This window comes from Klebsiella sp. GG_Kp146 (genome assembly GCF_040061975.1).
Lineage (GTDB): Bacteria > Pseudomonadota > Gammaproteobacteria > Enterobacterales > Enterobacteriaceae > Klebsiella > Klebsiella quasipneumoniae.
In genome coordinates this window covers 57,672-113,097 of record NZ_JBEAHA010000011.1, presented here as the reverse complement: position 1 = coordinate 113,097, position 55,426 = coordinate 57,672, and the positions used below count along the sequence as shown (strand labels likewise).

Below are 55,426 nucleotides of genomic sequence, written 5' to 3'. Positions count from 1 at the left end.
CTGGCAACCCGGACGCGTTGCGCAAGATTGTTCTGCAGCAGTGCGTTCCCCATCAGCAACAGCAGCAAAACCCGTCGCCGTGCGCCGAAGTGAACCTCAAGGGCGGCTATGTGCTGTTTAAAGACCGTAACGGCCCGCTGCAGTATTTGCTGATGCCGACCTACCGCATTAACGGCACCGAAAGCCCGCTGCTGTTGGATCCGCTGACGCCCAACTTCTTCTGGCAGGCCTGGCAGGGGCGTGAAATCATGAGCCAGCGCCACGGCGCGCCGGTTCCGGATAACGCGGTATCGCTGGCAATCAACTCGCGCAGCGGACGCACGCAAAACCATTTCCATATTCATATCTCTTGCCTGCGCCCCGATGTGCGCGCGCAGTTAGATAAGGATGCGGCGGCGATCAGCAGCCGCTGGCTGCCGCTACCGGGTGGGCTTGAGGGCCATGAATACCTGGCGCGCCGGGTGACGGAGGCGGAGCTGGCCCAGCGCAGCCCATTCCTGATGCTGGCGGAAGAGGTGCCGGAGGCGCGTCAGCATATGGGACGCTTCGCGCTGGCGATGGCCCAGCAGAGCGACGGCTCGCTGGTGCTGCTGGCGACGGAGCGTAACCTGCTCTCCCTGAACCGGGCCTCGGCGGAAGAGATTCAGGATCATCGCTGTGCCATCCTTAACGCAAACCACTAGTTCTGGCGTTTACCTGTCTTACCTGTCGTCGTATTCTTGCTGAAAAAAACGACAGGAGACAGGCATGTCGCTCTGGCTTACCCACCCGCTGTTCCTCCCTTCACTGATTGTCGGCGTCACCATTGTGCTCTGGGCGACATCGCTGCTGACGGAGTTTATCACCGCGCTGCTGTTTTTCGCTGCGGCAATGATGGCGAAAATCGCCCCGCCGGAGGTGATCTTTGGCGGCTTTGCCTCCTCGGCCTTCTGGCTGGTGTTCAGCGGCTTTGTGCTCGGCATCGCGATACGTAAAACCGGGCTGGCGGACCGGGCGGCGCAGGCGTTGTCGGCGCGGCTAACCGACTCCTGGCCGCGGATGGTCGCCAGCGTGGTACTCCTGAGCTACGCCCTGGCGTTCGTGATGCCTTCCAACATGGGGCGCATCGCGCTGCTGATGCCGATCGTGGCGGCGATGGCCCGCCGGGCGGGCATTGCCGACGGTAGCCGCGGCTGGTTCGGCCTGGCGCTGGCGGTGGGATTCGGCACCTTTCAGCTGTCGGCGACCATTCTGCCCGCCAACGTGCCGAATCTGGTGATGAGCGGCGCGGCGGAAGGCTCGTACGGTATCCACCTGAATTATGTCCCCTATTTACTGCTGCATACGCCGGTGCTTGGCTGGCTGAAAGGGGCGGCGCTGGTGGCGCTAATCTGCTGGCTGTTTCCTGGTAAGCCGCATCCGCCGCGCGACCTGGCGCCGCTGCCGGCGATGAGCCGCGACGAGAAGCGTCTGGCGTGGCTGCTGGCGGTGGTCCTCACGCTGTGGGTGACCGAGAGCTGGCACGGCGTCGGCCCGGCGTGGACCGGCCTGGCGGCGGCGGTGGTAACGCTGCTGCCGCGGGTGGGCTTTATCAGCGGCGAGGAGTTTGCCAGCGGCGTGAATATGCGCACCTGCATCTACGTCGCCGGGATTCTGGGGCTGGCGATCACCGTCACCCAAACCGGGATTGGCGGCGTGGTGGGCAATGCGCTGCTGGAAGTGATGCCCCTGGATAAAGACAATCCTTTCACCAGCTTTCTCGCTCTGACCGGGATAACCAGCGCGCTGAACTTTATTATGACCGCCAACGGCGTGCCGGCGCTCTACACCACCTTTGCCCAGAGCTTTGCCGACGCCACCGGCTTCCCGTTGCTGAGCGTAATTATGATTCAGGTACTGGGCTATTCCACGCCGCTGCTGCCGTATCAGGCGTCGCCGATCGTGGTCGCGATGGGGTTAGGCAAGGTCCCGGCGAGGGCGGGGATGCTGCTGTGTCTGGCGCTGGCGGCGGTGAGCTATTTGATTTTGCTGCCGCTGGACTACGCCTGGTATCAGCTGTTGGGGAAACTGTAGCGGCAAAAAAAGCCCGGCTTGCGCTGTGCGAAGCCGGGCTTCAGAGAGTTATCAGTCATCCCGGTCGCGTGTCGCCACCGGGAAAAGCGGATTAGGCTTTTTTCGCCGCTTCTGCAGCTTTCACGATCACCGCGAAAGCGTCTGCTTTCAGGGAAGCGCCGCCAACCAGCGCGCCGTCGATGTCCGGCTGGGTGAACAGCTCTGCTGCGTTGCCAGCGTTAACGGAACCGCCGTACTGGATGATCACTTGCTCAGCGATTTTGGCGTCAGCTTTAGCAATGTGGTCACGGATGAATTTGTGCACCGCCTGAGCCTGAGCCGGGGTCGCGGATTTGCCGGTACCGATAGCCCATACGGGTTCGTAAGCGATAACCACGCCTTCGAAAGCGGCAGCGCCCTGCGTTTTCAGTACCGCGTCGATCTGACGTGCGCAAACTTCTTCCGTTTTGCCCGCTTCGTTTTCCGCTTCGGTTTCACCGATGCACAGTACCGGAGTCAGACCCTGCTCTTTCAGCACGGCGAATTTCTTCGCGATCAGCTCGTCGGATTCTTTGTGGTAGGTACGACGCTCGGAGTGGCCGATGATGATGTACTGCGCGCCGATATCTTTCAGCATTTCGGCGGAGGTTTCACCGGTGAAAGCGCCGGACAGGTTCACGTCAACGTTCTGCGCGCCCAGGTGGATGTGGCTGCCTTCTGCCGCACGCTTAGCCAGGTCCAGATACATTTCCGGCGGGGCGATGGCAACTGCACAGCCGCTTACGCCAGCCAGCTCGGTACGCAGGTTCGCAACCAGTTCGTTTACCATGTGGCGGCTGCCGTTCAGTTTCCAGTTACCCATCACTAAAGGATGTCGCATTTTAATTCTCCACGCTACTTAAGCGAATTAAGGAATATAGCCGCCCCAGAGGGCAGCATGGTCTGTGAAACAGTATAGAGACTCGTCACTGGAAAGGCTTTGCTTTTTGTCATTTATTGTTACCTTCCAGCGTTTCAGATAGCGCCAGCTTAATCGGTTCAATAGCGAAGGTCAGACCCTTTTCGCCATGATCTGCCACCACATAGCGCACGGCGCCCTCGGTGTCGGCGAAGTAGCGTTTGCCTTTGCCGGCGGTCAGGAGTTTCTGCAGTTTTTGCTGGCTCTGCGCCGGGCTAAGGGTGGGCACGAAGGCGCGGATCATGGCGCTCATATACTCCAGCGCTTTGGCCTTCGCCGCTTTTTGCTCCGGCCCCTGGATCGGTAGCCAGGTGATCTGCATGGATTTGATCTTCAGCGTGCCGCGCTCCAGCGCGGTGGAGGCATAGAGATTTTCGTTTATCTTGCTGGCGGCGCGGGTCAGGTTAGCCCGATCGCGGCTGGTTGATATGGAACGGAATTCATTCAGAGGCAGCTTCGGGTTATCGGCGTTAAATTTTTCCCGGAACTGGCTGATCGACAGGTCAAAGCTCGGCGCGCCGGCGAGCAGGTAGGGGGCAGCGGTCGTCGATTCGCTTTCTGCGGACAACGCGTGCGGGCCGACGGCAAGGCCCATCAGCCCACTGAAACACAAGATTGTCCACTTCTTCATGCCCGTCGTTCCTTTTTTTGCCTGCTGACGATTAAATCGGGAAGCGCGGCGCTTGTCAAAAAGTCACGACGCCAGGGTAAACTACGCAGACGATGATGATAAGGAAAAACGCATGACCCTACAGCAGTGGTTATTCTCAATCAAAGGGCGCATTGGCCGCCGCGATTTCTGGATCTGGATTGCCATCTGGCTGGTGACCATGAGCGCTCTGTTCACCCTGGCAGGGAGCAATCTGCTTAATCTGCAGACGGCGGCGTTTATTATCGTCTGCCTGCTGTGGCCGACGGCGGCGGTGGTGGTGAAGCGACTGCACGATCGCGGCAAATCCGGACTGTGGGCGCTGCTGATGATTTTGGCGTGGATGCTGCTGGCGGGGAACTGGGCGATGCTGCCGCAGGTCTGGCAGTGGGGCGTCGGGCGCTTTGTGCCGACGCTGATTATCGTCATGATGCTGATCGACCTGGGGGCGTTTGTCGGCACCCAGGGCGAGAATAAGTTCGGCAAGGAGACCCAGGACGTGCGCTGGAAAGCGGACGCCTGATTACCAGTAGTGCTCCGCCGTCATGTGGCCCGGCCGGCGACGCAGATGCTTGGTCATCTGCCGGGTCTCTTTTAACAGCTGTTGGGTATCGCGCACCATCTGCGGGTTGCCGCACAGCATCACATGGCTGGTGTCGTTGGTCATCGGCAGGCCGACCGCCTCCTCCAGCGCCCCGGTTTCAATCAGGAACGGCACCCGGCCGGTCAGCGAGCCTGCCACGGTTTCGCGGCTGACCACCGTCTGGATGCGTAATTTGCCGGCGTAGCGCTGCTCAAGCTCGCGCATCAGCGGCAGATAGCTCAGGTCCGCGGCGTAGCGCACGGCATGGACCAGCACCAGATGGTTAAAGCGCTCAAGATCTTTGCCTTCCTGGAGAATCGACAGGTAAGGCCCAAGCGCGGTGCCGGTCGCCAGCATCCACAGGGTATCGCAATTCGGTACTTCCTCGAGGACGAAGAAGCCAGCCGCTTCGCTCACCACCTGGACCTCATCGCCCGGCTTCAGCGCCGCCAGTCGCGGGCTCAGTTTGCCTTCCGGGACGGTGACCAGATAGAACTCGAGATCGGGATTGCCGGGAGCGTTGACGTAGGAGTAGGCGCGCTGCACGCGTTCGCCGTCGATTTCCAGCCCGAGCTTGGTAAATTGCCCGGCGGTAAACGGCTGAACCGGCGCCCGCACGTATAAACTGAACAAGGCGTCCGTCCAGTACTCCACTTTTGTCACTTTGCCGCTAACCCAGTCCGCCATCGTCTTCTCCTGTTGCCAAGCGATGCTTTATCTTCGGCCCAGACGGGCAAGATTTCCACCCCGCAGGCGCAAGAAAGCTCTATTGATCAAATATAAACGAAGAACAGGACAACCGCCCGCGGACGGTTGCCTGGAGGAGAGAAAGCGGTATTACAGGATGTGCTGCTGGACGTCCGGATCTTTACGGTCGAGGTAATGAATCGACTGGATCCGACGGATGGTGCGCGACTTGCCGCGGATCAGCAGCGTCTCGGTGGTGGCCATATTGCCCTTACGGGTGATGCCGTCCAGCAGATCGCCTTTGGTGATGCCGGTGGCGGAGAAGACGACGTTATCGCTGCGCGCCATTTCATCAAGGCGCAGCACTTTACCCGCTTCGATGCCCATGGTTTTGCAGCGCGCCAGCTCGTTTTCACCGATGCGACGATTCTCTTCGCTGTCGCCCTTCACGTGGTGACGAGCCAGCAGGCGGCCCTGCATATCGCCGTCGAGCGCGCGGATCACCGCGGCGGAAACCACCCCTTCCGGCGCGCCGCCGATGCCGTACAGCACGTCGACTTCGCTATCCGGCATGCAGGTGAGAATGGAGGCCGCGACGTCGCCATCGGGAATGGCGAACACGCGCACGCCCAGCTGCTGCAGCTGAGCAATCACCGCGTCGTGGCGCGGTTTCGCCAGCACGGTGACGGTCAGCTCGCCCAGCGGCTTGTTCAGCGCGCGGGCGATATTGCGCAGGTTCTCTTCCAGCGGCAGACTGAGGTCGATAGCGCCTTTAGCGCCCGGGCCGACAATCAGCTTTTCCATATACATATCCGGCGCGTTGAGGAAGCAGCCTTTATCGCCGACCGCCATCACCGCCAGGGCGTTAGCCTGGCCCATCGCCGTCATCCGGGTGCCTTCGATGGGATCGACGGCGATATCCACCGCATCGCCCTTGCCAGTGCCCACTTTTTCGCCGATATAGAGCATCGGCGCTTCATCGATTTCGCCCTCGCCGATGACGATGGTGCCGTCGATATTGACGAGGTTAAGCATAATGCGCATGGCGTTCACCGCTGCGCCGTCGGCGGAGTTTTTATCGCCGCGGCCCAGCCATTTATAGCCCGCCAGCGCGGCGGCTTCGGTGACACGCGAAAATTCGATGGCCAGTTCTCGTTTCATAATCCACTCATTGTGTAGAAAAATTGCCCGCAGCGCGGCAAAAGCGCGCTACGCGTTGGAATAGCGTTCGGTTTCCGGCATCCAGCGCTCGATCAGCGCCTGGGCCTGCAGCGGATAGCGTTCATGAATGTGGCGCGCAATGCGCTGAACGTCGGGGATCATCGCCTGATCGCGCAGTAAATCCGCCACTTTAAACTCGGCGTTGCCGGTCTGGCGTGTGCCGAGCAGCTCGCCGGGACCGCGAATTTCAAGGTCTTTCTGGGCGATGACGAAACCGTCATTGCTGTCGCGCAGCACCTGCAGACGCTTCTGCGCCGTTTTAGAGAGCGGCGATTTATAGAGTAGCACGCAGTGGGAAGCGACCGCGCCGCGCCCGACGCGCCCTCTGAGCTGGTGCAGCTGCGCCAGGCCCAGACGTTCCGGGTTTTCGATAATCATCAGGCTCGAGTTCGGCACGTCGACACCGACTTCAATGACCGTCGTGGCTACCAGCAGGTGCATTTCGCCCTGCTTGAAAGCCTGCATCACCGCCTGCTTTTCCGCCGGTTTCATCCGCCCGTGCACCAGACCGATATTCAGCTCCGGCAGCGCCAGCTTGAGCTCCTCCCAGGTGGCTTCCGCCGCCTGGGCCTCCAGCAGATCGGACTCTTCGATGAGGGTACAGACCCAATAGGCCTGGCGGCCTTCGTGGGTGCAGGCGTTGCGCACGCGGTCGATAATATCGCTGCGCCGGGTGTCCGGGATGGCGACGGTGGTCACCGGGGTTCGGCCCGGCGGCAGCTCGTCGATAACCGAGGTATCGAGGTCGGCGTAGGCGGTCATCGCCAGGGTGCGCGGGATCGGCGTGGCGGTCATGATCAGCTGATGCGGATGAAAACCCTGCTGCTGACCTTTCTCCCACAGCGCCAGCCGCTGGTGTACGCCGAAGCGGTGCTGTTCGTCGATAATCACCAGCGCCAGGCCATTAAACTGCACCTGTTCCTGGAAGATGGCGTGGGTGCCGACAATCATCTGCACCTCGCCGCTGGCGATCGCGTCCTGCTGCGCCTGGCGGGCTTTGCCTTTCTGTTTGCCCGCCAGCCAGCCGACTTCAATGCCCAGCGGTGCAAACCAGCTGCGGAAGTTATTGGCGTGCTGCTCGGCGAGCAGTTCGGTGGGCGCCATCAGCGCCACCTGTTTGCCGTGGGCGATAGCGCGCAACGCGGCCAGGGCGGCGACCAGCGTTTTACCGGAGCCGACGTCGCCCTGCACCAGGCGCATCATTGGCACGTCCAGCGCCATATCGCGCTCGATCTCGGCGGTGACCCGCGCCTGCGCGCCGGTGGGCTTAAAGGGCAGGGAGGCCAGCAGCTGATTTTTCAGGGTATCGTTGGCGCCGAGCGGCAGGGCGTGATAGCGCTGGGCGCCTGCCCGCAGCGCCAGCATGCTGAGGTTGTGCGCCAGCAGCTCTTCCAGAATCAGGCGCTGCTGCGCCGGGTGCTTGCCGCTTTCCAGCTCGCTAAGCAATAACGATGGCGGCGGACGATGCAGGGTGCGCAGCGCCTCCGGCAGGCTCATCATCCCCTGCGCCAGCTCCGGCGGCAGGAGTTCGCCGATAGCGCAGGTCTCCAGCAGCTCGAGCGCCTGATCGGTGAGCTTGCGCAGGGTCGCCTGCTTAATGCCCTCGGTAGTCGGATAGACCGGCGTTAGGGTCTCCTGCAGCTCCGGGGTGCTCATATCGCCCTGGACGCGATATTCCGGGTGGATCATTTCGGCGCCGTACTTCCCGCGTTTGGCTTCACCGTAGGCCAGCACGCGTCGACCGGTCGCGAGGCTGTTTTTCATCGCCGCGTTGAAGTTGAAAAAGCGCATGGTGAGGATGCCGGTGCCGTCGCTGATCTGGCAGGTCATCATTCGGCGGCCGCCGAAGGTGATATTGCTGTTGAGCACTTCGCCTTCCACGGTGGCATAAACGCCGGGAAGCAGATCGGCTATCGGGTAAAGATGGGTGCGATCTTCGTAGCGCAAAGGCAGGTGCAGCAGCAGATCCTGTACCGTATGCAGGCCGATCTTCGCCAGCTTGCTGCTCTGCGCAGCCCCGACACCGGTGAGTGAACTGAGCGGAACGGCATCTAACAGGCGGCCTGACATCGGGTTTACCTCGCAGCCTGCATGGTGGCCCACCACGCGGCATCGGCTTCCACTTCGCCCTGCTCGTTAACGTGGGGGTAAGGCAGCCCTTTTTGTCTCGCGACGCGGGCCAGCACCGGATAGCCGCCTTCAAACAGCAGGCGCTGTTGCTCTTCCGGCGGCAGCATGCTGTTGGCGCGTTGGTACATCCCGGCATTCTGTCGCTGCCGCTGGGCTTCATACAGGATCAGCGCCGAGGCGACGGAGACGTTCAGCGACTGCACCATGCCGATCATCGGGATAATAATGTCCTGATCCGCCAGGGCCAGCGCTTCCTGAGTGATGCCGGTTTTCTCCTGACCCATCAGGATGCAGGTTGGGCGCGTATAGTCAATTTCACGGAAATCGATGGCTTTGTCGGAAAGATGGGTGGCGAGGATTTGCATACCCTGGCCTTTGAGGTGGCCGACGGCATCTGCGATGGTACGGTGGGTTTTCACCTGCACCCAGCTGTTGCTGCCCGCGGCGGCGGAGGCCATGGTGCGCATCCGGCTGCTCGGCCAGACCGCGTGCACCTCGTGTACGCCAACGGCGTCTGCGGTCCGGATGACCGCAGAGACGTTATGGGGCTTATGGACCTGCTCCATGCAGACCGTCAGGTCAGGCTGACGCCTGGCGAGCATCTCGCAGATACGCGCATAACGCTTTGAATTCATTACTCTTAATCCTTCGAATTACCTCTTTAGCCGCTGCGGATCACGCGGCCCATCCCTGGGCCTCGCCCCTGACGGGGGCGCTGCAGGCAGCGTTCAAATCTGCTCCCGGCAGATTTGTCATTCGCTTGCCGCCTTGATGCAATTCGAATGTTTTGTCTAAAAGCTAATTTCGGTTACGGGTGACTTTAATCACGTCCGGCATGACGCGTATTTTGCGCATGATATTCGCCAGATGCACGCGGTCGCGGGCGGTCAGGCGGATAAAGGCGCTGTATACGCGGCCATCTTTCTCTTCCGTATTCAGGCTCTGGATATTGGAAGAGGCAGTGTTGATCGCCGCCGTCAGGTTAGCCAGTGCGCCCTGGTGGTTAAACATATCCACCTTGATCTCCGTAATGAACTCCTGAGCGGTCTCTTTATCCCACTCAACCGCCATAAATTTCTCCGGCTCTTTCTGGTAGCCGCGGATGTTACGACAGGATTCATGATGGATAACCAGCCCTTTGCCGGGACTGACGTGGGCGATAATCGGGTCACCGGGGATCGGGCGACAGCACTTGGCGAAAGTGATCAGCACGCCATCGGCGCCTTTGATCGGCAGATGGCCGTGGTTTGAGGCATTGGCCGGCACCGGCGCCGCAGCAGCTTCGCCCTGCTGCAGGTTTTTCGCCACCACCACGCTCATGGCGTTGCCCAGACCGATCTCCGCCAGCAGGTCGTCAAGCGAGGCCAGCTTCATCCGGTCGAGCTCGCGCTGGATATTCTCCGGCGGGATCTCGGCGAGTTTGCGGCTACCGCCCAGCGCGTGGTTGAGCAGACGGCGGCCAAGGCTGACCGAGTCATCGCGCTTGAGGTTTTTCAGCAGCTGACGGATCTTGGCGCGCGCCTTCGAGCTGACGACAAAGTTCAGCCAGGCGGCATTCGGACGTGCGCCCGGCGCGGTAATAATTTCGACAGTCTGACCGCTGGAGAGCGGCTGCGACAGCGGATAGGGCTGGCGGTCGACGCGCGCGCCGACGCAGGCATGGCCGATATCGGTATGCACCGCATAGGCGAAGTCCACCGGCGTGGCGCCAGCGGGCAGTTCGACAATGCGCCCTTCCGGGGTGAAAACGTAAATCTCATCGGGGAACAGATCGGATTTAACGCTCTCGATAAATTCAAACGAGCTGCCGGCGCTCTGCTGCAGCTCCAGCAGGCTTTGCATCCAGCGCTGGGCGCGGATTTGCGCGGTGGTGCTGCTTTCGCCGCCGTGCTCTTTATAAGCCCAGTGCGCCGCGACCCCCATCTCCGCCATCTGGTCCATGTCTTCGGTACGAATTTGTACCTCGACCGGGACGCCGTGGGGGCCGATCATCGAGGTGTGCAAAGACTGATAGCCGTTCGCTTTCGGAATAGCGATGTAATCTTTGAAACGACCTGGACGCGGTTTATAGAGGCTGTGCATCTGGCCAAGCACGCGGTAGCAGACATCGGCATCATGGACGATAACGCGGAAGGCGTAGATATCCATGATCGAGTGAAAACGCTGCTCTTTAAGCACCATTTTGCAGTAGATCGAGTACAGATGCTTTTCGCGACCGCTGACGCGGCAGGGGATCCCCGCTTCCTGCAAACGCCCTTCGATTTCCGAGAGAATCTTTTGGATCATCTCTTTACGGTTGCCGCGCGCCGCTTTGACCACCTCTTTAATGACGCGGTAGCGGTTCGGGTACAGCGCCTCAAAGCCCAGCTCTTCGAGCTCGGTTTTGATGTGATGGATACCTAAACGGTGCGCCAGCGGGCTGTAGATTTCCAGCGTTTCGCGGGCGATGCGGCGGCGTTTATCCGGGCGTAGCGAGCCCAGGGTACGCATGTTGTGGGTGCGGTCGGCAAGCTTGATGAGGATGACGCGGATGTCCTGCACCATCGCCATGATCATTTTGCGAAAGTTTTCGGCCTGTGCCTCTTTCTTATCGCGGAACTTGAGCTTATCAAGTTTCGATACCCCCTCTACCAGTTCGGCGACGCTTTTACCAAAAAGCTGTTCCATGTCCTGGTAGGTGGCGGGAGTATCTTCAATCACATCATGCAGCAGCGCGGCCATCAGCGTTTCGTAGTCGAGCTTCATCTCGGCCAGAATACAGGCTACCGCGACCGGGTGCGTGATATAAGGTTCACCGCTTGAACGTGTCTGACCCTCGTGAGCGTCACGTGCAACGAGATACGCCTGCCGCAGACGTTTGATCTGGTCTTCCGGCAGGTAGTTTTGAATCAGCTGATTCAGGCTTTCAAACAGATACAAGGGCGACCCGCTGTGTGATTAACGACGACCTTCAGCAATCGCGGTAACGGCTTGTAATTCAGCGGCTTCCTGCTCTTGCTGTTCCTGGCGCTCACGTACGTCGAGGATCTGGTTGTTGATCAGACCTTCTTCGATTTCGCGCAGTGCGATTACGGTGGTTTTATCGTTTTCTTCCGGTACCAGCGGATCCTTTCCGCCTACCTGCATCTGACGAGCGCGACGCGCGGCGACCAGTACCAGGTCAAAACGGTTACCAATTTTCTCTACAGCGTCCTGAACAGTTACGCGTGCCATACTTAAAATGCTCCACAGGTGAAGAAATGACTGGGCATGATACTGAATGTGGGTTCAGTCTGCCAATAGTTTGGTGATTAAAGCGCCATGTCGCTGCTTTTGGCGGCTCATGCGCAGACGTTCAGCGCGGATGATATTTTTCAGGTCGCTCAGGGCGGTGTCAAAATCATCGTTCACAATCAGGTAATCATATTCGGCGTAATGGCTCATTTCCGCAACGGCCTGGGCCATTCGCTTCGCGATCACCTCTTCGCTGTCCTGGCCGCGGCCGCGCAGGCGACGGTCCAGTTCATCTTTTGACGGCGGCAGAATAAAAATGCTGCGTGCGCCAGGCATGCTTTTACGGATCTGCTGCGCGCCCTGCCAGTCGATATCGAGGAAGACATCAACGCCGGTCGCCAGCACCTGCTCGATCGCTTTACGCGACGTGCCGTAATAGTTGCCAAAGACCTCTGCATGTTCCAGAAACGCGTTTTCGCCAATCATCGAGCGGAATTCGTCGTGATTCACGAAGAAATAATGTTCGCCGTGCACTTCACCCGGACGCGGCGCCCGCGTGGTATGGGAAACCGATACCTGGGTGTCATACAACGGTTGGGTTTTTAATAAAGCCTGAATCAGGCTGGATTTACCCGCGCCGCTAGGGGCGGAAACAATATAAAGCGTGCCTTGAGCCATGAGTGTCTTTTGTATGTGGTTATCGAAAGAGGTCCTACATACGAGCCTATTATACACGTCGCCGCGGCGTGACGCAGTCCTTGTCACACTTTTTGCCGCTGTTTCTTTCATTTTGCCTGCCGTTTTCCTGAATTCGCCAGCCGTTGCTGCAACGAGGTGTAAATCCTGGAAGGCGCTTCGCAGGGTGAAAAAGCGGCCGTCGCGGTTTCCGGCATTCTGCCGCAGACTCTCCGCCAGGTGATGAAGGAGGGGACAGCAATGCGTAAAGGAGGAGGGTGGCTGGCGATAGGGATGTTCTCCGCCAGCGCGCTGGCGACGTGTCCGGACTGGCCGCCGGCCAAAGGCAGACAGGAGATCGCACGTCTACATCAGCAGATTGACGCCTGGAACGAGGCTTACTGGCGACAGGGCGCCAGCGAGGTGAGCGATGACGTTTACGACCAGCTCACCCTGCGCCTGGCGCAGTGGCGGCAATGCTTTCCGGGCGCGACGCCGGAGGATGACGATCTGCCTCCGCCGACTGGCGATACGCGTCATCCGGTCGCCCATACCGGCGTGCGCAAGCTGGCGGATGAGGCCAGCGTGGCCCGCTGGATGAAAAATAAAGCCGACCTGTGGGTACAGCCTAAAGTGGACGGCGTGGCGGTCACCCTGGTCTATCGCCAGGGGCATCTGGTTCAGGCTATCAGCCGCGGGGATGGCCTGCGCGGTGAGTTGTGGACCGCCCGAGCGCGGCAGATCCCGGCGCTGGCGAAGCTGACGACCGGCGAACTGGCCAACAGCGTGCTGCAGGGGGAGCTATTTCTGCGTCGGGAGGGGCATATTCAGCAGCAGGCTGGCGGAATGAACGCGCGGGCGAAAGTCGCCGGGTTGATGATGCGGGCTGACGCGGCGGCGGCGGCGCTCAGCCAGCTGGACGTTTTTATCTGGGCCTGGCCAGACGGTCCCTCGGATATGCGCCGTCGACAGCAGCTGCTGGCGCAGGCGGGGTTTGGCTACAGCGGACAATACACCCATTCGGTAACGCGCGTTGAGCAGGTGGCGGAGTGGCGCCAGCGCTGGTATCGCTCGCCGCTCCCCTTCGTCAGCGATGGCGTGATTGTGCGTGAAGGACGCGAACCGTCGGGGCGCGTCTGGTCACCGGGAAGGGGCGAGTGGCTGGCAGCCTGGAAATATCCTCCGGCATCGCGGGTGATGGAGGTACGGGCGATCCATTTCAGTACTGGCCGCAGCGGCAGACTCAACGTAGTGGCTGAGCTTGAGCCCCAGCGGCTGGATGACAAACGCGTGCAGCGGGTTAACGTTGGCTCTGTGAGCCGCTGGCAGGCGCTGGATATTGGGGTTGGCGATCAGCTGCAGATCAGTCTGGCAGGCCAGGGTATTCCACGGATCGACGCTGTTGTCTGGCGGACGGTCGAGCGCCGTAAACCGACGCCGCCGGCGGCGAAATTCAATGCGCTAACCTGCTATTTCGCCACCCCCGAGTGCAGCGAACAGTTTCTTTCCCGGCTGGTCTGGTTGTCATCAAAGTCGGCGCTGGATATCGATGGCGTAGGGGAAAGCGTATGGCGCGTTATTCAGCAGCAGCACCCGATGGAGCATCTTTTTTCCTGGCTGGCGCTCACGCCGGAGCAGCTGCAGGCGATGCCGGGGATCTCGGCTGCCCGTGGGCAGCACCTCTGGCATCAGTTTGATCTTATTCGTAAACGGCCTTTTATACGCTGGGTGCTGGCGATGGGGATCCCGGTGCCCCAGGGGGCGCTGGCGCGGCCTGGCAGTGAAAACTGGCGCCTCCTCACGGCAAAGAGTGAAGCGCAATGGCGCACGCTGCCGGGCGTGGGGGCGATCAGAGCCCGACAGTTAGTGGCTTTCCTGCATGACCCTGACGTGGCGGCGCTGGCGCAATGGCTTAGCGGGCAGCGCATCCCCGGGTTTTGAGGCGGTTAGTGGGCGTCGTGGGTGTAGTGGAAGACCGGTAGCCCGAGCTTCCAGCGCAGCGCCAGCATGCGGGCGGTAAAGCCGAACAGCAGCGTGGCCAGGACCACCACATCGTGGCTGCTGACGTAGTGTTGCAGCGCTATATAGAGTACCGCTGCGGCAAACGAGATCCCGGCATACAGCTCTTTCTGGAAGACCAGCGGAATGCGCTTGCAGAACATATCGCGCAGTACGCCGCCGAAAACGCCGGTGATGACCGCAGCAATAGAGGCGATAACCGGGCCTTCGCCCATATCCAGGGCGATCTGCGCGCCGATGATGGAAAACACGATCAGCCCCAGCGCATCCAGCACCAGGAAAAGCCGGCGAAGGTGCGGCATTACCGGGGCGGCAATTGTGGTAAGGACGGCGGCGACGGCGACAATGATGACGTATTCCGGGTGCTTCACCCAGCCGAGAGGATAGTGTCCCAGCAGGATATCGCGAACAGAACCCCCGCCCAGCGCGGTCGCGGTGGCGATAATAATGACCCCAAACGTATCCATCCGCCGACGACCGGCAGCCAGCGCTCCGGTCATGGCTTCCGCGGTGATACCGATTAAATACAGAACATGAAGCAGCATAGATCCCCCCAGACAGTGGCCGGCAGGTTAACGATTTGTGCGCAGGATCACGATTGATATTTTCTAAAGTGAAGTCATTAGGCCAGGAAAAAGTAATGACAACATGGCTTACATTGGCTTTATTTGGCGGTTAAGTATTATTTTTTGAATTTTTACAGATTAGAAAAAGTAATGACTTATTCCCGATCGGTTATCTATATTGAAAACGCTAAGAATACCTAATGTTTAAGTCCCGACCTTTATCCTTTTATTTTCTTTCTCGAGGAGATGAGAAAATGCGTGTCGCCGCCGGGAACAAACATTATCTGACTCGCCTGATGGCCGTGGTATTAACCGGGATTCTGGCCGGTCTGTCCGGTATGGCGCTGGCGCTGATTTTACATGCCATTCAGCACCTGGCTTTTGGCTACAGTCCAGCGCATATCGTCGGTTCGGTATCATTTTTACAGGGCGTCACGGCGTCGCCCTGGCCACGTCGCATCGCGGCAATCGTGGCCGGCGGCATCGTCGCCGGATTTGGCTGGTGGCTGCTTGGTCGCTATGGGCAGAAGCGGGTTTCCATTGCCGCGGCGGTGGCTAACCCTTCCGTCCCCATGCCCGCGGGCACCACGACGATCCACGCTCTGCTGCAGATCGTCACCGTAGCGCTGGGGTCCCCGCTTGGCCGCGAAGTGGCTCCTCGGGAAATGGGCGCGCTGGGAGCGGGGATGGTGGCGCGTAAGCTGCGCCTGCTGGAGGATGAAACCCGTACGCTGATTGCCTGTGGGGCGGGCGCGGGCCTGGCGGCGGTGTATAACGTCCCGCTGGCAGGGGCGTTGTTCACCCTCGAGGTCATGCTGCTGTCGTTTAGCTGGGAAAAAACGCTGGCGGCGATAATGACCTCGGCGATTGCCGCCTGGACGGCCACCCTCGGGTTAGGGGATGAATCGCAATACCATTTTGTTTCCAGCGCGCTTCCGCACACCTTTCTCTGGTGGGCGATTCTGGCGGGCCCGATTCTTGGCGCCGGCGCCTGGCTCTTTCGCAAAGCGACCAGCGCAGCGCGTTCACGCGTGCGAAGTAACTGGCAGATGCCGGTGTTCTGTCTGCTGGCGTTTTCGCTTCTGGCCGTCCTTAGCCTCTGGTTCCCTGCGCTACCGGGCAATGGCAAGGGGCCGATGCAGCTGGCGCTCAGCGACGGGCTGTCTCACTCCATGGTCGCGATCCTGTTAGGGCTGAAGCTGGTGGTGATCCTGGCGGTGTTGCGCGGCGGCGCGGAAGGCGGGTTGTTAACCCCGGGGCTGGCGGTGGGCGGGTTGGTCAGCCTGCAGCTCTGCGCGCTCTGGCAATCAGGGTTCCCTGGCGGAGATGAAAGCAGTTTCGCCCTGGTGGGGGCAGCCGCTTTTCTCGCCGCCTCCATGCAGATGCCGCTGACGGCGGTGGTGCTGGTGATGGAGTTCACCCACATGGATCACAGCTATCTGGCCCCGACGCTGCTGTGCGCGGCAGGGGCGTTTTTGACCTGCCGGGTACTGGATAAAAGACATTGCTTTTGAAATGAATGAAAAAAGGCCGGTAATCCGGCCTTCAGAAAGGTATCTGAGATTACTCGATATTCTGGATCTGCTCGCGCATTTGCTCGATCAGCACTTTCAGCTCAATCGCAGAGTTGGTGACCTCGGCATTGATCGATTTTGACGCCAGGGTGTTCGACTCACGGTTGAACTCCTGCATCATAAAGTCGAGACGGCGACCCACAGCCTCTTTCTTTTTCAGAATGTTGTAGGTCTCTTTTACGTGGGCTTCGAGGCGGTCCAGCTCTTCGGCAACGTCGATACGCTGCGCCATCAGCACCAGCTCTTGCTCGAGACGGTTATTCTCCAGCTGCACTTCCGCATCTTCCAGCTTGGCGACCAGACGCTCGCGCTGCCACTGAAGAATTTCCGGCATATGGGCGCGAACTTTCGCCACTTCGCCGCTCACGCCTTCAAGACGCTGCTCGATAAGCGCTTTCAGCGCCTGGCCTTCCGTTTCGCGAGCGACGATGAAGTCATCCAGCGCGCCGTCAAGGGCTGCCAGAATGTCGGCGGCGATGGCGTCAAGATCCTGTTCTTTGGCGGCCATCACGCCCGGCCAGCGCAGGATATCAACCGGATTGATTTCCCCTTCATCGCTCTGCATTTTTACCCAGTTGGCGGCGTTAACCAGCTGTTTAGCCAGCTTTTCGTTGAGAATCAGTTCGCCCTGAGCGCTGGGGTCTTGTTCAAAACGCAGGGTGCATTCGACTTTACCGCGAGTCAGGCGGGCGCGAATGCGCTCGCGTACCACGGGCTCCAGGCTACGGAACTGCTCCGGCAGGCGGAAGTACGTTTCCAGATAGCGCTGGTTTACCGAGCGCAGCTCCCATGCGGCGCTACCCCAGTCACCCTTGATTTCACGGCGGGCATAGGCGGTCATACTGCGGATCATAGACGTTCCTGTTTTCGTAATAATGAATGCAAGGATTATAGCTATGCCGGCGGTGACTTAACAGGAATAGTGATGAAATACTTCAAGACTGATTTTTTAAGGGACATAGCTTCGGTGTATTTAATGCGATTACTTTGCTTAGTGAAATGTATCCTTTTATAGCGGATAGGAAATAAGCTTTGATTCTTTCGCGGCTTAAGCATCATTATGCTGTTAATTTTTATCAAATGAATTCTGTCTATTCGCAGTAAAGCTATCTCTCCCTGCTTTCAGGCAGAATAAAAAAGAGTGAAAAACCGTAGGCCTATTTTTATTATTGAATGTGAGTATGATCATCCACATGTTTTTGTATCGTCTTAAAGCTATATCGTGGTGTTTTTTACAAAGTATAACCGCCAAAAATGTTATGGGATATTACCTTTAACTATTATGTATGCTTTTTCTGAATTCAATATGACAAAAGTATTAATATCTCTGTTGGGTGCATTCTCTTCATGAATAGAATCAATTTAATTATATTTATTTGTTTTGTAATGGCAATGATTTAACTTTATGTAGTATTGTCCGGCAGCAAGATCGCGAGTATAGTCATTTTAGATGAGTTCTATAAAAAGGATTTTAATATGGACACTATCTTTGATAAAGTCATTAGAGAATTTTTCCCAAATACAAATATACCCTTTTGGAAAAAATGGCTTTTCAGGTCCGCTTTCGGCAATAAGAAATTTACTCGCATAATATATAACGATCGGTTAGTTAATCAAAGTGGAGTCGAATGGGTTAATTCGGTCGTCGATCTCCTTGAATTGCAATGTGCAACCGAACAACATCAATTTAATAACATACCCGAAAATGGGGCCGCGGTTGTTATTTCAAATCATCCAACAGTCATCGATGGCCTTGCTTTAATACATACGGTCTCCCGGGTGAGGAAAGATATAAAAATAATTGCCAACCACATTTTGCCAATTATATTTCCACAGGTGGCAGAACTGACCATTGGTATTGAAAATATGGCCGGTAAGATGAGCCATAAAAAATTTAGAGAGATGAACAATCATCTGCGAGAGGGAGGCGTATTAATTATATGTCCAGCGGGTAAACTGGCTAACTGGTCTCTTTCAGGTTTACAGGAGCATAAGTGGAACCCCGGTTTTTTACAGCTGGCGATGAGAAATAATGCGGCGCTGGTGCCTATTCATATTACGGGTAAAAACAGTAACGTTTATTATCTTACTGCAACGATCTGGCGGCAACTGTCGAATATAATGGTTATTCGTGAAGCTCTCCGCCATCGTGGAAAGACCATGGGAATCAATATCGGACAGCAAATAACCTTATCTTCATTGCAAAAATACAATAAAGATCTTTCTGCAGCAGCTAATGTATGTTTGATGCACCTCCAGAGCATAGGGAAGAATGGAGCAGCTCTTGTCGATACGATTTCGCCACAAGGACTAAAAGAAGATAGAGAGGATTTAATAAGTGCGATAGATGAGTGCGAAATATTAAGACAGTTTGATGATGGAAGAAAATTATTGATTTATCGCTGCAAAACTGGCCGTTTCTCACCAATTATTGATGAGTTAGGACGCTTACGCGAACGCTGTTATCGCGATATTGGTTCAGGGTCCGGTAAAGATAGAGATAATGATGTTTTTGATGAAAGCTATTACCACATTATATTGTGGGATCCTGCTGAAACAGAAATTCTGGGGGCGTACCGTCTCGTTCCTGTTGGCGAGCAACTCGCCCGCCATGGAATAGCTGGCCTCTATAGTAATAGCTTATTTAAATATCATGATAGCGCCTATTTGTGCTTAGAGCAGTGTGTAGAAATAGGTCGTGGCTTTATCCAGAAACCTTATCAAAAAGGTAATGTTCTTGATTATTTATGGCAAGGTATATTCGATTTTATAAAAAGATACCCCAACTATAAATATTTATTAGGTGTGTTGACTATCCCAGGATCTTTTCCTGAAGAGGTACAGAAACTGATTGTGAGTTTTTATAATATGTACTTTCCCACCACAACTGATTTTTGTACACCAATAGCCCTGTTCACGGTAGAAACTACACAAAGCGATAGTCCTTTTAGCGGAAACGATTTTAGCGAAGACTGGAGTATGTTAAATCATCTTCTGAGAGAAAAAGGTTATAAGCTGCCCTGGCCTTTTAAACAGACTGCTAAATGGTTCTCTCCAGGTGGGTCGTCGATTATTTCATTTACTAAAGATGAGGCTTTTAACTCGATAGCTGGGTTAAATCTGAGCGCTATTGATAAATTGAATGAAGTATACGTTAAACATTATTTAAAAGACTGAGTTGACGATGACTAACGGGTACTGGAGTAATAATGCTTTAATCCAGCCGTCAGTAATAAGGGAAATGATATGCGTATGGATACGTTTTAATGCAAAAGTCAGTAACTAAATGCTTTGTCATGATTTCGATGCTAGTACTCTCGGGATGTGATAACAAACCGGATAACATGCTATCCGGTTATTCACATGGTGAATTTGTATACCTTTCTTATTCTGGTAATGAAAAAATAGAACGAATCTTCATTAATAAGGGCGATAATGTCATTCCAGGACAGGAGTTAGTGAAGATTGACTCCTTCGATGCACAAAATATTTTCCTGCGTGCTGAAGAAAAACTTTCAGCTGAGAGCGCAATGTTACGAAATCTGGAATCGGGAGAGCGGCCAGAAGAGCTGGATATTATACGGTCACAGCTAAAAAAAGCCCAATCGGCAGAATCACAGGTAAAGCGGCAGCTTGGGCGATATCGTCATCTTTATGCCAACCATGCCATATCGCGGGCGGAATGGGAGGATATCAGGGATGAGTTAACGCAAAAAGGCGCACAGGTTGAAGAGTTAATTAATCAACTCAAGGCACGGCAACTACCGGCCCGTCAGGATGAGATTAGCCAACAGCTCTCGATGGTGGCCGCGGCAAAACTCGAACGTGATAAAGCGCTTCGGGATGTTCAGCAAACGACGATTGTATCTCCAATAAATGCCAAAGTTTTTGATATTATATATCGTGTTGGGGAGCGTCCTTCAGCCGGCAGACCAATAATCAGTCTGTTACCACCTGAGAATATAAAAGTACGCTTCTTTATACCCGAGGCGATGCTCGGTAAATTTAATATCGGGACGAAGGTAAGACTTTTATGCGACGGTTGTGCCGAACCTATTTCTGGCGTTATTAATTATATCAGTCCTGAAGCAGAGTTTACGCCCCCGGTTATTTACAGTACGAAACGCCGTGAAAAACTTATTTTTATGGCCGAGGCGATCCCTGTCCTGGAGCAGGCTGAACGGATGAAAATCGGCCAGCCGTTTGATGTGGAGATTATTGGCAATGAATAATCTTTGTATTGATGTGAAAAATCTCAATAAACATTTTGGCGAACATCATGTCGTAAAGGATTTCTCATTACAGGTGGCAAAAGGCGAGATTTATGGTTTTCTTGGTCCGAACGGTAGCGGAAAAACGACATCGATACGGATGATGTGCGGTTTGATTACGCCCGATTCAGGTGAAGGTTTTTGTCTGGGTATGGACATCTTCACTCAGCGGGAAAAAATAAAACAAAAGATAGGCTACATGACTCAGTATTTCTCGATGTGGGGAAATTTAACTATTCGGGAAAACTTATTTTTTATTGCACGATTATATGGCCTCGACCAGCGTAAGGCCCGGGTTGAAGATGCGCTTACAGAATTAGGTCTTACTTCCCGACAGCACCAGCTGGCTAAGGAACTTTCTGGCGGCTGGAAGCAAAGAATGGCCCTCGCCGCCTGCATGTTGCATGAACCTGTTTTGCTGTTTCTGGATGAACCGACCGCTGGCGTGGATCCAAAAGCGCGACGGGAGTTCTGGCAAATGCTGCATCAGCTCTCTGACAAAGGGATCTCAATTCTGGTGAGTACGCATTATATGGACGAGGCTGAGCGCTGCCATAAAGTTGCTTACCTCTCTTATGGCCGGCTACTGGCGAATGGCACTATTGCATCGATTATCGCTTCGCAGAATCTTATTACCGTGAGAACCAGCGGCGCTGGGCTGACGGTGCTTGAAAGCCAGCTCCAGCGCTTGCCGGATATTGAACAAACGGTCATTTTTGGCAATCAGCTTTACGTTACTTCCAGAGATGAAGCGAAGTTAGCATCCGCGCTATTTGCTTTTAAACAACAGGGTTATGAGTTCTGCCAGGTCGATACCAATCTGGAAGACGCATTTACCTATCTGATGAAAAACAATTGTGAAAAAAATTAATTTAAACTTCTCTCTAACCCGCTGGTTCGGTGTGGTTATTAAGGAGATCCACGAATTACGTCGTGATAAAGTCAGTATCAGCATGGTACTCCTTACCCCTATTTTTCAGCTGATCATTCTTGGCTATGCGATAAATATGGACCCGCATCATCTTCCTACCGCATTACTGAATTACGATAGCGAACGCATGAGTCAGGTTTTTGTGACAGGAGCGCAAAATACCGGATATTTTTCGATGATACCTGTCGATTCTGAAGAGGCAGCTCAGAAAGCATTTGTTCGAGGTGATGTCACTTTTATCGTAACGATCCCTGAGGGGTTTACGCGCAAGATGCTGCGTGGAGAAAAACCTCAGCTGCTCATTCAGGGGGATGCTATCGATCCGATGACCACGGGAAATGCGTTAAGTGCTCTGGTGCAGGTTGCGAAATCGATGTTTCAGCAAGACTTGCCGGGTGAAATGCGTGTAGAGCAAAAAGAGGATGATTTTGAACTTATTATCCATCGCATGTTTAACCCGGAGGGGATCACCCAGTTTAATACGATTCCCGGTATTATGGGGTCGATACTCAGTACAACCTTGATCCTGATGACCGCTCTGTCGATTACTCGTGAGAGAGAAAACGGTGCGTTAGAAAATTTACTGGTTTCTCCTTTGACCGGGCTTGAGGTCATTGTTGGTAAGATAACACCTTTTGTTATCATTGGCCTGTTTCAGGCGACGTTAATTCTGATTGCCGCCGTTCTGTTATTTGATATTCCTCTTCATGGCAGCGTTTTCCTGCTTTTTTTAGTGTTGTTGATTTATGTCTTCCTCTGCCTGTCAATCGGCATTGGTATTTCTGGCATAGCGCAAAACCAACTGCAGGCGCTGCAAATGTCGTCATTTTATTTTATCCCTTCCATTATGCTGTCTGGCTTTATCAGTCCTTTTATTAGTATGCCCGACTGGGCGAAAGCCATTGGCTCCTGTTTGCCGCTGACCTACTTCATCCGGTTGGTAAAGGGCATTATGCTGAAAGGGTATTCTGCGACGGCATTATTACCCGATCTGTTGCCGCTGATTGGCCTGGCGGTGATAGTGATCGGCGTAGGGTTGAAATCTTATCGGAAAACGCTGGACTGACATTATGTGCGCGCCCGGCAGGTGTTGGCATAGGCTTTTCGCCATGAAATTCGTATAATGCGGCCTTACATTCGTTTCAAGCCGGAGATTTCTATCATGCGTCCAGCAGGTCGTAGCGCCAACCAGGTGCGCCCCGTTACCCTGACCCGTAATTACACAAAACACGCTGAAGGCTCTGTGCTGGTTGAATTCGGTGATACCAAAGTGCTGTGCACCGCCTCCATTGACGAAGGCGTACCGCGTTTCCTGAAAGGACAGGGACAGGGGTGGATCACCGCTGAATATGGCATGCTGCCGCGTTCAACGCACACGCGTAACGCGCGTGAAGCGGCAAAAGGCAAACAGGGCGGCCGGACGATGGAAATTCAGCGCCTGATCGCCCGTGCGCTGCGCGCGGCGGTTGATCTGAAAGCGCTGGGCGAGTTTACCATCACCCTCGACTGCGATGTGCTGCAGGCCGACGGCGGCACCCGCACCGCGTCTATTACCGGTGCCTGCGTGGCGCTGGCCGACGCGCTGAATAAGCTGGTGGCGGCCGGCAAGCTGAAAACTAACCCGATGAAAGGGATGGTGGCGGCGGTCTCTGTTGGGATCGTTAATGGCGAAGCCATCTGCGATCTGGAGTACATCGAAGACTCTGCCGCGGAAACCGATATGAACGTGGTGATGACCGAAGATGGTCGCATCATCGAGGTGCAGGGTACGGCAGAAGGCGAGCCGTTCACCCATGAAGAGCTCCTCACTCTCCTGGCGTTAGCCCGAGGGGGGATCGAATCCATTATTACGACGCAGAAGGCGGCGTTAGCAGATTAGTTTTTAAGGCGACTGAGAAGTCGCCTTTTTTTTGACCGTAAAAAAGTAAGATGAGGAGCGAATCCATGAAGCCGTATCAGCGCCAGTTTATTGAGTTTGCGCTTAGCAAGCAGGTTCTTAAGTTTGGCGAGTTCACGCTGAAATCCGGGCGTAAGAGCCCCTATTTCTTTAACGCCGGCCTGTTTAACACCGGGCGCGATCTGGCTCTGCTGGGCCGTTTTTATGCCGAGGCGCTGGTGGATTCCGGGATTGAGTTCGACCTGCTGTTTGGCCCGGCCTACAAAGGGATCCCGATTGCCACCACCACCGCGGTGGCGTTAGCCGAACACCATGACCGCGACCTGCCTTACTGCTTTAACCGTAAAGAGGCAAAGACTCACGGCGAAGGCGGCAATCTGGTCGGTAGCCCACTGCAGGGCCGGGTCATGCTGGTGGATGATGTGATCACCGCCGGTACGGCGATTCGCGAATCCATGGAGATCATCCAGGCCAACGGCGCGCAGCTGGCGGGTGTGCTGATCTCCCTGGATCGTCAGGAGCGCGGCCGCGGCGAAATCTCCGCCATTCAGGAAGTGGAGCGGGATTACGGCTGCCAGGTTATCTCGATCGTCACCCTGAAAGAGCTGATCGCTTACCTGGAAGAGAAACCGGAGATGGCGGAACACCTGGCGGCAGTTCGCGCTTATCGCGAAGCCTACGGCGTGTAACGAAAATGCCCGGTAAGCAGAGCGCTACCGGGCAATGCAAAAAAACTACTGCAGCTGTGCGGCGACCAGCGGCCAGCGGGCGTCGAAATCATCCGTCGGACGGTATTTGAACTCGCTGCGCACAAAGCGCGACAGCATGCCCTCGCAGAAGGCCAGCAGCTGGCTGGCCAGCAGCGTTTCGTCGAGAGTGTAGCCTTCGCCTTCGCGCATTTTTTTCTCGCGCATCACCTGACGCAGCTGCACTTCGATGCGTTCAAAAAGCTGGTTGATACGGCCCTGCAGCCGATCCTGTTCGAACATCAGCGCGTGTCCGGTGAGGATGCGCGTCAGCCCAGGATTACGCTCGCCAAACCCAAGAATCAACAGAACAATCAGGCGCAGGCGCGCGGATGTGTCCTTCTCATCTTTCAGAATCAAATTGATGCGCGTAATCAGACTGTCTTCAATGAACTCGATCAGGCTGTCAAACATGCGGGTTTTGCTGGGAAAATGGCGATACAGCGCGGCTTCAGAAACGCCGACGGAAGCCGCCAGTTTCGCGGTGGTAATACGTTGGCTACCATCGCTGGATTCCAGCATTAGCGCCAGAGATTGAAGTATTTCTTCGCGACGATTCCGTTTCGCAGTTTGCTTTTCTGCCATGTTTTAAAATACCCCTGAAAATAAGCACTTGTCAGGCAGACATCCACAACGCGACCGCAAACCAGAGTTTGCGGTGATGTTATTGCATTATGCGCGTTGGGATGCAGATTCCGTGTTGCTGGGCTTATTTACGCCCTGAGTGACCGAAGCCGCCTTCGCCGCGGTCGGTGGCATCGAAAGATTCCACCAGGTTAAATTCCGCCTGCACGACCGGCACAAAGACCATCTGCGCGATACGTTCGCCCGGCTCGATAATAAAGCTCTGCTGACCGCGGTTCCAGACGGACACCATCAGCTGCCCCTGGTAATCGGAGTCGATAAGGCCCACCAGGTTGCCGAGCACCACGCCGTGCTTATGACCCAGGCCCGAGCGCGGCAGGATCACCGCCGCCAGAGAGGGATCGGCGATATGAATCGCAAGGCCGGTCGGCAACAGCGTGGTTGCGCCCGGCGCCAGCTCTACGGCGTCGTCGAGACAGGCTCGCAGGTCAAGTCCGGCGGAGCCGGAGGTGGCATAGGTCGGCAGCGGAAATTGCTGGCCGACACGCGGGTCCAGAATCTTAACGTCGATTTTTTTCATCATAACGGGTCACGATCTCGTCGAGTAATAATTGGCCCAGGAGTTCCTTGCGCTCAAGTGGTAAGCGCTTTTCCCCATCCTGCCAGAAAAGGTGTAATGCGTTGCTATCGCTGTTAAATCCCTGATTAGGCTGGGAAACATCGTTGGCGCAAATCAGGTCGAGGTTTTTGCGGGCACGTTTTTGCCGCGCATATTCTTCCACATTATTCGTTTCGGCGGCAAACCCAACGACGTAGGGGCGATGCGATTTTAGCGCTGCAACCCCGGCGACGATATCCGGGTTTTTAACCATTTTTATTGTTAATTCATCACCTTGTTTTTTTATTTTATCTTCGGCGATGGCGGCGGCGCGGTAATCCGCCACCGCGGCGCAGCCAATAAAAATGTGCTGCTGCTGAGCGCTGGCCTGGACGGCCGCTTCCATTTCCAGCGCGGTAGTGACATCAATGCGCTGCACAAAGGGCGGTGTCGGTAGCGATACCGGTCCGCTGACCAGGGTCACGTTCGCGCCGCGCTGCGCGGCGGCGGCGGCAATCGCGAAGCCCATCTTACCGGAGCTGTGGTTTGAGATGTAACGTACCGGATCCAACGGCTCACGGGTCGGGCCCGCGGTAATCATGAGGTTGAGATGTTGCAAATCTTTGACAGGGGAGGCGAAATGCTGTGCGACCATCTCCACGATGGTTAACGGATCGAGCATTCGCCCCGGGCCGACGTCGCCGCAGGCCTGGCTACCGCTGTCCGGTCCCCACAGCAGCAGGCCGCGGGAAGCGAGCGTCTGCAGATTATGCTGGGTGGCCTGCGCGCGATACATCTGCTGGTTCATGGCGGGCAAGACGGCAACCGGGGAAGGGGTGGCGAGACAGATCGTCGACACCAAATCATTGGCCATGCCTGCCGCCACGCGGGCGATCAAATCGGCGGTCGCCGGGGCGAGGATCACCAGGTCGGCCCATTTTCCGAGCTCAATATGGCCCATGGCCGCTTCCGCCGCCGGATCGAGCAGGCTGTCGGAAACCGGATAGCCGGATACCGCCTGCAGGCTGAGTGGGGTGATGAACGCTTTTGCCGCCTCCGTCATTGCGACACGCACTTCCGCGCCGCGTTCACGTAGTCGCCGTACCAGTTCCGGGGTTTTATACGCCGCGATACCGCCGCTGACGCCCAGGACGATTTTTTTACCCGCCAGAGTCATCATGATGTATTCCTGTTGCCGTAGACCAGAATCCGCGCATCTTATCACAATCCTGCCGCCGTCGTGCCTCTGACGGGCATTCACTTTGCGAGCGGCTACGCAGGGTGAAAAGCGGCGGGTCGGCAGCATCGTCAGGTTGTGCCAGGATAGGCTGATTCACGCAGGAGGGCGCATGGACGGAACGGAAAATCTGATGCCACGGGAGAAGATGCTGCAATTCGGCATCGAGGCGCTGACGGATGTTGAGCTACTGGCGCTGTTTCTGCGCATTGGCACACGCCGTCAGGATGTGCTGAGCTACGCCCAGGCGTTATTGCAGCGTTTTGGTTCGCTCTACGCTCTGCTTTCCGCTGATAAAGCGCAACTGGTTGCCGTTGACGGGCTGGGGCTGGCGAAATATGCGCAACTGAAGGGGATTGCCGAGCTGGCGCGGCGCTATTTTAGCTCGCAGCTGGTTGAGGAGGCCGCGTTGGTCACCCCCTCGATGACGCGGGAATTTTTGCAAAGCCAGCTGACGGAAGAGGAGCGCGAGATCTTTATGGTGATCTTTTTAGATAATCAGAACCGCGTGTTGAAACATAGCCGCCTTTTTTCTGGTACTCTTAGCCACGTTGAGGTGCATCCGCGAGAAATTGTACGCGAAGCCATCAAAGTGAACGCCGCCGCCGTGATCCTTGCGCATAATCATCCCTCCGGTAGTCCGGAGCCGAGTCAGGCTGACAGGCTGATTACCGAAAGGGTGGTAAAGTGTTGTCGATTCATGGAGATACGTGTGCTTGACCATCTGGTTATCGGCCGCGGTGCGTATGTATCTTTTGCCGAACGTGGCTGGATTTAGCCCCGAACTGGCGATCCTTCGGGATCTTTGTCTGTTCGGGACTTGAGCACATCGCCGAGTCAGCGTATACTACGCCACCTTTGAGAATCTCGGGTTTGGCATTTGGGCCTGGCAGTCGAGAGTTCACATTGAACTGCGATGACCAGGCTGTAAAGCCTGACGAGGCGCCAATACCCCATACGAAGCTCGAGCTAATTTGATTTTTGGAGAATAGACATGTCCCGAGTCTGCCAAGTTACTGGCAAGCGTCCGGTGACCGGTAACAACCGTTCCCACGCACTGAACGCGACTAAACGCCGTTTCCTGCCGAACCTGCACTCTCACCGTTTCTGGGTTGAGAGCGAGAAGCGTTTTGTCACCCTGCGCGTATCTGCTAAAGGTATGCGTGTAATCGATAAGAAAGGCATCGATACAGTTCTGGCTGAACTGCGTGCCCGTGGCGAAAAGTACTAAGTACTTAGAGGAAATAAATCATGGCTAAAGGTATTCGTGAGAAAATCAAGCTGGTTTCTTCCGCTGGTACTGGTCACTTCTACACCACCACGAAGAACAAACGTACCAAACCGGAAAAAATGGAACTGAAAAAGTACGATCCGGTTGTACGTCAGCACGTTATCTACAAAGAAGCTAAAATCAAATAATTTTAGCCTCCTTGTATAAAAACCCCGCTTCGGCGGGGTTTTTTGTTTTTAAAACTCCCCCATATAGCTTTCACACACTCCCTTTTCAGCCACCTGTCCGTGAAGCACAATACGCCGGGTTAATGGAGGAAAATCATGCCTGAATTACCAGAGGTTGAAACCAGCCGCCGCGGCATTGAGCCGCACCTGGTTGGCGCAACCATTCTGCACGCCGTCGTGCGCAACGGACGGCTGCGCTGGCCGGTTTCTGAAGAGATTTATCGCCTGAGCGACGTTCCGGTGCTCAGCGTGCGTCGTCGCGCCAAATACCTGCTTCTGGAACTCCCGAACGGCTGGATCATCGTCCATCTCGGGATGTCGGGAAGCCTGCGCATCCTGAGCGAAGAGCTGCCTGCGGAAAAACACGATCACGTTGATCTGGTTATGAGTAACGGTAAAGTCCTGCGCTATACCGATCCGCGCCGCTTTGGCGCCTGGCTGTGGACCAAAGAGCTGGAAGGCCACCCGGTGCTGGCGCATCTGGGGCCGGAGCCGCTGAGCGACGCCTTCAACGCCGATTATCTCCAGCAGAAATGCGCGAAGAAGAAAACCGCGATCAAACCCTGGCTGATGGATAACAAGCTGGTGGTGGGCGTCGGCAATATCTACGCCAGTGAATCGCTGTTCTCCGCCGGGATCCACCCTGACAGGCTGGCGTCCTCACTGTCGCGGGACGAGTGCGAGCAGCTGGTGAAGGTGATTAAGCTGGTCCTGCTGCGTTCGATAGAGCAGGGCGGCACCACGCTGAAGGACTTCCTGCAAAGCGATGGCAAGCCCGGCTATTTTGCCCAGGAGCTACAGGTCTATGCCCGCAAGGGCGAACCCTGCCGGATCTGCGGCACGCCGATTGTCGGGACCAAACATGCCCAGCGGGCGACCTTTTATTGCCGCCAGTGTCAGAAATAGTCACCGGAACAGGAATGATTGTCGGCCAGGTCAGCGGACCTGCGGGTGAGCATCTGGTGGGACGGGGACGTTTGTAGGCCAGGTAAGCGCAGCGCCAGCCTGGCTCATGCCCAGCAGATGCGTTACTTCAGCTTATTCAACAGCGCCTGGTGGACGTTGGCTGGCAGGAAGTGAGAGACATCGCCCTGGTGGCGCGCGACTTCTTTGACCAGCGAAGAGGAGATAAACGACCACTCTTTGCACGGCATCAGGAACACGCTCTCAAGGGTGGGCATCAAATGGCGGTTCATATGGGCCAGCTGCATCTCATATTCGAAATCCGCCACCGCCCGCAGGCCGCGGATCAGGATATTGGCCTGCTGCGCGCGCGCGAAGCTGGCCATCAGGTCGCTGAAGCCGACCACCTGAACATTCACCAGGTGGGCCGTCGCCTGCTCCGCCAGCGCAATACGTTCATCAAGGCTGAACATCGGCTTTTTACTCGGGCTGGCGGCGATAGCCAGCACCACTTTATCGAACATACTCGCCGCGCGGGTGACGATATCGATATGGCCATTGGTGATGGGATCGAAGGTACCCGGATAGATCGCTTTTGTGCTCATGATGACTCTTTCTCCGAGTAGCCGTGGCTCAGCGCCCACAGCTCGGTATATTTCGTAAACGTATACTGCGCGTTGACCATCGCCAGTAACCAGCCCTGCTTACCGTCCAGCACCCCACCGCGCAGCAGCAGCGTTTTCAGGAACGCGCCCAGCGTGTGGCTGAATATCCCCGCCATCGAGGTCTTCTTGCCCTTCTGGTGGCGTTCTAGCGCCCATGCGGCGGCATACGCCAGCTGTTTTTGCTGAAAGCCAGCGAAGTCGCGGCACGTCAGATGCAGGAGATCGCCGGTCAACGGAATGACCTCGGCGCCCAGGCTATCCAGCGATTCATGGACCAGATTATCGTTATAGCGGTAACGGGCGCGTTCGTACAGGCGCAGGACGCGATCGGGGTACCAACCGCTGTGGCGCATAAAGCGTCCGAGAAAATAGTTACGGCGGGCGATGCTGTAGATGGCGCCGCGCTGCGGGGCTGCCAGTACCGTAAGAATAGCCTGCCTGAGTTCCGGCGTGACGCGCTCATCGATATCGATCATCAACACCCAGTCGCCGGTGGCGTAGTCCTGCGCGCGCTGGCGCTGAATGCCATAGCCTCGCCAGTCGGTATGGGTATAGACCTGCGCCCCGAGGCGGCGAGCCAGCTCGACGGTGCCGTCGGTACTGCCGGAGTCGAGGACGATAATTTCATCCGCCCAGCTAACGGAGTCCAGACAATCCGGCAGCAGGTCCGCTGCGTTTTTGGCGATCATCACCACGGAAAGCCGGTTCGACATTAATGACTCCGCTGCGGCAGGTAAGGTTGCAGTAACTGTAGCAGACGCGACAGCGCGCCCTGGTTCTGGTGCAGCACTTCCACCGCGTGACGGCCATACCACAGGCGGTAGTCTTCATCGGTCAGCAGCGTGGAAACCTCTTTGACCAGCGAGTTAGCGTCGGTGACGGTGATCAGGCCATCGTCCTGCTGCAGCTTGGCGCAGATATCTTTGAAATTGAAGGTATGCGGCCCCATCAGCACCGGAATGGCGTGCGCCGCCGGCTCGAGCGGGTTATGGCCGCCGCGCTCCACCAGGCTGCCGCCGACGAAAGCGAGGTCGGCAATGCCGTAGAGCAGCATCAGTTCGCCCATGGTATCGCCAATGACCACCTGGGTACTGGAGGAGGGGATCTCGCCGGTGCTGCGCAGAGTGAAGCTCATTCCGGCTTTTTGCACCATGTCGCGGGCGTCAGGGAAGCGCTCCGGATGGCGAGGAACAAGGATCAGCAGCAGGTTCGGAAAGGTCTCCAGCAGCTTTTTATGCGCCTGGAGGATAATTTGCTCTTCGCCATCGTGGGTGCTGGTGGCAATCCAGACTTTGCGGTGCGGCGCCCATTGCCGGCGCAGCGTCACCGCGCGGGCCGCCAGTTCTGGCGTGACGGAGATATCGAATTTCAGGCTGCCGGTGACCGCCAGCTGGTTGCGCTTCAGTCCCAGCGCGAGGAAGCGGTTGCCATCTTCTTCATTCTGCGCGGCGATAAGCGTAATACGGCTCAACAGGCGGCGCATAAAGCCGCCCAGTTTGGCATAGCCTTTGGCGGAACGTTCGGACAGGCGGGCGTTGGCAATCACCAGCGGGATCTTACGCTTATGCAGCGCGGCTACCATATTCGGCCACAGTTCGGTCTCCATGACGATCACCAGCTTCGGCTGAACGGTGTCCAGGAAGCGGTTCATGGCGCCGGGCAGATCGTAGGGCAGATAGACGTGATGGACATCTTTGCCGAAGGCCGACATGGCGCGCTCGGAGCCGGTCGGCGTCATGGTGGTGACGGTGATCGGCAGAGAAGGGTAGCGGTGGCGCAGGGCGCGAACCAGCGGGATGGCGGCTAAGGTCTCGCCGACGGAAACGGAGTGCAGCAGAATGCCATCCGGCTCTACCTTGTTCTGACAGAAGCCATAGCGTTCCGCCCAGCGTTTACGGTAGGCAGGAGCCTTACGACTGCGCAGCAGCAGCCGCAGCCACACCAGCGGCTGAATAAGGTAAAGTAGGGTGGTATAAAGCAATTCCAAACTATTTATCCGTTCTCTGTTTTGGCGGGCAAATTCTAAGCATTTAGCCCGCGTAAAGCTATCTCTTTGGCGGAAACAGCGGGTTTTTGGTCTATCCCGCGTGGCGATAACGCTTAATACGCAGATAACGGCGTCCCAGGCGCCAGCGTAAACGGAAAGTACAGGCGTTTTTCCAGATTAACCGCCAGATACCGCGGTCGAAGAATTCTTTAATGATAACATGCTTTTTCGACTCATCTTTCATACTGTCGAAGGTGTGGATGATCCCCAGGCCTTCTTTGGCGATCTGCCAGCGACAGGCGGCGATATGGCGCACTTTGTCCGGGTAACGCTGGTTGATCGCCTCCAGCATCTCCAGAATTTTCATGTAATGGCGCGCCGAACGCATCAGCGTGTCGTCGTTGTCCGGCTTATGCGACACCGACTCAGAGTGGATGTAGTAATCATAGAATTGCTGACTGGTGTACTGCACGCGCTCCGCGGCCAGCAGCGCCTCTGTGGTCCACGGGATATCCTGATGGCGCAGGCCGGGTTCGAAATGGAAGTGATGCTGGCGGATAAAATCGTGGCGATAGATATTGAGCCAGGTGACGTGCAGAAATTTCCGCGAGTCCAGGGCCTGCTTGAGCCAGACATGGCCCGGCAGCACGCCGGTCGAGGGCAAGCGATCCAGCGGAAAGATCGGGTGGCTCTCGCGGCGCTTTTCGTACACGTAGGTGCCGTTGCAGGTGGCGACATCGAGATGTGCTTTCTCCGCCATCTCCAGCAGCGTGCGATACATGCCCGGATAGAGTTTATCGTCGATGTCCGGAAACGCGAGGTACTTGCCGCTGGCAACCGCCAGGCCGGTATTGCGCGCGACCGAGACGCCCTGGTTTTCCTGCTCCAGCACCTGGACGTTCTGCAGCCGATCCCGCCATTCGGCGATCACCGCCAGGCTGTTGTCCGTCGACCCATCGTTCACCAGGATCAGTTCATAGCTGTCCAGCTGCTGCTGTTCAATGCACTCAAAGAATTGCGCAAGAAATTTCTCACCGTTGTAGACGGCAGCCACGATGCTCAGTAAAGGCGTTTGACTCATAAATCTTCGATCCTGGTTAACTAACGGCGTCAGATGCGCTGCAGCTGACGGTACTGCTGACAAATGGACACGACGCTGAATTTTTCCAGCGCGGCATCGTCGATGGCCGGCGGGTTATGGTAAATGCTTTGCATCGTCTGAGCCAGCGCCGGACTGGTGAGATCCGCCAGACCGCGGGCAAGTTCGCCGGTGAGGATCTCGGTGACGCCGCCGGGGCAGCGGGTGCTGGCGACCGGGGTATGCAACAGCAGCGCCTCCACCACCACATTGCCGAATCCTTCGCTATCCGAGCTCAAAACCAGCATCCGCGCGCCTTTGATCCACGGTAAGGGGTTTTCCTGAAAACCTTTGAACCACACCCGGTCGTCAATCTGCAGCGTTTTGGCCAGCTGGCGCAGGCGCTGCTCTTGCTCCGGTTTCCCCTGGCCTAACAGCACCAGCGGCGCGTCGATGCCGCTTTGCGCGTAGGCTTCGAGCAGGCGGTCGTGGCGTTTGCCGGGATGGAAGCGGCCGACGTGAATCAGGTAGTCGCCGTCCGGGCGCTCGCTGTCGGCTTCCGCCCCGGCGCGCAGGGCGGCGATATCGAAGGGGTTATAGATGGTTTTCAGCTGCGCCGGGCGCAGGGCGAAGGCGTCCACCAGATCGCGCCCCACGGCGTCGGAAACCGCTACCACGTTGCGCCCCTGGTAAATCCGCTTAATTTTCTGCTGCTTCATCCAGCGGTCAAAGCCGGTACGGTGACCAAGATAAGAGGCCGAGAAGACGCCGTGCAGGCAGAACCAGACGTTGCGCTCGCGCAGCGCCCGGCTGCGGGCGACGATGCGGTCTGTTTTGTGCAGGTTGGAGAGCACAAGGTCAAATTGTCCCTGCTGCTCGGCCCGGATGACCGCGGCGTCCAGCTGGCGGGCGCGGCGGGACAGCTCGGTCAGCTTGCGCCACGGTTTGCGGCAGCGATCGGCCACCACCTGGTAGTCGAGCCCCTCGGGCAATGGGTACTCGCAGACGTCGCGTAGCGAAATGAGCGAGACCCGATCGCCGTCGCGCAGGAACTGCGCCGCCAGGGTGAGAACCACTTTCTCCGCGCCGCCGCCGGGCAAACCGTCAATCACAAATAAGATGCGCATCGTTATTTCACCAGATCCTGATAAAGGGAAAGCAGCTGGGTTGAGAGGCGCTCGCTGGTGCAGGTCATGATGCGCTCGCGGGCGCGGTCGCCTTCCGCGGAGCCCAGCGCGCGGGCAGGCAGGGCCATCACCGCCTGCTGCAGCGCCGGGATATCCAGGGCGTCGCAGACGTAACCGTTGTGGCCGTTGACGACAAACTCTGCCCCGCCGCAGCCGGTGGTGGTGATCACTGGCAGACCGCAGGCCATTGCCTCAAGGATGACGTTGGGGAACGGATCGTAGAGGGTCGGTAGCAGCAGGCCATCGGCCATCTGATAGAACGGCAGCGTCTCCGACTGCATGCCGAAGAAGCGCACCCGCGCTTCGCAGCCGAGACTCTTCGCCAGCGCCTGATAGCGCGGCTGATCTTTATCTTTGCCAACCACCAGCAGATAGCGATCGGTCGGGGCGATGGCGCGGATCGCCGCCGCCAGCCCTTTACGCTCAAAGCCGGAGCCGACGTAAATCAGGCACGTTGCCTGCAGCGGCAACTGCCATTTGGCGCGTAAGGCGGCAAAGGTTTCTTCGCCCGGCGGCAGGAAACGCTGGTTATCAATGGCGTTATAGATAACGTGGATCTTGTCCGCCGGCAGGCCAAAGTCTTCGATGATCTCGCGTTTGATCATCTCGGCGTTGCAGATCACCCCACGCAGATGCGGGTCTTCGTACATCTCGCGTTCCGCTTGCATCACATAACGGTGGTAGCGGTCGGCGAACAGCAGGCGGCTTTTCCAGGCCGGTAAAATGCGCGAGCGCTGTTGCAGCCAGCGGCGATGAACGCCGTCGCCGGCGCGGTAGAGATCGCAGCCGGGAATACGCTCATGGCTCTGCACCAGGTCGAAAGATTCGCGCTGCCAGAGCGCCCGCGCGGCGTTGGCAAACCCGCGCTCGCGGCTGATGCGCCCCCATTTGCGCGGATTACAGATATGGATCTGCCAGTCCGGTTTCACCGGCCCCTGCCATTCGCGGGTGATGACGTTCAGCTGCAGATGACTGCTGTCGAGGGCTTCCAGCGCGCGGGAGACAAACCGTTCTGCGCCGCCGTCCGGGCGGTACTTCTGCCGCACCAGAGCCAGCCTGAATTTACTCATGCCAGTACCTTTTTCGCCGCCGCGATCACGGCGTCGGTAGGAATTAAATCGAGATAACGTTCGTCGGTGTTGGTGTTGATGGCGTCCGGGTCGGGCAGCGGACCGAAGTCGCCTGCCCAGATCACCTCGCCTTTCGCCTGCCACGGACGCCAGAAGGTCAGCTTCGAGGGGCCGAACAGGGCGACCAGCGGAGTGCCGAGAGCCGCAGCCATATGCATCGGCACCGAGTCGACGCCGATAAACAGCCGGGCGTGATCGATCACCGCCGCCAGCTGGCGCAGCGTTAACTGGCCGGCTAAAGAGTGCAGCCGCGCCTGCGGGCAGCCGGCGATGATGGTCTCCACCATCTTCTTCTCTCTATCGTCGGGGCCGGAGGTGAGTACCACCGCGTACCCTTCGGCGGACAGCGCGTTGATCAGCGCGCTCATCCTGTCTTCGCGCCAGCATTTAAAGAACCAACGCGACGTTGGCTGGATGACGATGTAGTTATCCCGGAAGTCCTCCGGCAGCAGGGCGCGGCTGGTGGCCCAGTCTGCTTCGCTGTAGCCCATCCGCGCCGGGGCGTCGTTCAACTGGATACCGAGTGGAGCGAGGATAGAGAGATTCTGCTGTACCGTATGCAGCTGATTATGCTGTTGGGTGGCGGCCAGCGCGGTGTGGCAATAGCGCCAGAACGGGTGGCGACGCTTCGGAAAATCAAAGCCGATCCGCGTCGCGGCGCCGGTCAGTTTGCTGATAATCGCGCTCGGCCACTGGTCGGCAAGGTTGAGCACCATATCGTATCGCTGCTGGCGCAGCGTCTGAATGAGCTGCCATTGCATCTTCAGCTGATGCTTTTTCCCCTGCTTTTTCCAGCGGCGGTCGAGACCATAAATTTGGTGGATATCGGGGTTGGCGGCGAGCATATCCCGGGTCTCTTCATACAGCAGGACATCCACGCTGGCGGCGGGATACTGCTGTTTCAGCGCGTGAATAAGCGGGGTGATCAGCAGCATGTCGCCATGATGGCGCAGCTTAATGACCAGGATCCGCGCCGGGTTCAAGGGGCTGCGGGAGAGGGTTTCAGGCGTCATACTCTGTTCTTCATCCAGGATAAGGGTTCCGATTCTAGGGGATCAGACAGATTGAGAGAAGCGTTGTATTGCTCTACCATGACCCGATACGTATGGCCTGAGGACGTTTTCGTGCACAATCCCGCATTTCTCATCACGATTGATACAGAGGGCGATAACCTCTGGCAAAAACATGACAGCATCACCACCGAGAATGCGCGTTATCTCCCGCGTTTTCAGCAGCTTTGCGAAAAGTATGGCTTTAAACCGGTCTATTTGACCAATTATGAAATGGCCATCGACCCCTTTTATATCGAATTCGCCAGAGACGTGATTGCCCGCGGCACCGCGGAAGTCGGTATGCACCTGCATGCCTGGAACAGCCCGCCGACCGAGCCGCTGACCGCCGATGACTGGCGGCATAAGCCTTATCTCATTGAATACAGCGATGCCATGATGCGTGAGAAGGTCGACTATATGACGCGTCTGCTGGAGGACACCTTCCAGACCAAAATGGTTAGTCATCGCGCCGGGCGCTGGGCCTTTGACGAGCGCTATGCGCGTCTGCTGGTGGAGTACGGGTATCAGGTGGATTGCTCGGTGACGCCGCGGGTGAACTGGAAGACCGCCAAGGGGGCGCCGCAGGGCGATGGCGGGACCGATTATCGTCGCTTCCCGCAGCATGCCTATTTTCTCGATGAAAATGACATCAGCCGCGAGGGCCACTCGCCGCTGCTGGAAGTGCCGATGAGCATTCAGTACAAGCACTCCGCGTGGATGAACAGCGTGAAGCAGGGCTACGACCGCCTGCGCGGCAAAGTGCGTTCCCCCTCCGTGCACTGGCTGCGTCCGATGGGCGGCAACGTGGAGACGATGAAAAAAGTCGTCGAACAAACGTTGACGCAGGGCAATGACTACGTGGAATATATGCTCCACTCTTCAGAATATATGCCCGGCGGCAGCCCCACGTTCCAGAATGAACGGGATATTGAGCGTTTATACGCTGACCTTGAAGCCTTTTTTAGCTGGCTGGCGCCGCAGGTGAAGGGCATGACGTTGGCAGAATATTACCAGCGGAAAATCACACAGCGCTAACACAGCTCAAGGTACCGTATGCGTATCCTTAAACAATTGACGCGGAAAAAGAACGCTTTTTTCCGCGGTATTAAATTTAATTTAATTAACTATCGATACAGAAATAAGCCTGCGCGCAAACCCTTCGACCCGGCCCCCGTACGCCGCGTGCTGCTATTGCGCCTGGACGATAAAGTCGGCGATATGGTGGTGACCACCGGCTGCGCCAGAATACTGGCCGAACGGGGATATCAGGTTTCGGTGTTAACCGGACCAATATGCTGCGAAATATTAGCCGGCTCAGAATTCATTGAGCAAGTATATTTATATCGACCACGCATGTCCTTAAATACGTTACGGGCGGCGGGTTTTGATGCGGTTATCGATTTTGATGACGTGACCAGCTATGAACGCTTTAAATTACTCGCCGATTTACGGGCGACCAGCGTGATTGGCTTTAATAAAGAGCCCTATAAACTTTACGATCATTCGATCGCTTTTTTTGACAGCAACAGCCATATTTCCCTGCGCTATCAACAGGTGGTGAAGCTTTTTGGCGTCGTTGACGACCAGCCATACGACTATCATCTCCCCGGCTGTCGCCATGAGCGGGAGAAAGTGGCGCGCTTGCTTTCCCAGGCCGGAGAGGTCGCACTGCGCATCGCCATTAACCCTTTTACCGCCTCCGAGGATAAAGACTTCTGTCGTCATCAGGTGGCGACCCTGGTCGAGCGGCTACATGCTCTGCCTTACCGGGTCTGTATCGTGATGGTGGGTCGCAGCGAGAAAATTCAGCAGCTGGGGCTGGATATGGCGCTGTACGTCGCCGACAGCACCATCAACTCCGCCGTGGAGGTGATTCGCAGCTGTGATTTAGTCATTACGCCGGACACCTCGATCGTGCATATCGCCCGCGCTTTCGATAAACCGATGGTGGCGGTCTATAACAAACGCAAACTCAAGGATACCGGGCTGCCCGGCTATCATATCTGGGCGCCGGGCTATGACAAAGCGAGGCAGATCGTTTGTGAAGAAGCGAATGTCGCCGATGTGGCGATTGAGTCGGTATGGCCGGTGATTAAAGAGCAGGCCGACCGGCTGGTCGCCGCCCGCAGTTAATAGAAAAGTGAATATAAAAAAGGGCCGTCAGCGGCCCTTTCTTGTTAACGCTTTTCCGCCAGCCCTTTGCTGAGCGCAATGCCCAGCGGCAGCCAGAACAGCACCCAGGTTTCCCGGGGGTTGCTGATGATAAACATCCCCTGCGAGGCCATAAATACCAGCGCGTAAAACAGGATCGCCAGACTGTAGCGGCTGTCGGAGCGGCGCTTGCGCCACGCCTGCCACAGTCCGCAGGCAATGACCGCCAGCAACAGCAGTAAACCCACGATGCCGCCTTTCAGCAGGGCGCCCATATATACGCTGTGGGTGGTGGTGATGTGTTCGCCGCTGTAGTTGATGAAATCCAGTTCATAGCTGAAACCGCGTCCCAGCCAGGGCTGGCTGGCTATCTCCGACAGCGTATGGTGCCAGATGCTCAGGCGCAGCCCGCTTTGGGTGCCCAACTCTTCGAAACGGGCGAGCAGCATGTCGCCCACCGGCGTCATGACCAAAAGCAGAGCCACCAGCACGGCCAGCGCCGCGGCGATCAGCAGGTTGCGGCGGGTGAAGACGTGCAGGTGCAGCGTACAGCCGACCGCCAGCACCAGGGCGATGATCGGCCCGCGGCTTTGGGTCAGCAGCATCATCACCAGCATGATGGCCACTGGCAGATAGAGCCAGTGGCTGGCTTTTTCTTTCAGCAGCATGCCGCAGATTAAGATGCCGATGCCGCAGTATCCGGCAAGGTCGATAACGTTTGTTGGCCCGGGGTTCTCGGGGGAGACCGCCCGCTCGGTGAGGACCAAGGTGTGGTCGAACATCAGCGTCCACAGCGAGAGCACGGTGATCCCGCCAACCACCGCCAGCATGGCCAGGCGGCGGGTTCGTTCGTCGCTGAGCAGCATCGCCATCAGCAACAGATAGCCCGTCAGGTACACGCCGTGGGTGATCGGCGAGTCGATATGCTGCGGCGTATGGCCCCACAGGTTACTGAGGGCGTAATAGATAAAGAAGACCGCCAGCAGCGCCCAGGTCTGCCACTGTTCGCGTAACACGCCGGCCAGCGCCTGGCGGTTTTCCGGGCGTACCAGCGAGAGCAAGAGCAGCAGGATCGATAAATGCAGCAGGTTATTGGTCCGGGTGGACATGCAAAAAATCGCGCTGAAAAATAAAAACAAAGGAAAAACAATCGAGTAACCCTGTCTGGCGTAGTTACTCATTTTTAAAGTACTCATTAAACGCAACCTTTTCGAAAATAGTGTCCGGCACAGCGCTTTCTGGTGAAAAATTAATGACCCGGATCTGGCGTTGCTGCAGTACCTGCGCGGCATGCGCAAAGGAGGGCATGACGAGGTTATCCACTTTTGTTGCCAGGTACGAAGGCAATTTTTCTTGTTGTGTTTCGTAGAATCGCGGCTGGTTGAAGTTAGTCATATCCAGACCGCTCACCAGGATAGTGCTGAAGCCCAGCCAGGCGAGGATCTGCAGCGCCCAGTAGACCACCGTGCCGGCATCAAAGACGCCCTGGCGAATATCGGTGCTAAAACAGATATCCGGGCGCTGGGGATGAAAGCACATCGCCGGATTCTGCTGGTAAGTGCGCTTTATCGCTTCGCTGGCGACTTTCGGCTGGTAAATCTTATAGCAACCGTCCTCAATCAACGCCAAACGGCAGCGCAGCGCGTCCGCATGGCGATCGACGATTTTGGCGATCCCATGCATGGTGGTGAACAGCAGAATGTCCGGCTGACTGACGATGGCGCGGATAATGTCCGGCTTCTTATCGAAAAACTCCATGTCGACGATGGTATAGAGCGAAAAGTGCAGGCGGTCGGCAAGATGCCAGGCGCCATTGACGCCCATCACCGGGATCGTTTTCGACAACAGGGAAAAATCGATATTGCGGGTCGAAGGGCCAGTGGCGGTCAGCAGGACTTCGCCCTGCATGCTGTTTTTCAGCGCGCTCAGGCTGACCAGCGGCACCGTTTTCCCTTTATAACGCAACGCGCTGATTTCGCCGCTCGGCGCGCGGGTGATGCGGGTAAAAGGCCACAGATTTTCATTGTGACGATAAGCGCGAGGGCGGGTGTAGCGATAGATCTGCTTAAACAGGGATCCCATCAGAGCAGCCCCTGATTTTGCAGAAGAAGATGAACCCGGCTGGCGGTAATATCGCCGGTGCTGGCGCTGTTTTCCGGCCGCACGATGTGCTGGTTTTTACCGTATCCGCCAATCAGCCCCGGATCGGTCGGGCCGTAGAGCGTGAAGTTCGGTTTATCCAGCGCGGCGGTCAGATGACTCAGGCCGGTATCGACCGAGACGACGGCCCGGGCGCTGGCCAGAACCTGCGCCACCTGCTCAAGGCTCATGCGCGGCAGCACTTCAACATATTCCCGGCCTTCCGCCAGCCGCTTCGCCCGCGCCTCTTCGTGCGGGGCGCCCCACGGCAGCTTAATGCGGACGCCGCTGTCGGCCAGCAGATCGAGCAGTTCCTGCCAGCGGTTTTCCGGCCAGTGCTTATCGTCGCGGGTGGTGGCGTGCAGAAACACCAGATAGGGGGCGGCAGCGCTAGCCTCGTGCTGCAGGAAATGGCGCGCAATGGCGTAATCCCCCTGGGTTTGGGGTTTCGCGTAGCCGAGGCTTTTGGCGAACAGCTCGCGGGTACGCTCCACCGCGTGCTGCTGTTTCGCAATGTGGTGGCGGCGGTTGTAAAACAGGCTGGCCAGCGGCTCGCGGGCCGTTTGCCAGTCCATACCATGCTTGACGCCGTGCGCCAGTCGGGTGACCAGCGCAGCGCTTTTCACCAGCCCCTGGGCGTCGATAATGGCGTCATACTTGACCGCCTGGACGGCCTCGCGAAAGGCTTTACGCTCCGCTTTGATCGGCGCGGAGAACCAGGCTTTACGCCAGCGGCGGATCGCCACCGGGATCACCCGCTCGACGCTGTCATGCCAGGAGGGGATCTGCGCGAAGCCTTCTTCCACAACCCAGTCGAAGCGGATGCCGGGGATGGCCTGCGCGGCGTCGGTCAGCGCGGGCAGCGTGTGCAGCACGTCGCCCATCGATGAGGTTTTTACAATCAATACCCGCATCCGCTACGCTTCCTCGTGCCGGGTTTTTTCCGTCAGCAATTCGTTCAGCTCTTGCAGGACGCGCTCTGGCGTAATGTCGATCAGGCTCTGATGATAACCTTCCGCGGCATCGCCTTTGCGCACCTTGTGGTAGCCGGTAATCAGACGGATCACGCGCGCTTTATGCGACAGCGGCGGGGTAAAGTCCGGACTGCTCGGGCCATACAGCGCCACCAGCGGGCGGTCCAGCGCCGCGGCGACGTGCATCAGCCCCGAATCGTTAGTCACCACCGCTTTACAGGCGGCAATCAGGATCACCGCCTGCTCCAGCTGGGTTTCACCCGCCAGATTCCGGCACCAGGCCTGCTGCTCGCTGCTGAGGGCGGCGATGATCTCTTTGCCGGCCTCGTTATCTTTTGCCGAGCCAAATAGCGCAATCTGATAACCATCGTCGATGAGCTTTTTCGCCAGCGCAGCATAGTGATAGTGCGGCCAGCGTTTTGCCGGGCCGAACTCCGCGCCGGGGCAAAAGCCGATGATCGGCCGATCGTTGGACAGGTTAAAGGCGCTGCAGGCCTGCGACTTTTCCCCTTCGTTGACCTGCAGCTGCGGCCATAGCAGCGGCTGCGGCAGATCTTTGGCGCAGCGCATCACGCCGTTGTCGTAAGCCAGCGCCACGTAGCGTTCCACCATCAGCGGCCAGGCGTCTTTGTCCAGCACCCGGGCGTCGTTGAGCAGGCCGTAGCGCATCTCGCCGCGCCAGCCGGTGCGCAGCGGGATGTTGGCAAAGAAGGGAACTAATGCCGATTTAAACGAGTTTGGCAGCACGTAAGCGCGATCGTAGCGACGCTCGCGCAGGCTGTGGCCGAGCTTGCGGCGTTCGCCGATAGCCAGCGCGCCGTGGCCCAGCGGCATCGGGATCGCTTCGTTCACTTCCGGCATGCGCGATAACAACGGACGACACCAGGCTGGCGCCATCACGTCGATAATCGCCTGGGGATAGCGCGCCCTGAGCGTACGATAAAGACTTTGCGACATCATCATGTCGCCCACCCAAGACGGGCCTACCACCAGAATTTTCATGTTATCTCTTACGCATCCCGATTCAGCCAGGCCATATACTCCGTTACGCCTTCGGCAACGGTTTTGAACGGTTTGTCATAGCCCGCTTTACGCAGGTTAGTCAGATCCGCCTGGGTGAACGCCTGGTAGCGGCCTTTCAGTTTGTCCGGGAATGGGATGTACTCGATGCTGCCTTTTTTGTGGTACGCCAGGGTCGCGTCGGCGACGGCCTGGAAGGATTCCGCGCGGCCAGTGCCGAGGTTGAAGATGCCGGAAACGCCGTTTTCCCAGAACCACAGGTTGACGTCAGCCACGTCGCCGACGTAGACGAAGTCGCGCTTGAAGCCGTCGCTGCCTTCGAACAGTTTCGGACTTTCGCCATTATTCAGCTGGGTGTTGAGGTGGAAAGCGACGCTCGCCATGCTGCCTTTGTGGCCTTCGCGCGGCCCGTAGACGTTGAAGTAGCGGAAGCCGACGATCTGCGAATTGGCTTCCGGCAGGATCTGACGAACGTATTCATCGAACAGGAATTTGGAGTAGCCGTAGACGTTTAGCGGCTGCTCATACTCGCGAGACTCGATGAAATCGCTGGTGCGTCCACCGTAGGTGGCCGCCGAAGAGGCGTACAGGAACGGAATTTCGCGCTCCAGGCAGTAGTGCAGCAGCTCTTTGGAGTACTGATAGTTGTTATCCATCATGTACTTGCCGTCCCACTCCGTGGTGGAAGAGCACGCGCCTTCGTGGAAGATAGCGTCAATGTCGCCGAACTCTTCGCCTGCCATAATCTGGATCAGAAAGTCTTCTTTATCCATGTAGTCAGCGATGTTCAGGTCAACCAGGTTCACAAACTTGGTGCCGTCTTTCAGATTGTCGACAACCAGAATGTCGGTAATGCCCTTGTCATTCAGCGCTTTAACGATGTTGCTGCCGATAAAGCCTGCGCCGCCGGTTACGATGATCATAACTGTACCTTTGAAGTTGAGAGCCCGGAGACAATCCGGACATGAATGCTCATATCATATCACCACATGAGCAAGCCTACAGCCATTCGCAGAATAAGGTGCTGGGCTGACGTGATTTATGCTGCAAATAATTCATTCAGGCATGCATCATCTCGTATCAGCGTATAGCTTTGGGTAATATGTGCCAAATTTTGCCGAATCTGGAGAGTTGCAATGCGTGGTGATTTCTACAAACAGTTAACTAGCAATCTGGAGACCGCTCGGGCCGAAGGCTTGTTTAAAGAAGAGCGCATCATCACCTCGGCGCAGCAGGCGGACATTACCGTCGGCGACAGCCACGTGATTAACTTCTGCGCCAATAACTACCTGGGTCTGGCCAACCACCCGGCGCTGATCGACGCGGCGAAGGCCGGTATGGACAGCCACGGCTTCGGGATGGCCTCGGTACGCTTCATCTGCGGCACCCAGGATACGCACAAGCAGCTGGAGAAGAAGCTGGCGGATTTCCTCGGTATGGAAGATGCGATCCTCTACTCCTCCTGCTTTGACGCCAACGGCGGCCTGTTTGAAACGCTGCTCGGCCCGGAAGACGCCATTATCTCCGACGCCCTGAACCATGCCTCGATCATCGACGGCGTGCGCCTGTGTAAAGCAAAGCGCTTCCGCTATGCCAACAACGATATGCAGGAACTGGAAGCGCGTCTGAAAGAAGCCCGCGACGCTGGCGCGCGTCACGTGCTGATCGCCACCGACGGCGTCTTCTCGATGGACGGTGTGATCGCCAACCTGAAAGGCGTTTGCGACCTGGCGGATAAATACGATGCGCTGGTGATGGTCGATGACTCCCACGCCGTCGGCTTCGTCGGCGAAAACGGCCGCGGCTCCCACGAATACTGCGATGTGATGGGGCGCGTCGACATCATCACCGGCACGCTGGGTAAAGCGCTGGGCGGCGCCTCCGGCGGCTACACCGCCGCACGCAAAGAGGTGGTCGAGTGGCTGCGCCAGCGTTCCCGTCCGTATCTGTTCTCCAACTCTCTGGCGCCGGCCATCGTGGCCGCCTCCATCAAAGTGCTGGAGATGGTCGAAGAGGGCGCAGACCTGCGCGATCGCCTGTGGGCCAACGCGCGTCTGTTCCGTGAAAAAATGACTGCGGCAGGCTTCACCCTGGCGGGTGCCGACCACGCCATCATTCCGGTGATGCTGGGTGAAGCGGTGGTGGCGCAGAACTTTGCCCGCGAACTGCAGAAAGAAGGGATCTATGTCACCGGCTTCTTCTATCCGGTGGTACCGAAAGGCCAGGCGCGTATTCGCACCCAGATGTCGGCGGCGCATACCCCTGAACAAATTGAGCGTGCGGTGGAAGCCTTTACCCGCATCGGCAAACAACTGGGCGTCATCGCCTAATAAGGGTGTGAGATGAAAGCGTTATCCAAACTGAAAGCGGAAGAAGGCATCTGGATGACCGACGTACCGGAACCGGAAGTCGGCCATAACGATCTGCTGATTAAAATCCGCAAGACCGCCATTTGCGGGACCGACGTGCACATCTACAACTGGGATGAGTGGTCGCAGAAGACCATTCCGGTGCCGATGGTGGTCGGGCACGAATATGTCGGCGAAGTGGTGGGGATTGGCCAGGAAGTGCGCGGCTTTAAGATTGGCGACCGCGTCTCCGGCGAAGGGCATATCACCTGCGGTCACTGCCGTAACTGCCGCGCGGGCCGTACCCACCTGTGCCGCAACACCATCGGCGTGGGCGTCAACCGCCCGGGCTGCTTTGCCGAGTATCTGGTGATCCCGGCCTTTAACGCCTTTAAAATTCCCGACAATATCTCTGATGACCTGGCGTCCATCTTCGACCCATTCGGCAACGCCGTGCACACCGCGCTCTCCTTCGATCTGGTGGGGGAAGACGTGCTGGTCTCCGGCGCCGGTCCGATCGGCGTGATGGCGGCGGCGGTGGCGAAACACGTCGGCGCGCGTAACGTGGTGATCACTGACGTTAACGAGTACCGTCTCGAGCTGGCGCGCAAAATGGGCGTCACCCGCGCGGTGAACGTGGCGAAAGAGAACCTCAACGACGTGATGGCCGAGCTGGGGATGACTGAAGGTTTCGACGTGGGTCTGGAGATGTCCGGCGCGCCGCCGGCGTTCCGCAGCATGCTGGATACCATGAACCACGGCGGCCGTATCGCGATGTTGGGTATCCCGCCGTCGGATATGTCCATCGACTGGACCAAGGTCATCTTCAAGGGGCTGTTTATCAAAGGGATCTATGGTCGCGAAATGTTCGAAACCTGGTACAAGATGGCGGCGCTGATCCAGTCTGGCCTGGATCTTTCGCCGATCATCACCCACCGCTTCGGCATTGACGACTTCCAGAAGGGCTTTGACGCCATGCGCTCCGGTCAGTCCGGTAAAGTGGTTCTGAGCTGGGAATAACGCCTCCGGTCTGTTGTAAACATCAGCAAAAAAGGCGCCTGCGGGCGCCTTAATTTAGATTTGGATAACATTTTTAGCCTGCTTAATATCAAGCGCACAATTTCTACATCGATTTTACGGTTATTCGCTTATACAGTGTGTTTAGTCGCGGTTTAACTTCGAAACGATCATGCTTAAACTCTCCGTATGCTTACTGACCTGTAACTCTGCACGTCTGCTCATGGAGGTGCTGCCCCCGCTGCTGAAGGTGGCTGATGAGTGTATTGTCGTCGACTCCGGTAGCACCGACGAAACGGTCTCTATTTGTCAACAGTTTGGTCTCACCGTCCATCATCATGCCTATAAAGCCCACGGCGCGCAGATGAACTATGCCATCGGGCTGGCCAGCCATGACTGGGTGCTGTGCATGGACAGCGATGAAATTCTTGATAACGACGTCGTGGCGGCCATTCAGGCGCTAAAAGCGGGGGAGGAACCTGACCCAGCCTGCGCCTGGCGTTTGCCGCGCTACTGGTTTGTGCTTGGCACGCAGGTGCGGACGATCTACCCCATTTCCTCGCCGGATTACCCGGTGCGCCTCTTTAACCGCCAGCAGGCGCGATTTAACGACCGGCCGGTGGATGACCAGGTGGTCGGACACGCGCGCTCCGTCAGGCTGCCGGGCTTTGTACGCCATGACACCTTTTATTCGCTGCATGAAGTGTTTAATAAGCTGAACAGCTATACCACCCGGCTGGTGAAGCACCAGCAGATCACACCTTCGCTGACGCGGGGGATCGTCAGCGCCATTGGCGCTTTCTTTAAGTGGTATCTGTTCAGCGGGGCGTGGCGCTATGGCAAAGTCGGCGTGGTCACCGGCCTGTACGCCACGTTTTACAGCTTTCTCAAATATTTTAAGGCGTGGTACGCCCACGAAGATAGCCAGGCGCCCGTCGCGCAAAAGCGAACGGACCCCTGAGTGGTCTAGCTGCCGGGATTGTCCCAGCCCTGCCATTTGAGGCGATAGTACTGGACCAGCGCGCTCTGGCTGATGCTGTCGCTGAGGATAGTGAAGAAGCGGCTGGCGTTCACGGGCTCCAGCGGGCGCTTCGGCTTGCAATACTTCACGCCGTGGAACGGATTACGCGGCTTCTGCTGCTGCGGCGTTTGTTGCGCAGGCGGCTGAGCGTAGTTTGGCGTCGAGTTGTCGACCTGCGGCTCGTTGAGCAGGCTGCTCGGGCGCACCAGCGTGATATCCGGCGGCAGGTTATAGACCATCTGCTGCAGCACCCGCACCGTCGTCGGATGGGGATGGCCAATGGCTATCGCCGAACCGTTACGCCGCGCCAGGGCGATGGCGCGGTTGAACTGAGTGCGGATATCGGCTTCATTCTGCGTATCGTCCAGAAACACCTTACGCTTAATCACCTTCACCCCGGTGCCCTGCGCGGCGCGCATGGCCTGGGTATTGCCGATGGTCACGCTGTCGAGAAAATAGAGATTGTAGCGCTCCAGGGCCTGCATCACCTTCTGCATGCCAAACAGGTTGGAGGTCATCGCGCTGCCCATATGGTTATTCAGCCCGACGGCGTAGGGGACTTTGCCATAGGCCTCGCGGATGATGCGCTCGATCTCCTCGCTGCTCATTTCGGGACGCAGGGTGTCTTTTTCCAGCGGCTGTTTGCTGAGCGGCGCCATCGGCAGGTGGATGAGCACTTCATGGCCCAGATTATGCGCTTTCGTGGCCATTTCCCGGGCGTGCGGCGCGTTCGGCAGCACGGCGACGGAGATAGTGGACGGCAGCGCCAGCACCTGATTTTCGGTCTGCGGGCGGTAGCCAAAATCGTCAATAACGATGGAGAGTTTGCCAGCGAACGCTGGCGCCGCCAGAGCCAGCGAACCGGCTACGGCAAGAGCAATTGCGCGAAATTGAAGCAAAACTTATCTTCCCAACCACGGCTGTGGATTGACCGCCTGACCCTGGCGGCGAATTTCGAAATAGAGCGACGGACGGCCCTGACCGCCGCTGCTGCCTACGAGCGCGATAGGCTGACCGGCACGCACCTGCGTACCGACGCTGACCAGCGCGCTTTGGTTATAGCCATACAGGCTCATGTCGCCTTTGCCATGCTCGACCACCACCACCAGACCATAGCCCTGCAGCCAGTCGGCCAGAATGACCCGACCATCGGCAATCGCTCTGACTTCGGTGCCTTCAGACGCGGCGATAACCATCCCTTTCCAACGTAGTTCACCTTGCAGCTGTTCGCCATATCGATGAAGGAGCGGACCGCGAACCGGCCAGAACGCCTGACCGCGCGGCGAGCCCAGCCCACCGGTGCGTGACATCAGCGAACGCTCGCTTTCCGTTGGTTTATAGGTGGTGCCTTTGCGCGATGCTTCCTGCTGGCGGTCGCGCACCGCCTGCGCATCGCGAGCTTCCCGATCGGCACGGGCTTTGGCGGCAGCCTCCGCCTGGGCGATACGACCGCGTAGGCGCGATTCGTTAGCCCGCAATTCACTTAACTGTTGCTGACCCCGCTGAATGGAGGACTCCAGGCCGGAAAGGGTCTTTTTCCGTTCGTTACGCGCCTGCTCCAGCTTCGCCTGCTGGGCTTTTTGCTCGTAGACCAGCGTCTGCTGCTGGCTCTGCTTCTCTTCGAGCATCGACTTTTGCACCGCCATCTCTTCGCGCGTTTTCTTCAGTTCCGCGATGGTTTCCTGGCGGGCCTGGTTGAAATAGCTGAAATAGACCTGCATCCGCTGATTGCGCTGACCCTCTTCACCGCTCAGCACCATCTGGATGCCGGTATGCGGCCCCTGGCGGAACGCCGCGTCAAGCTGCGCGGCGAGGTTACGCTCCTGAGACGCGCGCTGGCGCTCCAGCTTCGCGAGAGAAGCGTTCATCTCGTCAATCTGCTTATTGAGCTGGTTCAGGCTGTCCTGGGTTTCGCGCAGTTTGCGGGCCGCGGCGGCGATCGCCTCTTCCTGCGCTTTGAGCTGGGCGAGCAGGCTTGCGCGCTGCTGCTGCTGTTGCTTAATCGCCCGCTGCCTGGCGGCGATGTCGGCCTGGATGGACTTTAGCTGATCGCGATCGTCGGCGTGCGCAGATGACGCGCACAGTAATACGCCAGCGCTGAGCGCGCTGGCGTAAAGGACGGATCGAACTGCCGTTGCGATCCATGTAGTTGAATACGTCGCCTTTCCCCTCATGGGGAAGGATTATTCCACGATGAACAGCGGCTTGCCAGTCATCTCTTGCGGGATTTCCATTCCCATCAGCGACAGCATGGTCGGGGCGATGTCGGAAAGTTTGCCGCCATTGACCGCTTTGACCGCTTTGTTACCGACGTAGATCAGCGGAACCGGCAGGTTGGTGTGGGCGGTGTGCGCCTGACCGGTGGCCGGGTCGCGCATCTGTTCGGCGTTACCGTGGTCGGCGGTGATCAGCAGCTGGCCGCCAACGGATTCCACCGCCTGCGCCACCTGATCGATACAGTGATCCAGCGCTTCAACGGCTTTCACTGCCGCTTCCATCACGCCGGTATGGCCAACCATATCGCCGTTCGGGTAGTTACAGATGATGGTGTCGTACTGGCCGCCTTTGATGGCCGCGACCAGTTTTTCGGTCAGCTCGGCGGAGCTCATTTCCGGCTGCAGATCGTAGGTCGCCACTTTCGGCGAGTTAATCAGAATCCGCTCTTCGCCTTTGAACGGCTCTTCTACGCCGCCGTTGAAGAAGAAGGTGACGTGGGCGTATTTCTCGGTTTCGGAGATGCGCAGCTGGGTTTTATCGTGCTTCGCCATCCACTCGCCGAAGGTATTGGCCAGCGAGGCGGGCGGGTAGGCGCAGGCCACTTTGATGTCGGCGGCATATTCGGTGAGCATCACGAAGTCGAGGTTAACCACTTTCTTACGCGCAAAGCCGTCGAAGTCGGCGTTGACGAAGGCGCGGGTGATTTCGCGTGCGCGGTCAGCACGGAAGTTCATGAAGATCAGCGCATCGCCATCTTCCATCGCGGCATCGGCCTGGCCGGCGGCGCGGATCACGGTCGCTTTCACGAACTCGTCGTTTTCGTCACGGGCGTAGGCAGCCTGCAGGCCGGCGACGGCGGTATCGGCCTGGAATTCGCCTTTCGCCAGCGTCATCAGATCGTAAGCCTGCTCAACGCGATCCCAGCGGTTGTCGCGGTCCATGGCGTAGTAGCGGCCAATGAGCGACGCGATGCGGCCCTTGCCCAGCGCGGCAAATTTGGCTTCGAATTTTGCCAGCGTTTTTTCCGCGCTGCGCGGTGGGGTGTCACGACCGTCGAGGAAAGCGTGCAGGTAGATCTTCTCAGCGCCGCGCTCTGCCGCCAGCTCCACCATCGCCATGATGTGATCCTCATGGCTGTGAACGCCGCCCGGCGACATCAGACCCATGATATGTACCGCTTTACCCGCGGCAACCGCTTTATCGACCGCGGCGGTCAGTACCGGGTTGGCGAAGAAGGTGCGTTCTTTAATTTCCACATCGAGACGGGTCAGGTCCTGATAGACGATACGACCGGCGCCCAGGTTGACGTGGCCCACTTCGGAGTTCCCCATCTGACGGTCCGGCAGGCCAACTTCCAGGCCGGATGCATCGATCAGGGTATGCGGACGTTTGGCCCACAGGGCGTCCATTACCGGCGTTTTAGCGCTGTAAATGGCGTTATCCTGTTGGTCTTCGCGATAGCCGTAGCCATCCAGAATCACCAGTACCATAGGTTTTTTAGTAACCGACATTGCGACAACCTCATGCTCAAAGACAGAAATTTTGCGTAATTTTACTACAGCTGAATCGTTTAAATCCCCGTGAAAGATCAAAGAAAGGGAGCGGCCGGGCCGCGGCGCGTCAGCGAGAACGGCTTTTTTTCGCCGCCGCCCGCAGAAAATACATTACATCGCGCTCACTGGCTGTAATTGCCGCAAGGCACAGGTATACTCCTTTCCTGGTTTTTTTCTCACTTAGTCGGGAGTTGTAACCCCCCATGCAAGAAATTATGCAATTCATCGGCCGTCACCCTGTTCTGAGCATCGCGTGGATCGCGCTGCTGGGGGCGGTGCTGTTCACCACCTTCAAGGGCCTGATGTCGAAAGTTAAAGTCATCACCCGTGGTGAAGCGACGCGTCTTATCAATAAAGAAGACGCGGTGGTGGTCGACCTGCGTCAGCGTGACGATTTCCGTAAAGGCCATATTGCCGGCGCCATCAACCTGCTGCCCAGCGATATCAAAGCGAATAACGTCGGCGAGTTGGAAAAACACAAATCGCAACCCATTATTGTGGTAGACGGTTCCGGCATGCAGGCGCAAGAGCCAGCCAGCGCGCTGAACAAAGCCGGGTTTGAAAAAGTCTTTGTACTGAAAGAGGGCATTGCTGGCTGGAGCGGCGAAAACCTCCCTCTGGTACGCGGCAAATAACTTACCTCGCGTGGTGATGCCGCCGCGTTTTCCCCTTCGCGCCTGACGTGAGGGGAACACAGGCTGCGGCGTAAAACCCTCAGGGTAATAACAGGAGTGAAGTCATGGCCAATATTGAGATCTACACCAAAGCGACCTGCCCGTTCTGCATCCGCGCGAAAGCGCTGCTGAACAGCAAAGGCGTAAAGTTCCATGAGTTGCCGATCGATGGCGATGCCGCGAAGCGTGAGGAGATGATCCAGCGCAGCGGACGGACGACGGTTCCGCAGATTTTTATTGATGCGCAGCACATTGGCGGCTGTGACGACTTGTATGCGCTTGATTCACGTGGTGGACTTGATCCCCTCTTGCGCTAATTTTTGCGCGCTTTCCCTGCCGGAAGCGCGTATTTAAGGACAACACGAAAGGGTTTTACTATGTCAGAACAAAACAGCACCGAAATGACCTTCCAGATCCAGCGTATCTATACCAAAGATATCTCTTTTGAAGCGCCGAACGCGCCGCAAGTTTTCCAGAAAGACTGGCAGCCGGAAGTTAAACTTGATCTGGATACCGCCTCCACCCAACTGGCTGAAGGCGTTTATGAAGTGGTGCTGCGTGTAACCGTGACCGCCGCGCTGGGCGAAGAGACCGCGTTCCTCTGCGAAGTACAGCAGGGCGGTATTTTCTCCATCGACGGCATTGAAGGCACCCAGATGGCGCACTGCCTTGGCGCATACTGCCCGAACATTCTGTTCCCGTACGCGCGCGAGTGCATCACCAGCCTGGTTTCCCGCGGTACCTTCCCGCAACTTAACCTTGCGCCAGTGAACTTCGATGCGCTGTTTATGAACTATCTGCAGCAGCAGGCTGGCGAAGGTGCTGAACAACATCAGGATGCCTGATGAACGCACTTAATGCTGCAATGACTGTGATCGGTGCCGGCTCTTACGGCACCGCTCTTGCCATCACCCTGGCAAGAAATGGCCACCACGTTGTGCTCTGGGGCCATGACCCGAAACATATCGCGACGCTGCAACACGATCGCTGCAACGCCGCGTTCCTTCCCGATGTGCCTTTCCCGGATACGCTGCATCTTGAAAGCGACCTGGCCACCGCCCTGGCCGCCAGCCGCGATATTCTGGTGGTGGTGCCAAGCCATGTGTTTGGTCAGGTGTTACGCCAGATTAAACCGCTGATGCGTCCTGACGCGCGTCTGGTATGGGCGACCAAAGGTCTCGAGGCTGAAACCGGTCGTCTGCTGCAGGACGTGGCGCGTGAAGCGCTGGGTGATGATATCCCGCTGGCGGTGATCTCCGGGCCAACCTTCGCCAAAGAGCTGGCCGCCGGCCTGCCGACGGCGATTTCGCTGGCGGCGACGGATCCGCAGTTTGCCGAGGATCTGCAGCACCTGCTGCACTGCGGCAAGAGCTTCCGCGTCTACATCAATCCGGACTTTATCGGCGTCCAGCTCGGCGGCGCGGTGAAAAACGTCATCGCCATCGGGGCGGGGATGTCGGACGGCATCGGCTTCGGCGCCAATGCGCGGACGGCGCTGATTACCCGTGGCCTGGTGGAAATGTCTCGCCTTGGCGCGGCGCTGGGCGCCGACCCGGAAACCTTTATGGGCATGGCCGGCCTCGGTGACCTGGTGCTCACCTGCACCGACAACCAGTCCCGTAACCGTCGCTTCGGCATGATGCTTGGCCAGGGGATGGACGTGCAAAGCGCCCAGGAAAAGATTGGCCAGGTGGTTGAAGGCTACCGCAATACCAAGGAAGTTCGCGTTCTGGCACAGCGTTTAGGTGTCGAAATGCCAATAACCGAGGAAATTTATCAGGTATTGTATTGCGGAAAAATTGCGCGCGAGGCAGCATTGACCTTATTGGGTCGCGCCCGCAAGGACGAGCGCAGCAGCAATTAGCTTTCCTTTGTCACCTGAATGACCCTGCCAGCGCAGAACTGGCAGGTCATTACCATATCGCCTGGAGTATGCAATGCCGTGTGAAGAACTGGATATCGTCTGGAATAATATTAAAGCCGAAGCCCGGGCTCTGGCGGACTGTGAGCCAATGCTCGCCAGTTTTTACCACGCAACGCTACTCAAGCATGAAAATCTGGGCAGCGCGCTGAGCTATATGCTGGCCAACAAGCTGGCTTCCCCGATTATGCCGGCTATCGCCATTCGCGAAGTGGTGGAAGAAGCCTACGCCGCCGACCCGGAAATGATCGCCTCGGCGGCCTGCGATATTCAGGCGGTGCGCACGCGTGACCCGGCGGTGGATAAATACTCGACGCCGTTGCTCTATCTGAAGGGTTTCCATGCCCTGCAGGCCTATCGTATCGGCCACTGGCTGTGGACTCAGGGCCGGCGTGCGCTGGCGATTTTTCTGCAAAACCAGGTTTCCGTCTCTTTCCAGGTGGATATCCACCCGGCGGCGAAAATCGGCCGCGGGATTATGCTCGACCACGCCACCGGTATTGTGGTTGGTGAAACGGCGGTGATTGAGGATGACGTCTCTATTCTGCAGTCGGTCACCCTCGGCGGTACCGGTAAAACCAGCGGCGACCGTCACCCGAAAATTCGCGAAGGCGTGATGATTGGCGCCGGGGCGAAAATCCTCGGCAATATCGAAGTCGGGCGTGGGGCGAAGATTGGCGCCGGTTCGGTGGTATTGCAGCCGGTTCCGCCGCACACCACCGCCGCAGGCGTGCCGGCGCGTATCGTCGGCAAGCCGGAGAGCGACAAGCCGGCGATGGATATGGATCAGCATTTCAACGGCATCCACCACACTTTCGAGTACGGCGACGGGATTTAACGTCTTGCCCGGTGGCGCTGCGCTTACCGGGCCTACGATCTCTGCCCGCCAGCATGTCGCCCGGATAAGGCGCGGTGCGCCGCCATCCGGGAAGGGGTCAGTTAGCTGCGCAGCACGGCGCCTGGATACCCCAGCTGCCGCCAGGCCTCGTACACCACCACCGACACCGCGTTTGACAGGTTCATGCTGCGGCTGTCCGGCATCATCGGAATCCGAATTTTCTGCTCCGGCGGCAGGGCATCAAGGATGCTGGCCGGCAGACCGCGGGTTTCCGGACCAAACATCAAGAAATCGCCATCCTGATAGCTCACCGCGCTGTGCGCCGGCGTACCTTTGGTGGTCAGGGCGAACAGACGCTGCGGCTGCGCGCTGGCGATAAACGCCGCGTAATCGGCGTGGCGCTGCACGGCGGTGAACTCGTGATAGTCCAGTCCGGCGCGTCTCAGGCGCTTATCGTCCCAGGTGAAGCCCATGGGCTCAATGATATGCAGACTGAAGCCCGTGTTGGCGCACAGGCGGATAATATTCCCGGTGTTCGGCGGGATCTCTGGTTCGAATAACACGATGTTCAGCATACTGCCCCCTTAATTGCGGGGGGCAGAATAGCAGATATTTGGTCAACCCTCACCCGGCCCTCTCCCTGAGGGTGAGGGGGGAGAGCATAACGGCGCAGCTTATGCCGCGTTATGCTGCTTCAGCGCATCGAAGGTCTGCAGCGCCTCCGCGTTCTGCACCAGCGAATCACGGCTAATGTCCGCGATGGTTTTTGCGCCGGTCAGGGTCATCGCCACCTTCATCTCTTTCTCGATCAGATTCAGCAGATTCGCCACCCCCTGCTTGCCATGGGTCGCCAGGGCGTACAGGTAAGCGCGGCCCAGCAGTACGCTGTCGGCGCCCAGGGCGATCATTCGCACGACGTCGAGACCGTTGCGGATGCCGCTGTCGGCAAGAATGGTAATGTCACCTTTCACCGCGTCGGCAATCGCCGGCAGGGCGCGGGCGGAGGAGAGCACGCCGTCAAGCTGGCGGCCGCCGTGGTTGGAGACCACAATGCCGTCGGCGCCGAAGCGCACCGCGTCGCGGGCGTCCTCCGGGTCGAGGATCCCTTTGATCACCATCGGTCCGTCCCAGAAATCACGGATCCACTCGAGGTCTTTCCATGAAATCGACGGATCGAAGTTATTCGCCAGCCAGCCGATGTAATCCTCCAGGCCGGTCGGCTGGCCGAGATAGGCGGAGATATTCCCCAGATCGTGCGGACGGCCGTTGAGGCCAACGTCCCATGCCCACTGCGGATGGGTGACCGCCTGCCAGTAGCGGCGCAGGGCGGCGTTCGGGCCGCTCATGCCGGAATGGGCGTCGCGGTAGCGGGCGCCGGGAGTCGGCATATCGACGGTAAAGACCAGCGTTGAACAACCCGCCGCCTTCGCGCGCTCCAGCGCATTACGCATAAAGCCGCGGTCGCGCAGAACATACAGCTGGAACCACATCGGCCGCTTGATGGTCGGGGCGACCTCTTCGA

The 55,426-nt window shown here is 57.5% G+C and carries 56 protein-coding genes (2 of these 56 only partly in view); 25 read left to right on the top strand and 31 right to left on the bottom strand.

What is annotated here, in order from left to right; genetic code table 11:
- Together ABLU95_RS12640 and ABLU95_RS12635 are read left to right on the top strand one after the other, a co-directional pair.
- Positions 1 to 683, top strand: partial view of a CDP-diacylglycerol diphosphatase gene (locus tag ABLU95_RS12640; protein WP_072199002.1) — the 3' portion only. 88 nt of this gene lie to the left of the window's left edge; the window shows 683 of its 771 coding nt (coding positions 89-771); the start codon falls outside the window, past its left edge; its stop codon occupies positions 681 to 683.
- 64 nt (positions 684 to 747) lie between these two features.
- Positions 748 to 2,052, top strand: coding sequence for an SLC13 family permease (locus ABLU95_RS12635; protein WP_218810505.1), 1,305 nt, complete (start codon positions 748 to 750; stop codon positions 2,050 to 2,052).
- Between the two features lie 91 nt (positions 2,053 to 2,143).
- Here the strand turns inward: ABLU95_RS12635 and tpiA are convergent, their stop codons facing one another.
- Positions 2,144 to 2,911, bottom strand: coding sequence for a triose-phosphate isomerase (tpiA, locus tag ABLU95_RS12630; protein ID WP_002922909.1), 768 nt, complete (start codon positions 2,909 to 2,911; stop codon positions 2,144 to 2,146).
- A 109-nt stretch (positions 2,912 to 3,020) separates the two neighbouring features.
- Positions 3,021 to 3,620 (bottom strand): YiiQ family protein, encoded by a 600-nt coding sequence (locus tag ABLU95_RS12625; protein WP_023291378.1) that lies wholly within the window; start codon positions 3,618 to 3,620, stop codon positions 3,021 to 3,023.
- Positions 3,621 to 3,732: 112 nt separating this feature from the next.
- Here ABLU95_RS12625 and ABLU95_RS12620 point away from each other — a divergent pair, with 112 nt between their 5' ends.
- The gene (locus ABLU95_RS12620) at positions 3,733 to 4,161 is read left to right on the top strand and encodes a DUF805 domain-containing protein (RefSeq protein WP_004173894.1); all 429 of its coding nucleotides are present in this window, start codon (positions 3,733 to 3,735) and stop codon (positions 4,159 to 4,161) included.
- Here ABLU95_RS12620 and fpr read toward each other — a convergent pair whose 3' ends face one another.
- The 7 genes from fpr to gmk form a co-directional block, all read right to left on the bottom strand.
- Complete coding sequence (fpr, locus tag ABLU95_RS12615) at positions 4,162 to 4,908, bottom strand: ferredoxin--NADP(+) reductase (protein ID WP_023291377.1); 747 nt, start codon at positions 4,906 to 4,908, stop codon at positions 4,162 to 4,164.
- A gap of 150 nt (positions 4,909 to 5,058) precedes the next feature.
- The gene (gene glpX, locus ABLU95_RS12610) at positions 5,059 to 6,069 is read right to left on the bottom strand and encodes a class II fructose-bisphosphatase (RefSeq protein WP_023291376.1); all 1,011 of its coding nucleotides are present in this window, start codon (positions 6,067 to 6,069) and stop codon (positions 5,059 to 5,061) included.
- A gap of 48 nt (positions 6,070 to 6,117) precedes the next feature.
- Positions 6,118 to 8,199 carry an ATP-dependent DNA helicase RecG gene (gene recG, locus ABLU95_RS12605; protein ID WP_023291375.1) on the bottom strand — a complete coding sequence of 694 codons (2,082 nt, stop codon included), beginning with the start codon at positions 8,197 to 8,199 and terminating at the stop codon, positions 6,118 to 6,120.
- Between the two features lie 5 nt (positions 8,200 to 8,204).
- On the bottom strand, positions 8,205 to 8,894 hold the full coding sequence (gene trmH, locus ABLU95_RS12600; protein ID WP_087848701.1) for a tRNA (guanosine(18)-2'-O)-methyltransferase TrmH: 690 nt from the start codon (positions 8,892 to 8,894) through the stop codon (positions 8,205 to 8,207).
- Positions 8,895 to 9,057: 163 nt separating this feature from the next.
- Entirely contained in the window at positions 9,058 to 11,178 is a 2,121-nt protein-coding gene (gene spoT, locus ABLU95_RS12595; RefSeq protein ID WP_004205080.1) for a bifunctional GTP diphosphokinase/guanosine-3',5'-bis pyrophosphate 3'-pyrophosphohydrolase, read from the bottom strand.
- An 18-nt stretch (positions 11,179 to 11,196) separates the two neighbouring features.
- A complete protein-coding gene (gene rpoZ / locus ABLU95_RS12590) occupies positions 11,197 to 11,472 on the bottom strand; it encodes a DNA-directed RNA polymerase subunit omega (protein WP_000135058.1) in 276 nt (91 codons plus the stop codon).
- Positions 11,473 to 11,526: 54 nt separating this feature from the next.
- Positions 11,527 to 12,150, bottom strand: a complete 624-nt coding sequence (gmk, locus tag ABLU95_RS12585; RefSeq protein WP_002922664.1) for a guanylate kinase — start codon at positions 12,148 to 12,150, stop codon at positions 11,527 to 11,529.
- A gap of 258 nt (positions 12,151 to 12,408) precedes the next feature.
- On the opposite strand from gmk, the gene ligB reads away from it, so the two are divergent.
- A complete protein-coding gene (ligB, locus tag ABLU95_RS12580) occupies positions 12,409 to 14,088 on the top strand; it encodes an NAD-dependent DNA ligase LigB (protein ID WP_172740322.1) in 1,680 nt (559 codons plus the stop codon).
- 5 nt (positions 14,089 to 14,093) lie between these two features.
- Here ligB and ABLU95_RS12575 read toward each other — a convergent pair whose 3' ends face one another.
- A complete protein-coding gene (locus ABLU95_RS12575; RefSeq protein ID WP_002922654.1) occupies positions 14,094 to 14,711 on the bottom strand; it encodes a trimeric intracellular cation channel family protein in 618 nt (205 codons plus the stop codon).
- Positions 14,712 to 14,986: 275 nt separating this feature from the next.
- Here ABLU95_RS12575 and ABLU95_RS12570 point away from each other — a divergent pair, with 275 nt between their 5' ends.
- On the top strand, positions 14,987 to 16,246 hold the full coding sequence (locus ABLU95_RS12570; protein ID WP_241515915.1) for a chloride channel protein: 1,260 nt from the start codon (positions 14,987 to 14,989) through the stop codon (positions 16,244 to 16,246).
- Between the two features lie 49 nt (positions 16,247 to 16,295).
- On the opposite strand, the gene ABLU95_RS12565 is transcribed toward ABLU95_RS12570, so the two are convergent.
- The gene (locus tag ABLU95_RS12565) at positions 16,296 to 17,159 is read right to left on the bottom strand and encodes a YicC/YloC family endoribonuclease (protein ID WP_002922636.1); all 864 of its coding nucleotides are present in this window, start codon (positions 17,157 to 17,159) and stop codon (positions 16,296 to 16,298) included.
- A gap of 623 nt (positions 17,160 to 17,782) precedes the next feature.
- Between ABLU95_RS12565 and ABLU95_RS12560 the strand changes: the two genes are divergently transcribed.
- The 6 genes from ABLU95_RS12560 to pyrE all read left to right on the top strand — a co-directional run bounded on the left by ABLU95_RS12560 (position 17,783) and on the right by pyrE (position 24,094).
- A complete protein-coding gene (locus ABLU95_RS12560; protein ID WP_243805951.1) occupies positions 17,783 to 19,483 on the top strand; it encodes a lysophospholipid acyltransferase family protein in 1,701 nt (566 codons plus the stop codon).
- Positions 19,484 to 19,572: 89 nt separating this feature from the next.
- Complete coding sequence (locus ABLU95_RS12555; RefSeq protein ID WP_279577477.1) at positions 19,573 to 20,538, top strand: HlyD family efflux transporter periplasmic adaptor subunit; 966 nt, start codon at positions 19,573 to 19,575, stop codon at positions 20,536 to 20,538.
- Complete coding sequence (locus tag ABLU95_RS12550; RefSeq protein WP_064158068.1) at positions 20,531 to 21,448, top strand: ABC transporter ATP-binding protein; 918 nt, start codon at positions 20,531 to 20,533, stop codon at positions 21,446 to 21,448. The genes ABLU95_RS12555 and ABLU95_RS12550 overlap by 8 nt, the downstream gene beginning before the upstream one ends.
- Positions 21,435 to 22,574, top strand: a complete 1,140-nt coding sequence (locus tag ABLU95_RS12545) for an ABC transporter permease (RefSeq protein ID WP_064158067.1) — start codon at positions 21,435 to 21,437, stop codon at positions 22,572 to 22,574. Before ABLU95_RS12550 ends, ABLU95_RS12545 begins: the two co-directional genes overlap by 14 nt.
- Before the next feature lie 96 nt (positions 22,575 to 22,670).
- Positions 22,671 to 23,387, top strand: a complete 717-nt coding sequence (rph, locus tag ABLU95_RS12540) for a ribonuclease PH (protein ID WP_023319338.1) — start codon at positions 22,671 to 22,673, stop codon at positions 23,385 to 23,387.
- 65 nt (positions 23,388 to 23,452) lie between these two features.
- Positions 23,453 to 24,094: an orotate phosphoribosyltransferase gene (pyrE, locus tag ABLU95_RS12535; RefSeq protein ID WP_004205073.1), complete on the top strand. Its 642-nt coding sequence runs from the start codon at positions 23,453 to 23,455 to the stop codon at positions 24,092 to 24,094.
- A 45-nt stretch (positions 24,095 to 24,139) separates the two neighbouring features.
- Here pyrE and slmA read toward each other — a convergent pair whose 3' ends face one another.
- The 3 genes from slmA to coaBC form a co-directional block, all read right to left on the bottom strand.
- Positions 24,140 to 24,736, bottom strand: coding sequence for a nucleoid occlusion factor SlmA (slmA, locus tag ABLU95_RS12530; RefSeq protein WP_004205072.1), 597 nt, complete (start codon positions 24,734 to 24,736; stop codon positions 24,140 to 24,142).
- Positions 24,737 to 24,860: 124 nt separating this feature from the next.
- Positions 24,861 to 25,319 (bottom strand): dUTP diphosphatase, encoded by a 459-nt coding sequence (gene dut, locus ABLU95_RS12525; protein ID WP_004145270.1) that lies wholly within the window; start codon positions 25,317 to 25,319, stop codon positions 24,861 to 24,863.
- Positions 25,297 to 26,511, bottom strand: a complete 1,215-nt coding sequence (gene coaBC / locus ABLU95_RS12520; RefSeq protein ID WP_004205070.1) for a bifunctional phosphopantothenoylcysteine decarboxylase/phosphopantothenate--cysteine ligase CoaBC — start codon at positions 26,509 to 26,511, stop codon at positions 25,297 to 25,299. Before coaBC ends, dut begins: the two co-directional genes overlap by 23 nt.
- Positions 26,512 to 26,683: 172 nt before the next feature.
- On the opposite strand from coaBC, the gene radC reads away from it, so the two are divergent.
- From radC to mutM, 4 genes are all read left to right on the top strand, one after another.
- Positions 26,684 to 27,349 (top strand): DNA repair protein RadC, encoded by a 666-nt coding sequence (radC, locus tag ABLU95_RS12515; RefSeq protein ID WP_017900054.1) that lies wholly within the window; start codon positions 26,684 to 26,686, stop codon positions 27,347 to 27,349.
- Positions 27,350 to 27,565: 216 nt separating this feature from the next.
- Positions 27,566 to 27,802 (top strand): 50S ribosomal protein L28, encoded by a 237-nt coding sequence (gene rpmB / locus ABLU95_RS12510; protein WP_000091955.1) that lies wholly within the window; start codon positions 27,566 to 27,568, stop codon positions 27,800 to 27,802.
- 20 nt (positions 27,803 to 27,822) lie between these two features.
- The gene (gene rpmG, locus ABLU95_RS12505; protein WP_002922510.1) at positions 27,823 to 27,990 is read left to right on the top strand and encodes a 50S ribosomal protein L33; all 168 of its coding nucleotides are present in this window, start codon (positions 27,823 to 27,825) and stop codon (positions 27,988 to 27,990) included.
- A gap of 135 nt (positions 27,991 to 28,125) precedes the next feature.
- A complete protein-coding gene (mutM, locus tag ABLU95_RS12500; RefSeq protein ID WP_243805950.1) occupies positions 28,126 to 28,935 on the top strand; it encodes a bifunctional DNA-formamidopyrimidine glycosylase/DNA-(apurinic or apyrimidinic site) lyase in 810 nt (269 codons plus the stop codon).
- Positions 28,936 to 29,057: 122 nt separating this feature from the next.
- On the opposite strand, the gene coaD is transcribed toward mutM, so the two are convergent.
- From coaD to rfaQ, 7 genes are all read right to left on the bottom strand, one after another.
- On the bottom strand, positions 29,058 to 29,537 hold the full coding sequence (gene coaD, locus ABLU95_RS12495; protein ID WP_004205067.1) for a pantetheine-phosphate adenylyltransferase: 480 nt from the start codon (positions 29,535 to 29,537) through the stop codon (positions 29,058 to 29,060).
- Positions 29,534 to 30,310, bottom strand: a complete 777-nt coding sequence (locus tag ABLU95_RS12490; protein WP_218810509.1) for a glycosyltransferase family 2 protein — start codon at positions 30,308 to 30,310, stop codon at positions 29,534 to 29,536. The genes coaD and ABLU95_RS12490 overlap by 4 nt, the downstream gene beginning before the upstream one ends.
- On the bottom strand, positions 30,310 to 31,584 hold the full coding sequence (waaA, locus tag ABLU95_RS12485) for a lipid IV(A) 3-deoxy-D-manno-octulosonic acid transferase (RefSeq protein WP_004205065.1): 1,275 nt from the start codon (positions 31,582 to 31,584) through the stop codon (positions 30,310 to 30,312). Before waaA ends, ABLU95_RS12490 begins: the two co-directional genes overlap by 1 nt.
- Positions 31,585 to 31,675: 91 nt before the next feature.
- Positions 31,676 to 32,665 (bottom strand): glycosyltransferase, encoded by a 990-nt coding sequence (locus tag ABLU95_RS12480; RefSeq protein WP_023291365.1) that lies wholly within the window; start codon positions 32,663 to 32,665, stop codon positions 31,676 to 31,678.
- Between the two features lie 29 nt (positions 32,666 to 32,694).
- The gene (locus ABLU95_RS12475; protein WP_023291364.1) at positions 32,695 to 33,789 is read right to left on the bottom strand and encodes a glycosyltransferase; all 1,095 of its coding nucleotides are present in this window, start codon (positions 33,787 to 33,789) and stop codon (positions 32,695 to 32,697) included.
- Positions 33,790 to 33,791: 2 nt separating this feature from the next.
- Positions 33,792 to 34,919 (bottom strand): glycosyltransferase family 4 protein, encoded by a 1,128-nt coding sequence (locus tag ABLU95_RS12470; protein WP_087848697.1) that lies wholly within the window; start codon positions 34,917 to 34,919, stop codon positions 33,792 to 33,794.
- Positions 34,916 to 35,992 (bottom strand): putative lipopolysaccharide heptosyltransferase III, encoded by a 1,077-nt coding sequence (rfaQ, locus tag ABLU95_RS12465; protein ID WP_050533484.1) that lies wholly within the window; start codon positions 35,990 to 35,992, stop codon positions 34,916 to 34,918. Before rfaQ ends, ABLU95_RS12470 begins: the two co-directional genes overlap by 4 nt.
- Before the next feature lie 111 nt (positions 35,993 to 36,103).
- Between rfaQ and ABLU95_RS12460 the strand changes: the two genes are divergently transcribed.
- Together ABLU95_RS12460 and ABLU95_RS12455 are read left to right on the top strand one after the other, a co-directional pair.
- On the top strand, positions 36,104 to 37,066 hold the full coding sequence (locus tag ABLU95_RS12460; protein WP_002922494.1) for a polysaccharide deacetylase family protein: 963 nt from the start codon (positions 36,104 to 36,106) through the stop codon (positions 37,064 to 37,066).
- Positions 37,067 to 37,084: 18 nt separating this feature from the next.
- Entirely contained in the window at positions 37,085 to 38,164 is a 1,080-nt protein-coding gene (locus ABLU95_RS12455) for a glycosyltransferase family 9 protein (protein ID WP_032454363.1), read from the top strand.
- 44 nt (positions 38,165 to 38,208) lie between these two features.
- Here ABLU95_RS12455 and ABLU95_RS12450 read toward each other — a convergent pair whose 3' ends face one another.
- Genes ABLU95_RS12450 through rfaD form a run of 5 tightly spaced genes read right to left on the bottom strand, consistent with a single transcriptional unit; the run spans position 38,209 to position 43,238 of the window.
- Positions 38,209 to 39,378, bottom strand: a complete 1,170-nt coding sequence (locus ABLU95_RS12450; RefSeq protein ID WP_165455274.1) for an O-antigen ligase family protein — start codon at positions 39,376 to 39,378, stop codon at positions 38,209 to 38,211.
- Positions 39,356 to 40,264 (bottom strand): sugar glycosyltransferase, encoded by a 909-nt coding sequence (locus ABLU95_RS12445; RefSeq protein WP_086075613.1) that lies wholly within the window; start codon positions 40,262 to 40,264, stop codon positions 39,356 to 39,358. Before ABLU95_RS12445 ends, ABLU95_RS12450 begins: the two co-directional genes overlap by 23 nt.
- Positions 40,264 to 41,235, bottom strand: coding sequence for a lipopolysaccharide heptosyltransferase RfaC (rfaC, locus tag ABLU95_RS12440; protein WP_065882887.1), 972 nt, complete (start codon positions 41,233 to 41,235; stop codon positions 40,264 to 40,266). Before rfaC ends, ABLU95_RS12445 begins: the two co-directional genes overlap by 1 nt.
- A 3-nt stretch (positions 41,236 to 41,238) precedes the next feature.
- Positions 41,239 to 42,297: an ADP-heptose--LPS heptosyltransferase RfaF gene (rfaF, locus tag ABLU95_RS12435; RefSeq protein ID WP_348879677.1), complete on the bottom strand. Its 1,059-nt coding sequence runs from the start codon at positions 42,295 to 42,297 to the stop codon at positions 41,239 to 41,241.
- 8 nt (positions 42,298 to 42,305) lie between these two features.
- On the bottom strand, positions 42,306 to 43,238 hold the full coding sequence (rfaD, locus tag ABLU95_RS12430; protein ID WP_023291355.1) for an ADP-glyceromanno-heptose 6-epimerase: 933 nt from the start codon (positions 43,236 to 43,238) through the stop codon (positions 42,306 to 42,308).
- A gap of 213 nt (positions 43,239 to 43,451) precedes the next feature.
- Here rfaD and kbl point away from each other — a divergent pair, with 213 nt between their 5' ends.
- The 3 genes from kbl to ABLU95_RS12415 all read left to right on the top strand — a co-directional run bounded on the left by kbl (position 43,452) and on the right by ABLU95_RS12415 (position 46,641).
- Complete coding sequence (kbl, locus tag ABLU95_RS12425; protein ID WP_086075611.1) at positions 43,452 to 44,645, top strand: glycine C-acetyltransferase; 1,194 nt, start codon at positions 43,452 to 43,454, stop codon at positions 44,643 to 44,645.
- Positions 44,646 to 44,657: 12 nt separating this feature from the next.
- Positions 44,658 to 45,683, top strand: a complete 1,026-nt coding sequence (tdh, locus tag ABLU95_RS12420; protein WP_004205051.1) for an L-threonine 3-dehydrogenase — start codon at positions 44,658 to 44,660, stop codon at positions 45,681 to 45,683.
- 169 nt (positions 45,684 to 45,852) lie between these two features.
- A complete protein-coding gene (locus tag ABLU95_RS12415) occupies positions 45,853 to 46,641 on the top strand; it encodes a glycosyltransferase family 2 protein (RefSeq protein WP_289552483.1) in 789 nt (262 codons plus the stop codon).
- A 5-nt stretch (positions 46,642 to 46,646) separates the two neighbouring features.
- Here the strand turns inward: ABLU95_RS12415 and ABLU95_RS12410 are convergent, their stop codons facing one another.
- The 3 genes from ABLU95_RS12410 to gpmM are packed head-to-tail and all read right to left on the bottom strand — an operon-like array spanning position 46,647 to position 50,429.
- Entirely contained in the window at positions 46,647 to 47,600 is a 954-nt protein-coding gene (locus ABLU95_RS12410) for a divergent polysaccharide deacetylase family protein (protein ID WP_065882886.1), read from the bottom strand.
- Between the two features lie 3 nt (positions 47,601 to 47,603).
- A complete protein-coding gene (gene envC, locus ABLU95_RS12405) occupies positions 47,604 to 48,875 on the bottom strand; it encodes a murein hydrolase activator EnvC (RefSeq protein ID WP_023291352.1) in 1,272 nt (423 codons plus the stop codon).
- Positions 48,876 to 48,884: 9 nt separating this feature from the next.
- Entirely contained in the window at positions 48,885 to 50,429 is a 1,545-nt protein-coding gene (gene gpmM, locus ABLU95_RS12400; RefSeq protein ID WP_023291351.1) for a 2,3-bisphosphoglycerate-independent phosphoglycerate mutase, read from the bottom strand.
- Between the two features lie 245 nt (positions 50,430 to 50,674).
- Between gpmM and ABLU95_RS12395 the strand changes: the two genes are divergently transcribed.
- The 5 genes from ABLU95_RS12395 (at position 50,675) to cysE (ending at position 53,904) form a co-directional block, all read left to right on the top strand.
- Positions 50,675 to 51,106, top strand: a complete 432-nt coding sequence (locus ABLU95_RS12395) for a rhodanese-like domain-containing protein (RefSeq protein ID WP_023291350.1) — start codon at positions 50,675 to 50,677, stop codon at positions 51,104 to 51,106.
- 104 nt (positions 51,107 to 51,210) lie between these two features.
- Positions 51,211 to 51,462 (top strand): glutaredoxin 3, encoded by a 252-nt coding sequence (gene grxC, locus ABLU95_RS12390; protein WP_348879675.1) that lies wholly within the window; start codon positions 51,211 to 51,213, stop codon positions 51,460 to 51,462.
- Between the two features lie 60 nt (positions 51,463 to 51,522).
- Entirely contained in the window at positions 51,523 to 51,990 is a 468-nt protein-coding gene (gene secB, locus ABLU95_RS12385) for a protein-export chaperone SecB (protein ID WP_002922428.1), read from the top strand.
- Positions 51,990 to 53,009, top strand: a complete 1,020-nt coding sequence (gpsA, locus tag ABLU95_RS12380) for an NAD(P)H-dependent glycerol-3-phosphate dehydrogenase (protein ID WP_004205045.1) — start codon at positions 51,990 to 51,992, stop codon at positions 53,007 to 53,009. Before secB ends, gpsA begins: the two co-directional genes overlap by 1 nt.
- Before the next feature lie 73 nt (positions 53,010 to 53,082).
- Positions 53,083 to 53,904, top strand: coding sequence for a serine O-acetyltransferase (gene cysE / locus ABLU95_RS12375; protein ID WP_002922426.1), 822 nt, complete (start codon positions 53,083 to 53,085; stop codon positions 53,902 to 53,904).
- Between the two features lie 101 nt (positions 53,905 to 54,005).
- On the opposite strand, the gene trmL is transcribed toward cysE, so the two are convergent.
- Together trmL and lldD are read right to left on the bottom strand one after the other, a co-directional pair.
- Positions 54,006 to 54,479: a tRNA (uridine(34)/cytosine(34)/5-carboxymethylaminomethyluridine(34)-2'-O)-methyltransferase TrmL gene (trmL, locus tag ABLU95_RS12370; protein ID WP_023291348.1), complete on the bottom strand. Its 474-nt coding sequence runs from the start codon at positions 54,477 to 54,479 to the stop codon at positions 54,006 to 54,008.
- Between the two features lie 99 nt (positions 54,480 to 54,578).
- Positions 54,579 to 55,426: the 3' portion of an FMN-dependent L-lactate dehydrogenase LldD gene (gene lldD, locus ABLU95_RS12365; protein ID WP_004205042.1), read on the bottom strand. Its footprint extends 337 nt past the window's final position; 848 of the gene's 1,185 nt are visible here — the last part of the coding sequence; its start codon lies off the right edge, out of view — the gene reads right to left on this strand; it ends in the stop codon at positions 54,579 to 54,581.

Bases quoted from the DNA above. Each gene is read 5' to 3' on its own strand.
- tdh (WP_004205051.1), top strand. From the start codon at position 44,658: ATGAAAGCGTTATCCAAACTGAAAGCGGAAGAAGGCATCTGGATGACC.
- envC (WP_023291352.1), bottom strand. From the start codon at position 48,875: ATGAGGGGAAAGGCGACGTATTCAACTACATGGATCGCAACGGCAGTT.
- cysE (WP_002922426.1), top strand. From the start codon at position 53,083: ATGCCGTGTGAAGAACTGGATATCGTCTGGAATAATATTAAAGCCGAA.
- ABLU95_RS12570 (WP_241515915.1), top strand. From the start codon at position 14,987: ATGCGTGTCGCCGCCGGGAACAAACATTATCTGACTCGCCTGATGGCC.
- ABLU95_RS12450 (WP_165455274.1), bottom strand. From the start codon at position 39,378: ATGAGTACTTTAAAAATGAGTAACTACGCCAGACAGGGTTACTCGATT.
- kbl (WP_086075611.1), top strand. From the start codon at position 43,452: ATGCGTGGTGATTTCTACAAACAGTTAACTAGCAATCTGGAGACCGCT.
- fpr (WP_023291377.1), bottom strand. From the start codon at position 4,908: ATGGCGGACTGGGTTAGCGGCAAAGTGACAAAAGTGGAGTACTGGACG.
- ABLU95_RS12620 (WP_004173894.1), top strand. From the start codon at position 3,733: ATGACCCTACAGCAGTGGTTATTCTCAATCAAAGGGCGCATTGGCCGC.
- rfaC (WP_065882887.1), bottom strand. From the start codon at position 41,235: ATGCGGGTATTGATTGTAAAAACCTCATCGATGGGCGACGTGCTGCAC.
- ABLU95_RS12470 (WP_087848697.1), bottom strand. From the start codon at position 34,919: ATGAGTAAATTCAGGCTGGCTCTGGTGCGGCAGAAGTACCGCCCGGAC.
- secB (WP_002922428.1), top strand. From the start codon at position 51,523: ATGTCAGAACAAAACAGCACCGAAATGACCTTCCAGATCCAGCGTATC.
- trmH (WP_087848701.1), bottom strand. From the start codon at position 8,894: ATGAATTCAAAGCGTTATGCGCGTATCTGCGAGATGCTCGCCAGGCGT.
- ABLU95_RS12475 (WP_023291364.1), bottom strand. From the start codon at position 33,789: ATGCGCATCTTATTTGTGATTGACGGTTTGCCCGGCGGCGGCGCGGAG.
- ABLU95_RS12550 (WP_064158068.1), top strand. From the start codon at position 20,531: ATGAATAATCTTTGTATTGATGTGAAAAATCTCAATAAACATTTTGGC.
- ABLU95_RS12565 (WP_002922636.1), bottom strand. From the start codon at position 17,159: ATGATCCGCAGTATGACCGCCTATGCCCGCCGTGAAATCAAGGGTGAC.
- ABLU95_RS12480 (WP_023291365.1), bottom strand. From the start codon at position 32,665: ATGAGTCAAACGCCTTTACTGAGCATCGTGGCTGCCGTCTACAACGGT.
- ABLU95_RS12625 (WP_023291378.1), bottom strand. From the start codon at position 3,620: ATGAAGAAGTGGACAATCTTGTGTTTCAGTGGGCTGATGGGCCTTGCC.
- rfaD (WP_023291355.1), bottom strand. From the start codon at position 43,238: ATGATCATCGTAACCGGCGGCGCAGGCTTTATCGGCAGCAACATCGTT.
- ligB (WP_172740322.1), top strand. From the start codon at position 12,409: ATGCGTAAAGGAGGAGGGTGGCTGGCGATAGGGATGTTCTCCGCCAGC.
- ABLU95_RS12415 (WP_289552483.1), top strand. From the start codon at position 45,853: ATGCTTAAACTCTCCGTATGCTTACTGACCTGTAACTCTGCACGTCTG.
- ABLU95_RS12445 (WP_086075613.1), bottom strand. From the start codon at position 40,264: ATGGGATCCCTGTTTAAGCAGATCTATCGCTACACCCGCCCTCGCGCT.
- ABLU95_RS12575 (WP_002922654.1), bottom strand. From the start codon at position 14,711: ATGCTGCTTCATGTTCTGTATTTAATCGGTATCACCGCGGAAGCCATG.
- ABLU95_RS12560 (WP_243805951.1), top strand. From the start codon at position 17,783: ATGGACACTATCTTTGATAAAGTCATTAGAGAATTTTTCCCAAATACA.
- rph (WP_023319338.1), top strand. From the start codon at position 22,671: ATGCGTCCAGCAGGTCGTAGCGCCAACCAGGTGCGCCCCGTTACCCTG.
- recG (WP_023291375.1), bottom strand. From the start codon at position 8,199: ATGTCAGGCCGCCTGTTAGATGCCGTTCCGCTCAGTTCACTCACCGGT.
- tpiA (WP_002922909.1), bottom strand. From the start codon at position 2,911: ATGCGACATCCTTTAGTGATGGGTAACTGGAAACTGAACGGCAGCCGC.
- rpoZ (WP_000135058.1), bottom strand. From the start codon at position 11,472: ATGGCACGCGTAACTGTTCAGGACGCTGTAGAGAAAATTGGTAACCGT.
- radC (WP_017900054.1), top strand. From the start codon at position 26,684: ATGGACGGAACGGAAAATCTGATGCCACGGGAGAAGATGCTGCAATTC.
- pyrE (WP_004205073.1), top strand. From the start codon at position 23,453: ATGAAGCCGTATCAGCGCCAGTTTATTGAGTTTGCGCTTAGCAAGCAG.
- slmA (WP_004205072.1), bottom strand. From the start codon at position 24,736: ATGGCAGAAAAGCAAACTGCGAAACGGAATCGTCGCGAAGAAATACTT.
- gmk (WP_002922664.1), bottom strand. From the start codon at position 12,150: ATGGCTCAAGGCACGCTTTATATTGTTTCCGCCCCTAGCGGCGCGGGT.
- trmL (WP_023291348.1), bottom strand. From the start codon at position 54,479: ATGCTGAACATCGTGTTATTCGAACCAGAGATCCCGCCGAACACCGGG.
- rfaQ (WP_050533484.1), bottom strand. From the start codon at position 35,992: ATGACGCCTGAAACCCTCTCCCGCAGCCCCTTGAACCCGGCGCGGATC.
- ABLU95_RS12395 (WP_023291350.1), top strand. From the start codon at position 50,675: ATGCAAGAAATTATGCAATTCATCGGCCGTCACCCTGTTCTGAGCATC.
- grxC (WP_348879675.1), top strand. From the start codon at position 51,211: ATGGCCAATATTGAGATCTACACCAAAGCGACCTGCCCGTTCTGCATC.
- rpmB (WP_000091955.1), top strand. From the start codon at position 27,566: ATGTCCCGAGTCTGCCAAGTTACTGGCAAGCGTCCGGTGACCGGTAAC.
- dut (WP_004145270.1), bottom strand. From the start codon at position 25,319: ATGATGAAAAAAATCGACGTTAAGATTCTGGACCCGCGTGTCGGCCAG.
- rfaF (WP_348879677.1), bottom strand. From the start codon at position 42,297: ATGAAAATTCTGGTGGTAGGCCCGTCTTGGGTGGGCGACATGATGATG.
- rpmG (WP_002922510.1), top strand. From the start codon at position 27,823: ATGGCTAAAGGTATTCGTGAGAAAATCAAGCTGGTTTCTTCCGCTGGT.
- coaBC (WP_004205070.1), bottom strand. From the start codon at position 26,511: ATGACTCTGGCGGGTAAAAAAATCGTCCTGGGCGTCAGCGGCGGTATC.
- ABLU95_RS12635 (WP_218810505.1), top strand. From the start codon at position 748: ATGTCGCTCTGGCTTACCCACCCGCTGTTCCTCCCTTCACTGATTGTC.
- coaD (WP_004205067.1), bottom strand. From the start codon at position 29,537: ATGAGCACAAAAGCGATCTATCCGGGTACCTTCGATCCCATCACCAAT.
- gpmM (WP_023291351.1), bottom strand. From the start codon at position 50,429: ATGTCGGTTACTAAAAAACCTATGGTACTGGTGATTCTGGATGGCTAC.
- mutM (WP_243805950.1), top strand. From the start codon at position 28,126: ATGCCTGAATTACCAGAGGTTGAAACCAGCCGCCGCGGCATTGAGCCG.
- ABLU95_RS12490 (WP_218810509.1), bottom strand. From the start codon at position 30,310: ATGTCGAACCGGCTTTCCGTGGTGATGATCGCCAAAAACGCAGCGGAC.
- gpsA (WP_004205045.1), top strand. From the start codon at position 51,990: ATGAACGCACTTAATGCTGCAATGACTGTGATCGGTGCCGGCTCTTAC.
- glpX (WP_023291376.1), bottom strand. From the start codon at position 6,069: ATGAAACGAGAACTGGCCATCGAATTTTCGCGTGTCACCGAAGCCGCC.
- ABLU95_RS12555 (WP_279577477.1), top strand. From the start codon at position 19,573: ATGCAAAAGTCAGTAACTAAATGCTTTGTCATGATTTCGATGCTAGTA.
- ABLU95_RS12455 (WP_032454363.1), top strand. From the start codon at position 37,085: ATGCGTATCCTTAAACAATTGACGCGGAAAAAGAACGCTTTTTTCCGC.